Genomic DNA, 52872 nt, shown 5'->3' with positions numbered 1-52872 from the left:
CCAGCTAAGCTGATACGGGATCGCAAGCAGCCACATTATGCCCTGACAGTTGAGCTATTGGGGCAGGCCATCAAACACCTTGAGCACGTGGGAAGTGTTGGCGCTCTGGCTGTTCGTTTCTGTGCCTTTACGGTTTGCCGTTCTGGAGAGGTGCGTGGGGCCCGCTGGCAGGAAATTAACCTAACGGACGCCGTATGGACGATCCCGGCGCACCGTATGAAAGCTGGCAAGGAACACCGTGTGCCTCTTTCCCATGCGGCTATGTCAGTGCTGGAATTAGCTAAGCCTCTTTATGATGGGCGCATGGATGCTTTGGTTTTCCCCAATAACAAAGGTGCGGCTCTTTCTGATGTGGCTTTAAGTAAGGCTCTCAAGAACGCTGCATACCCCCTGACAGGGGATAGGAAAGCGACCGTCCACGGGATGCGGTCCACGTTTCGGGATTGGGTGGCAGAAGAAACAGAGTATGACGCTACAGCGGCAGAACTAGCCCTTGCCCATACGGTAGGTAGTACAGTCGAGCGGGCCTATCGCCGGGGGGATATGTTCGCTAAGCGCCGGGCATTGATGGAGGCGTGGGCTGAAAGACTAGGAAAGACATTATGACAATATCAAGAATAGATATTCTTAAAGTATTCTATGAGACTATAGTAAAGTCACTTTCCTCTTATGAGAAAGAGTCTGAAATAAATGTTTTATCTAAAGGTGATGTTTCAATAAGCATATCTTATGATGAACTAAACATAATGGCTGATATTATAAGGGATATAATATTTTCTGGTGCATATGGCATTCCTAGTGTTAGTAATTATTTAATTAGTTCTACTATTGGTAAAAGTTTAGGTCTGGAAAAGCATAATTTTAAAAAATGGATTCACTGTTCTGATGGTTCAGAATCAATTTCAAGAGTGAAGTATTATAAAAAACAGATTAACGATTGGTTTGATGATAGTAGAAATATGATCTGCGATAATGATATTAATAATAATATTAAAAAGGCTATTGGTGCTCCCAGTAAAATAAACAATAGAAGACATATTTTTAATTCTACAGTGTCCAGCATCAATGCAATCTGTAAAGCTCAGGGAGTGGATGTGTATGATTTTTGGGATGGAAAGTTAGCGCGTTTATCGGATGAGCGGGCAGAAAGGAAACGCGCACAGAACGATTATATGAAGCAGATAGATAATTATAAGAAAATAATTGAACAGGAAGAAAATTATATAAGATTCATTGAAGAACAATTATCAAAAGAGGTTTCTGAAAGGGTTATTCCGAATAATTCAAAGGATTTCTTTGAGGTGCATGAACAAACTCCTTTGGAATATGTAGAAATAATTATTAACTACAAGTGGGAAGCGCTTCACGAAAGCCGATTGAATATTCTTAGAGATATAAAGAATGACCTAAACTACCTGGAAAAATCTAAACGTAGCCGTGGCCGCCCACGGAAAAAGAGCATCCGTGTAGAAAAAATGGATACATTATGAAATGCGATTATCCTTTTTTCGTATCGGAAAGTTCTTCAAACCCTTTCGTGAGACCCATTGAAATATAAGGAGAAATCCAGTGAACCAGTTACCTTCCTATCTTTCCCCTAAGCAGTTCTGTGAAATGTACAGCGTGAGCGCTGCTACCCTGTATCGCATGATTGCAGATGGGAAGATTGAGGCCCGCAAGATTGGCCGTGTAACCCGTATTTCCCTAGAGGATGCAAAGAACTTCTTTGCTTCTTGCCCCAAGATGGAGACACGGGGAAAATATAACAGGTCATAAAAAGAAACCGCTGCCAGAACAAACTAGCAGCGGCACCTTAGTTTATTTGCCGAAACGATCTTTACTTGGCGGTATGAGTGTTTCGGCAAATGGGCGCAACCCAATAACTTAAAAAGGAAGTGCCTATGCGGAAGCATATACGGCAAGCGTACCTTAGCGCAAACAAAAATGAGAGTCTGTTTCAGGGGGTAAGAACTGCCCTGCCAGCTCATACCCTAGCGATATTGTCCCGGCTTGCGCCCGGCGGGTATGTCAAAAGTGGCGAATATGTAGCCCTTTCTCCCTTACGGGCTGACAGGCATGTCGGTTCCTTCAAGTTCAACATCCGTAAGGGTATTGGGGCAGACTTTGCCACCGGATGGAAAGGTGATCTGATTGATCTAGCCGCCGCTCTCTCTGGAGGTAGTAAGCTGGAAGGGGCACGCAATCTTGCCCGGATGATGGGGATGGAGGTGTCAGGTCATGACTGACATATTCCGTCCACTCACTGATGAAGAAAAACACGGCCACCGGTTAGTGGGTGGTAGTTGCTTAGACGCTCATAGAAAGCCGCCCATGCACTTTACGCCTGTTCCGGTGTCTTTAGAGCATAGTGCAGCTATACCGCATCCTAGGACGTATAAACAGGCGCCTGTTACGGGGTTTTATTGCTATGATGATGGTGACGGCCTAACAGGCTTTGCCACCTTCCGCTACGATCCCCCCAATGCCCGCAAGCAGTTTGGCTGGCTGACATATGGCAAACTAGAAGGGGAAGACCTGCCACGCTGGCATTTCCGGGCACCGCCACCGCCGCGGATGCTGTACAATCTCCCTGACCTGCTTGGAAAAGCGGGTGCGCCTGTTCTGGTTGTCGAGGGAGAGAAAACCGCCAATAAAGCCGCTCTTGCGGAAAGCTGGCAGGGCTATGCTGTGACAACCTCATCTGGTGGGGCAGAAGGGGCACACAAAAGCGATTGGAGCCCGCTGGCAGGCAGAGAGGTACTGATAGCCCCTGACAATGACATCGCCGGGCAGGCTTACGCTCATGCCGTGGCAGAGTTAGCCAGGCAAGCAGGGGCACTGACAGTCCAGATCATCCGGTGGCCTGATTATTTTCCTAAAGGGTGGGATATTGCCGATGCCCTGCCAGTCCCTGAAGAGAAGCAAGTAACAGGGAGGGCGGCATAATGGCTGATTTGCCTGATGATTTAGTGCAGGCCGGTGCCATAGTCGAAGAGGCTCTAAGCGCTGGATACCTTCCAGATGATAGCTTTATGGCAGAGCTCATGCGTAAAGTTGCCAATCAAGAGCTAACAAACGAACAGGCCCTAGAGCACACCATAAACCGTCATCCAGACTTACAGGGTGTCTTTCGCTTTAATGAACTGACACTGCAATACGTCATCACCAAAGAGCTGCCACAGCTCTCATCCGTTTCTTTGCCCGTTGCCCATGCGGGCAGTTTTCCCATCCTGCTAGAAAAGTACCATGTCCAGCTACTCGGTGCGTGGATGCGCCGCTTTGGCCTGAAAGCTAACAAGGACACGCTGGAAGCCCTTGTGATGGTGAGTGCCAACCATCACACCTATAACCCCATCAGGGCTTATCTGGAGGGCTTGCAGTGGGATGGCACAGAACGTCTTTCCAGCTTATGGGCGCGTTCTTTCTCTTTGGAGAATACGGCTTACCTGCAAGAGATTGGCAGGCGCTGGATGGTGGCAGCCATTGGCCGGGCTCTGGCTACAGGGCATAAGCCCTACAAGTTCGACTGGCTGCCCGTTCTGATAGGCGGACAGGGAAACGGGAAAAGCACTTTCTCTGCCATTCTCTTTGGAGAGTGGAATAAAGAAGGCTTGCCCGCCAATCTGGCAGACAAGGACGCCAAGCAGGAACTGCAAGGCGTTTGGGGGGTAGAGCTATCGGAATTAACGTCTCTAAGGCGTTCAGAGAATGAGGCTATCAAAGCCTTTCTGAGTGCTATGGTAGATAAGTATCGTCCTAGCTATGGGCGTACATTGCAGACTTATCCACGCCGATGCGTCTTTATTGGCACGACCAATGAGGAAGAGTTTCTGACAGACGGAACAGGTAACCGCCGCTTCATGCCTATCAATATAGGCTCACACTGCCTTGACTTTGGCTGGCTGGCAGAAAACAGGGACCAGCTTTGGGCAGAGGCTTACCGGCTTTTTTGTAAGTCCCCCGCCTTTGAGACTTGCGAGCCCTTAGACCTGAAAGAAGAAATCGAACGGATCAGACGGGAAAGCATGGTCAGCGACATTCTGGAAGAATCTGTCATTAACCTCATCAAGGGCGATACCCTGCCCGATGCAGACGGTAAAGGGGGCTTTACGGTAGCCAGCATCATCAGAGCGCTTTCGTTGCCTATGACCCGTGCAATGGAAATGAGAGTTTCTAATATCCTACGTAATTTAGGGGGTGAGAAACAGCGGCAACGGATAGGCAAAGGACGCTTCTATATCTGGCAATTCAACCATATGGTTGCGGACTGAAAGACAGCATCACGTCTTCCAAGCCGTTAAAGGGCAGGGCGATCCTTCGTTCTGTCCTTTTTTTTGTGCATTTATTAGGCTGTCTTAATATTAACTTTCTGTAACTGATTATTTTTTTATATATTTTACTTAAAAAGGTTAGGCCAGTTAGACCAGTTAGGACAGCCTTAGAGAAAGCTGGCTTATAGCTGACCTAACATTGGCCTAACTGGTCTAATCTTTTAATATTTGCATATTTTTGGCCTAATGTTGTCCCAACGTTGGGACAGGGCTACAGCCAGCAGAAAACTGCCTTTTTTTCTGCATGGTCCAACTGGCCTAACCTTCTTGAATTAGATTCAAATAAAGATATATTAAGGGCGTTTTGGTAACGTTTCAGTTTGGTTCCTCGTTGTAAGGCTCTAACCATCCTATTTTAGGTCTTGCCTTTCTTACTGTTTTATTGCAGGCGCGTGCGCGCACGTACTGTTCACCCAAGCATATGATGAACTTATTCCAACTGATTTTTTGATCGTGATGTGATGCCCGGCGTTCTGCCCTTGCGCGCGTGTACTGTTTAAATGCCCCATCTCAGAGCGTGCATGAGCCTGTTGGTTTTGTCGGATGTAGGCACTGCCACTTGATAAAAAATCATCAACAATCAAAAGGCGGGCTGGTCTTGCGCGTGTGTGGACGTGTCCATTCTGTCCAGATAAGCGGATAGATTCACGGCCTTGTAAAAGGCGGTCTTTCCCCTCTATTGTTACATGTAACGGGAGGAAGCTATGGCATCGACAACCAGAAGTCATGAACGTGTCCGCAAGCATCGGGAAGTGATGAAGCGGGCCGGTATGCGCCCTGTTCAACTTTGGGTGCCTGATACAAGGCGTCCTGATTTCACCCGCGAAGCATCGCGACAAGCGCGGTTGATACGGGCTTGCGATGAAAAGCAGGGCGATGATCTGGCTTTCTCTGAGCTGGCCGCTGCCCAGATTGAGGGCTGGGAATGAGGCGGGGCGATCTGGTCACGGTTGCCTTGCAGGGAGACCTTGGCAAGCCTCGTCCAGCTCTAATTATTCAGGCAGACAGCTACCATGAGACGGCCAGTGTCGTTATTTTGCCCGTAACAAGCACCATACAGGACGCCCCCTTGTTGCGGCTGACAGTAGAGCCAGATGGCGTTAATGGTCTGAAGAAGATGTCCAGCATCATGATTGATAAGCCATCGACCATACAGCGCGGGAAAGTAGGCCCTGCGTTTGGGCGGCTTCATGATTATCAGATGGTGGAGATTACGCGTCTGTTGGCTGTATTTCTGGGAATGGCCTAGGGCATTTCCCGCGTGGTGCTCTCACATGTGGGAGGCGGTTACGCTTCAGGGACAGAATCGGAAACTGTCATGCGTTTGCATGAAGTATGGTCTAAAGTAAGGACTGGAAAAGAGGTTTTCCCCAAAAGGCGCAGGAAACTGCCATTTTTTGAGGTGCTTATGGCGGATGGGGTGGAAGCCATTCATTCCGGAAGAATAGTAAGTAATTCCTAATTTTTTGAGAGGATTTCCTTTTTGAGGCCCCCAGCGAGGCCCCCAAATTATTCTCGTGGAATTGAAGCCCCCATACACTTCCACCACCCATTTTGAGGGACGAAGCAGGGTTTCAGGGATTTTTCCCCCAGCAGGCCGCATTTTCCCGCAGGGCATAATCGAGATCAGCCACTTGAATACGGATGTTTTTCAGCTCAGGGTGGGCGATCAGCTCGGCATAGGCTCCGTGCTGCTGCTCAACTGTGGGCGTCCGCAGATTCAGGCACTGCTGGCGGATGCGGACCTCACTGCACCCACCTAGTAGGGCGATGCCACAGGCCAGAACCAGAGTGCATGGGATGTACAGCCAGAGCGGGCTTTCCTTTTTCATCACTGGCCCTCCTTTCCGTCCCTCAGCTTTGCCAGCAGCTCGTCATCCGTCTGAGGCGCACTGGCTGCGGCCTCGTTCATGCGGGCCATGGTGGCGTTCTGGGCATTGGCCTCAGTCACGTTCTGCTGTTCAGACCGTACACGGGCTGCGTTTCGTCCGGCCCGGTACAGAACCCAGCCAAACAGGGTGAGGGCGGCGATTGTCGCCACCCCCAAACCAGCATAGATATACATCATGCTGCAGAACTGACCTGCGCTGCATTCGGCACAGGCTTCTTCTCTTTCAGAGCAGCCAGCACATCATGGATGCCCCCTTCCACTTCGGATAGCCCACTCTCGACACGGCTGATGCCAGCGAAGAGGGCGGAGGTGTCAAAGCGGTCTGTCAGAAGGGGAGCGGCCTCGTCGGCAATACCGCCAAGAATGGTGGAGGCCAGATGCAGCCGTGTTTTGGTTTTCACGCTCTCGCTGTCGCCCATTGCGGCCTCAATGAGGGAGAACAGTCCGTCAATGACGGAGGCGGGGGAACTGTTGTCAGTCATGGTATGATATTCCCGTATAGATGAAGAAGCCGCTCGGAAGGCGGCTTTCAGATGGAGATTACAGTGGGGTGTCATGGCCTCCAGCCATAGAGACTGATGTCTTGGCTGGGGAAAACGGCCCAGATGCGATGGACTCCCGTTGGAGAATGCGGCACCTGTGCCGTGACAACATCAACATTTCCGTTCCGAGATTTGGGCACGGTCAGTTTCGCAAGCAGCGGGCCATCCTGACGGTCAATGTGGAACTCCATGGTGCTGCCATACTGGCTGTAGGTAACCGCATCCAAAGATGTGACGCCCTGCTGTCCGAAGTCGATATTGTCCCAGTAGATACCCCGGCCACAGCAGCCGTGTACGATGGCAGAAACCTGTCCGCCCATGCCGTTGGGGAACCATGTCGGCGTGCCCCCACGGATGAAGTCAGGAGCCGTGCCGTCCAGTGTCCAGTCTACCCGGTTTTTCAGGTTCCCGCTTTCCACCCAAGCGATTCCGCTCGTCTTGAGGGACGGAATGGTGAAGGTTGCTGTATAGCTGCTGTTTCCCGGGCCGGAGGTTCCGACGCTGTAGGAAATGCGCTGTGGGAAGCCATGATTGTAGTCCGGTGCGGCAAACCATGCCTGACCTGTGGGCTTGTTCCCATAAAGCTGCATGGTGATCTTGATGTTTTTCTGCTCTTCCGGGTTGTGCTTGCCATCAGGGTCATCAATCCGGTCATTGGCCAGTCCGACAAGATTGGTCAGGGAGAGGCCTCCTGCCACTCCGGCGTGCTCCCACGGGTGGTAGTAGATTTTCCCGGGGTTACCCAAGGCAGAACCGATGTCATGCCCTGCACTGTCTGAAATTGTGACAATGTCTGGCGTGCTGAGGGAAGGTCCTCGCAGAAGATCACGGAATCCCACGAACCAGTTGTAGTAATCCGCCAGGAATTGCTGGAGGTCGGGCTTCATTTTCAGAGAAGGCCGTGGAAAGAAGGGGCCGGGGATGAGGTGGTCGATGTCGCCCAGCATCAGCTCGGACGCCCCTGAGACGGCAACCTGTCCCAGCATCAGCTCGATGCCGGGGCTGCTGGCCGGGCACGCCTTCTGACCATTGTCATCTTCCGGGTTGCAGTAGTTCACGTCGCTGTTCAGAGCATGCGAGGGATCCAGCGATTTGGACATGACCTGCTCAGGATAATAGGCCACGATGAGGGGACGGCTGGTCCATTCGTGTATCTGCTCCATCAGCCCGTTGAAGGAAGCAAAAGAGGCATGATCCTCAAACTCCGGGTGAGGCTCGATATAGAGGTTGCAGCTGTTCCCCCTCACAGCCTCATCCTGAAGATCCCATGCTGAAACCTGATTGATGTCAGTACAGGCCCCGGTGGCCGCCTGTACGTGGTTGGCAAAAACGGCCAGATAATGGCCGAAATCGTCAATGATCCGCCCCTTTGCATCGAAGGGGGTGATTTTGCTGTCGGGCGCACCGAGGGTGTCCAGATGGACCCCGTCAAAGCCCCAGCCCTTCAGGGCGGCGAGATATTGGCTGGTAATCCATTTCTGCCAGCGGCCATTGGCCGGGTTTTCCTGTACGATCCCGTTGATGGACCATCCCCAGTCTTTCCAGTTTCCGCCGACGCTGATCTGGTCGGCAATCGTGCATGTGCCCTTCAGGCCGCATTGGTTCTGGAAGGCCCCCATGCCGATGGTGACGTTGGGGTTCTGGGATGGCCAATCCATATAGGCCCCGTTCCAGAGGGTATAGAGCTGGGAGAAGATGCCATAATGGTGGAAAGCTTCGATCAGTCCTGCCGTTTCCTTACGGGTGACGGTGACGTTCTGGAGGTTCTGCCACGAAGAGGCATCCGTGTAGGGAGCATCATGCCGGTAGCCCCAGTCATAGAACTGGACGGTGTTGATATGATACTGCGCCATGTTGCGGGCGATGGCTTCGTAATCCGTGACGGACTGCATGGCCTGCGGATCCACGAATCCCTCGATGGGGTCATCCTGGGCACGGTCGGCCACATTGATGGCCCCGCTGGCGACATCAATCGGACTGGAAGAAGAACTTCCCGTGCCAGAACAGGTAGCCATGCCGGGATCATTGTTTTTCAGGGCGTTGATGGAGAGCTGGTAGCCCTTGGCCGCCAGTGAAGGAACCGTCACGAAGAATGAGGCTGTCTGGCTGGCCCCGCTGGAAAGGCTGATGGTCTGGCTGGTACTCTGCCCATCAGATGGAAGAGCCTGCCCTCGGGAGCAGAGGGCAAGGCTCAGCCTGCCATTGAAGCTGGAGCCCGTGTCATTGGCCAAGTCAATGCTTATGGAGGCTCTGTCCCCGGCGTGATAGAAGGCCCGGTCGTCGGTCACCCGTTTGATGAGCGGGCCGTTAAGAGAGCCTGCATGGGCTGTTCCCAGTCCCATAAGCAGGGACCCTACGAATAGAGGTAATTTTTTCATCAGTCGTTATCCTCAATCTGGTACCACCCGGTAAGGCTGAAGGATGCGGCATTTTCCACATCTTCGTCCGTCACGACGTTGGTTGGTTCGCCAGTATTCTGATTTTTGAAGAAGGAAACCGTGTCGGTGCTCAGCAGGGCATGCAGGGGTTGGCCATCCGTATTGATCCCTGTGGCATTGGCCACGGTCACCCCAAACAGGGCGCCACCCAGAGCAGGCTGGGGCAGACCGGTCATGGTCATGGGGCCTGTCGAGGTGCCTTTGAAAATCATGTTGCAGGTGGCCCACCAGTCGCAGTGGTTGCCGATTATGCGGTATCCGCCCGTTTTGCTGCTGGTGGACTGGTTTTCGTCCCTGCTGCCAAAGGCGACGGTCGGGGTGAAGCTCTGCCAGGTTCCGTCATCCCTGAATGAAGTATTGTCATCAGTCACGGTGTGTCCTTTCCTGTGAAAGTGATTGAGATGAGAAGCTGGTCAGCGGGGCTGGCTATGCCCTGCTTTGACATGGTTGGCGGCCCAACCGATGTTGAGGGCCAGTGCAGAGATGCACCGATAGGGGAGCACCCAGCGGGAGCCGGCAGCGGGCGGCCGGACAAACACGGTCACCAGATTGCAGGCGACGATGGCGGAGGCGGCGTAGGGCCACCATGCCGCCGGGAGGGTGTCGAGAAGGGTATCGAGATCCATTTCTGTCTCCAGGCATGAAAAAGCCGCCCGGAGGCGGCCATGAATACGAAACAGGGAGATGCGAGTTTCGTATAAAGGAGGAAAAGGCTGGAAAGGTTTCGTCTCAGTCTTCGATGCGGGACGGGAGCTTCGGCCAGTGCCCATAGATGCGCTGGCTGGCTGCCAGCTCTTTCAGAGCCTCCAGATAGGCCCTTGTCTGCGGGCCGCCACGGTTCTGGAGATCCACCAGTACCAGAGCCGGATATTTCCGCATTTCATTCTGCGCATCCGTGCTGATCTGGCGCTGCCCTGTCGTGTAAACCTGATCGGTGTCGGTCGGGTCGCCCAGGTTGATGAAGTCGCCGTTCCCGGCATTGACAATCTGATCTGCCATTTACTGTCCTTTCAAGAATCCGATGATGACAAAGGTCATGAACTCGGTTGTCCAGCCCGGCCAGCCGCCGGGATGGCGGTAGGTGAGGCCTGTTTTCGTGACGGAAACCCAGCCCGGAGATCCCCCGGCGCTTCCGTCATAAGGGGCGATACCTGATCCGCTCTGAAAATCAGAGGCGTTCAGGTCGGCCCCCTGTACCCGGACGTATGGAACGTCCAGAAACTCGATGCCGTCAGGGAAGGTGAGGCTGCCCTGATTCCCTGCTCCACCACCAGAACGGACCGTCATGAACAGGACTGTCGGCTGCTTTTTCTTGAAGCCCGTCCCGTCATCGTAATATCCGATCATATTGATGGCCGTGGTACCGCCTGATGGTGCCTCCGTTCCCCCGCCAGAGGGGAGGGCCGCCACCGTCTTCTCAACCGCTCCGACCCGGTTGCTGAGAGCCGCATCCGCATCAGAGCGGGTCTGCGCCTCCGCTTTCAGGTCGTCCTGCGATGCCAGACCGGATATCCGCTGCGAAAGCGCATCATCGGCATCCTGACGCTCCCTCTTCTCAGACGAGACCGCCTGTGTAAGGGCTGCGGTCGTGGCATAGGCAGATAGGTCTGGCGTTTTCCCTCCACCGAGGGAAGACACAGGGAACAGCCCCGCCTGTCCGTCCTGCATACCCAGTACCGTATCGTCAGGCTGAGGTGTGTTCAGGGAAGGCAGGCTGCCAATGCTGACACGGCCGCCCTCTGTCGTGACTGTCTGGCTGCTCATAGTGTGAGTATCCTCCCGTCTGGCAGGGTGAGATTGGGGGGCTGCACTGCGGCCCCAGCGGGCGGGGTCAGGCTGGCCCGCACGCCATCCACGGAGCCACCATCATCCAGAACCGTGACCTGCACAGTGCGGACGTACCGGCGGCCCGTGCTGGTCTCCAGTGTCAGGGTGACGGCCTGCTGCCCCGCCGTGCCGCCCTGTAGCCCGATTGTGGCCCTGTCAGGGGACAGGGAGGACCAGAGGAGGGTCAGGCCGGTACTGTCCGGCACGTCCACGGTCAGGCGGATGACTGTTTCGCCCTGATCGCAGCAGAAGGGTGCCAGATAGAGGCTGTAATCCAGCGCATCGCCCCGGCTTTTGGCTGGCCACCCCTGAACTGTTGCTGCCGGTGCCGGATAGAGAGACCGGGTGGCGCAGGGCGTCACGATGCCCTCGCTGTGCCCTGTGACGGGGCCGGGGGCAATATGGCAGCAACCTGATCGACCAGCGCCCCATAAGGGTTCTGGCCGTTCTCAAAGCGGATGATGGCCCGCATCAGGCCAGCAATCAGGACGGGTGTCGGCAGGCCGAGCGTCGCATCAGGCTCGACCCCCAGAGCGTGCGCCACGCCCCGGATGTAAGCCGCCGTGTTGTTCTCAGCCGGAGGGGCCCACTTGCTGATGATGCCCGTTACCGTGTCGATGCTGTCACGCTGGATGTAGCGACACAGCTGGTCACGCAGGGCATCCAGCCCAGCTTCTGGCGTGGGGAAGCGGGCGAAGCGGGGCGTGATGCCCGGGCCAGCAGGCTCCAGAACGGCGCCGGGCTGATGGGCGAAGTTGAGGTTGCCGGGGTTGTTGTTGCGGATGCCACGGGGCAGCCGTGTGGGTGTCTGGGCCATGTCAGCCTCCGAAGAAGTGGGGGTAGAGCGTGTGGATGATCTGGTACAGGCCGACAGCAACGCCGCCGCCGATGGCAGCCCCGCCCGATATGGCGGCCGTGACGATTCTCGACCGGGAAGAGTTGGTGTCACGTATCTGGTTGCTCAGGGCGGCAATGCCCGCACGGAACTCCACGGCCAGATTGTCGATCTTGTTGCTGAGCTTTGTGAGGTCTTCATCATGACGTTCCTGCACCGCTTCGAGTGCAGCCACACGTTCATGAAGAGACAGACTGACCGGGTTTATCCCCGGCGTATTGTCGTTCATCGCTTCCTCTAAGTATAAAAAAACCGCCCCATGGGCGGTTGTTCATTGTCTCGCTTGTCTGGCGGATCAGGTGGTCGGATCAGCCGGAGCTGTAGGCAGTGTGGTGCTCGTGGTGTCCGTGCCGTTGATGATGGCCTGCAATGCCTGGACATAGGCTCGCATTTTGGGGCCAAAGGTTTCCCCCATTGCCACCACCATGGCCGCCCGCTGCTGCACCCTCTGCATGGCGGACCCTGCCTGATCTTTCAGGGGCGGTGTATAAACAGGCTGGGGGCACGGTACGATCTGGCCGTCCGGGGTGAGCCCCAGGTTGCTGATGTCGCTGGGCGTCACCAGCGGCGGCCATGCATTGTCACTCATTCCCTGAATCTGCACAGACGCATAATCACTGGTCTGTGGCGGCGGAGGATTTTCACTGTCGTAACGGTCCCAACCGACGATCTGCCGGGTCTGCTGTGGGTTGGCATCGGCTTTGACAATGACGGTATAGATGATGGTGGGCATTAAGTAGCTCCGATTGCGATATAGTAAATGGTGCAGGGTGTGGTTTCGTTGACGATCCCGCTGCCGTTCCAGTAGTTCAGTGACAGCTGAAAACCGTTACGGTTCGGCGAGCCGGATATCTGAGGAAACCTGATGCGCCCGGAGCCACCATCCGTCCCGCAGACGACGACAGTGACATTGTCGTCTGTGTAAGCCTGCGGGAACTGAACCAGTGTCCCGTGGACGACGTTCTGGGCCACCCCGTATTTGATCGGGGACAGCCCGTTTTTCAGCAGGAATTGAGAATAATCCAGTGTCAGGGCTGTTTTATAGATTGGAGCCTCTCGATCACCGAGCAGCATCAGGACAGAGTTGTCCGCCCCGTTGAGATGAATCGCAAAAACCGGTTTGTCTTGCGGCCCCATCCATGCGGTGCCAGACACGAATTCCGTAAGATCCGTTTTCAGGGCGACATTCTCAGGAATGTCCGCCGCTTTCCCGGGCGGCAGTTCCAGGGTGACGGGCGTGACGTTTCCGTTTTCGTCCTGACCGAGTACGGTGGCCGTGCTGGGCTGGCCCGGCGTGACGGGTGTCTGTGATACGAGTTTCATTCAGAACCTCAGCAGAAGAGAGAGAATTTGTTGAGAAGCAATCCGTTTTTTCCAGAAACGGATAGGGCCATCCCGAACGCATCATCTGGCGGCAGGATCAGGCTGGAGAGATAGACCTGACTGTTGATGATGATTTCGACCGTGCTGGCGTCGAACAGGATGGAAACGCTGTACAGAAGGGCATCGGGGAGGGGGGCGGTCCGGTCCCTGACCCATTCAGCCTGCATCTCGGCCTGATTCTCGGACGGAACCGGGCCAGACCCGGACCGGGCACGGGAGAGCGTGACCGTGCGCTTCTGCATGTCGAAGGTCAGGGCCGTCTGGTTATCAGCTTTCCCGCCAGCGCAGAACGTGAATGTCACGCTGTCAGGGAAGTCGGTCCCCGTCAGGGGGAGGAAGGAAAAATCTACCCGCCAGCACACGCCCGGGTTGGTGATGCCGGGCGACCATGAGGCAGAGGGGGCGAGCCGGATGTTCTGATAGTCGGTGGCAGTCTCATACGCTTTTTCCTGCGCCTCAAGAAAGTCCATTCTCAGCCCGTAGCCGTCCGCCTCCCGGGCGAGGCCGAGCTTTGTCACTACCGTCTGGTTCCCGAGGAACCCCTTTGTCGGCAGCTTCCCGGCATAGGTCCAGTTCCCCATCCACGCCCAGCAGTACACGTCTCCGTCATGCGGGGAGAGGGCCTGAGCGTAAAAATCATGCCCGTGATTGATGAGCCGGGGCGTGGGACTGTCCGGCGTGAACGATTTCCCGTTCCATGTTCCGATCAGATAGCCGCAGGTAGAATATGGCTGGCCGTCCCACGTTTTCAGGGAGAAGGCTAGCAGCCATTTACTCGTGCCGTCATCCGCCGTCATGGGCAGGAGGTCGGGCGTCTCGATCTGTTGCCAGTCTGACAGGTCGATCAGGGACAGGAACGTCCAGTTTTTCGTGTCTGGAGAGCCGTAGAAGGCGATGCCCCGTCCTACGGTCAACTTCATGACCCACTGGTCAGACACGTCATCCCAGTCCACACGGGGATCCCTGAAGTCCATGCCCGGCGCATGGACGATGTCACCCTCCTCGGGGTTGTTCAGGACGATGCCGTCATAGACAGGTGCCAGACCGAGGGCAGGGGCGATGAAGCGGGCCTGTGACTGGTCGGGGTGCCCCGGATCACCGGCGGGGACGGAAACGATGTAGATCACGGCTCCTGCGCCGTACCCTGCTGTCCCCCTTTCATCTATGAACGCACAGCCGCCCCACATGTCCGGGGCCGGGAGGTCCGCCGTATAGAAGGGGATGCGGTTGACAATCCATGTGTTCAGGTCCGGTGATACGACCTCGAGCCATGTCCTGAGGCTGTTGTCGTAATTCTCGAATGTCAGAACCCATGCCCGGAATAATCCGACGTTCCCGTCCCAGATAAATCGGGTCGGGTCGTTAACCCATGGGCGCAGGTCCTGCTTTTCATTGCCTAGGCTGCCGATCAGGCTGCTGGGTAACGAATAGGATTCAGTCAATTCATGACGAGGATTGTACGGCTCTGCGGTGACGTGCAGGGCTGGCAGGTATCGGGACGCCGCCTGCCCCTGCCCGGAGCGTATGAGATCACCCAGGCTGGTCTCCGGGTTCCAGATGGCGGTCATAATTCAACTCCAAATTTTCTCAGGGCAACGGCCACTTTCTGCTGAAAACGGGCCTCTTTCTGACGGGCGCTAGCCCACTGCTGCCGCTGGAGCAGTTTTGCCGTCAGTTCCAGTTTTTCATTCAGGAAGAAGGCGTCTCCGTACCTGTCCAGTGTCACGCCCTGAAGCGAGGTGGGGAAAGGTGACGTTCCGCTGCCGCCACCTCCGCCATTCTGGATGGCCTTCTGGAAGGAAGGGAGGTCCAGCTTCATCCATGTAGGGTTGCCTGCGCCGGGGGCAGTGCTGTTCTGGTCCTGCAGGGAGATCCAGTAAACGGCGGCGTCTGTTCCGTCGCAGACGATGGACCCTTTCCTGTAGGCGGAGGGAGACTGCGCCACCTCCTGCGAGAACTGTCCCAGATAGCCCGCCTGCATCATGCGGCGATACAGGGCGGCGGTCATGTTCAGGGAAATCAGGTCTCCGCTCTGGAAGGGTAGCGGTGTCGTGCCTTCCTGTCCCCGCCAGACGGTGAAGGTGTCGCCATTGCGCTGCACGCAGTAGACAATCTCATAATGTCGGCTGTTGCTGGCGGAGACGAGCGTCAGGGCGATGGCATCCCCCGGTGCCGCCGGGCTGGGGAACTCCGCCCCCGTGCCGCTGGCAGCGATGAGGGCCGTATCGCCGACAGTGATGTTGCGGGCCAGTATGGTCCGCACACGGTTGGAAAACTGGAACATCACCGGCCTTCTTTCACATCGTAGGAATAGGTTGGCGGGACCGAAAGAACGCCCCGCTGGATGAGGACGGGCAGGGCGGCGATGAGCGTGCCGTCTGCCAGCCCGGCGGTGACCGTGATGGTCACGGTGCGGCCTGAGATGGCGATGCTGACGGGCAGGGTGCTGTTAAAACGCCATGCGTGGCCCTGCTCCCCGGTCAGGAAGCGCAGGACACGCTTCTTCAGCCATGGGATGGAGAACTGGCAGCCGTCCCCTTTGTGGTAATTCCACGTTAAGGCACGCTTGAAGATGTCGTCAGACACGAAGGTGCCGCCAGTGGTCATGAAGGTGTCCGTGTCATCGATGGCCAGGGCATTGAGCAAGGCCGTGTCGATGGCCCCGCTGGCATCTGCCAGATCGACATAGCCGATGCGGTACCGTCGCTGGCCATAGAGGCAGTAGGCGGCGTAATCCAGCAGGCCTCCCGTGATGCTGGAGCGCATGTAGAGGGGCAGGATGTGGTCATCCATCCATGTCAGCGTGCCCTGCGCCATGAGGTTGTATGCTTCGAACAGGGCCACGATGTCGGCATCATCGCTGAACTGCTGGTACGGATAGGCGGGAGCTGTCAGTTCTGTGGTCATGTCACTCCCTCACGAGGCTGATCTGGTCCGGGCTGGTGACGAGGTAGCTCTGCGGGTCGCAGGCGATGATGACGCTGTCCGTCGCCGGGCTGGCCAGCACGTCATCAAGGAACACGTCAAAGCGCAGGCTGGAGATGACCGCTCCCGGCATGATCTGGAGCAGCGTGGCCTCCACGATCGTGCCCAGCTGGAGGGTGGAGAGGGGTGCCCCCATCGTCAGGCCGTTGATGTAATTGGAAAGTGGCGGCCCGCATATCTGGGTCGCCGTCGCATCATCCACGACATTGCCGGAGGTGATGCCCCAGTGGGCCACCAGCCTCACCTTCTGCTGGAGGGGCCGGATGAAGCGGACGGGGTAGCTGTCCACGCCATCAATGGCCACGGCCTCCATGTTGCGGGGGTTGGTTTCCACCACGCCATCGCCGGAATGCTGCGGGGCACTGGTGGTGTCCACCGGTATGGAGAAACGGCTGGCATCCAGCACGGTGGCGGTGAATGTGCCGTTGATGGCCGTTGCGCCGTTCTCCCCGCTGATGGTGACCTGCTGGCCGTCCGTCAGGCCGTGCGTCAGCGTGGTCGTGATGACGCAGGGATTGCCATTCGTGATGCTGGCGATGGTGTTCGTGCTGCCCTGAAGGCTGACCAGATCGAAGCAGCTTTCATAGATGGCTCCGGCAATCTGGGCCGGGTCACCGCCATCCACCATCACGCTGTAGCCTGCTCCGGAGGTGAGGGACACGCCGATGGAGCGGGGGATCACGTTCGGCACGTTCAGCAGGCGGGAGCGGATGAAGCCCGGCGTGCCCTGCACGGTACGCATCCCGGTCTGGAGGATGCGGGCACGGTAGGCACTGTCTGTCTCGGCCCCTGTGCCCGGCGTGCCCTTCTGCGGGTTGGTGACGGTGAGGTGCGTGCCTTCCTTCGTGCCAGTCACGACTGTGGTGATGCTGTTCTCCGGGATGATGGTCGTGCCCGGCGTGGTGGAGAGGACATAGATGTTCACCAGCACGCCGCCGGAGGGAATGGTGGCACCTTCCTGTGTCTCATAGGTGTAGATTCCGTCCGATACCTGAAAGCCGGATGCCAGATACAGACCCGGCGGCCCCGTGAAGGTCACATAAGCGGAGGGATTGGCTCCAGCTCCTCTTTTGACGCCATAGACTTCCCCGAACTCATCCAGCAGGGAGGGCGTGGCGTTCAGAGGGGAGACGCTGTTGATGGTGTCCACCTTGGCCTGGTCGATCTGGGCGAGGGCACCGATGGCTGTGCTGGCCATGTCCTCCACCAGAGAGCCGGGGAGGTTGGTGGTCACGCCCGGGCTGAGCTGCGTGGCAAGCTGGACGAGCTGATCCCGCAGGGTTTGCGGGGCTGTGGGTTGGACGCCGCTGTTCTGTAATGTGGTCAGCAGGCCGGGATACTGGTCTTCCAGCAGGGCAATCTGGGCGGTGCCGATGTCGATGGTCGCCATGGGGATCTCCGGGCATGAAAAAACCCGCCGGAAGGGCGGGCAGCATGAGGAACGGCAGGGTGCGGATGGTCAGCTCCACGGCCCTGTCTGGCTGTAATCCTGACTGAAGGACTGTCGGGCACTGGAATGGAGCGTGCCATCATTGAGAAGGATGGAGATGTCGTACATGGGGTCCGCTCCATCGCCGCCATCCCTCCGGGTGATCTGGAGGCTGGGGAAGATGTCCCGGAAGCGGCGTTGGGTGAGGTTCAGGTAATAGTCGGGCCAGACACGGGAGACGAGGGTCTGCTGCACGGGGATGCCCCAGTCCGCCCAGAAGGGGCTTTCGCCAAGCTGGAGCAGCAGGGCGTTCTGGAGCCATGCAATATTGCCCTGGTCGCTGGATGTTGGCTTCCATACCCGGCTGCCATCCGGCTGGTGAACACGGGTCCATACGCGCATCGGGTGTTCCTTTCGTTCGTTGAGCAATAAAAAACCCTCCCGGTGAGGGGAGGGGGTGTTGATAAGTATAAGCATTCAGCAGACGGATATTATTTTTATAATCATATCTTCATACCCAATTATGAGCCGCTGATTGAGATGCTGTCACGTTATGAATAACCATATTGAATAGAGGTTACATTTATTCATAACTTTTTCTTTCACATAAGATTGATTCAAGAGATAATTAGAAGATTTCTATTATATTTCAAAAGCAGTAAAAATAAATACTTTCATTGATTTTTTAGGATTTTTTTTAGATATTTTCTCCATCTCATCTTCCAATAATTTGTCTCCGTCATTATTTTCTGTTTCTTTTTTTGTTCCATGTCATGTTCCCATTCTATTTTATATTCCTTATAAAAATTAGGATTTTTTTTAGATATTTTCTCCATCTCATCTTTCAATACTTTGTCTCCGTCATTATTTTCTGTTTCTTTTTTTTGTTCCATGTCATGTTCCCATTCTTTATTTTTTTTATTTTCTTGTTCCATCTCATTTTCCCATTCTATTTTATATTCCTTATAAAAATAAGGCGGTTCCGGATTTTTGTCGCTACTAAATAATTTTAAATCTGGAAGTTCTATTTCATGATAATTCAAATACTTTTCTAGATATTCGCGGAGCTGAGAGCAATCCTGTTCCTCCGGAGTTTTTAAAAATTTTTTCTCAATTTTAAACAGCTCTTTTTGATCATCATCCCTACAGGTATCTATTACTAGAATAGGGTAAGGATTATTATTAACAACCCCTTTAAGAGATTCTTGTTTTATAAATGTTATGTTATGATAAAACCCAGTAACATTTTTTCCTTCGATACATTTACATACGAGAACACCCAATCCAGGGGAAATTGTGAAATTATTTTCGGAAGAAAATTTAGATATCCTGAATCCAGCATCTATCCCCTTTCCCAAAAAATCAAATTTTGATGGATCTTTGTCAACTTCTTCTTCTAGTTCCTCGGATACAACACTTTCGTTTGAAGTATCCTTTAGAGATATGCTACAATTCGGTGTAGGGAACGATGCAACCCAAGCATTACCTTTTGTGCTTAAACCACCACTCATTTCTTTGCTATTTTTAAGCGTATTCCCATATTCTATTAACGCTTCAATAAAAGCGATCATACATGCTGATAAGTGGATCAAGCTCTGCAAAGAACAACAAAATAAAATTTCATCTCCAATTGTTTTCCATAATTTAGGGTAAGCTTCTCTTTCCGCGTCATCGAGCCGGATTTCGCAGCATTTTTCATTTTTTGTAATATTTCTATATTGTCTTTCTAATGTAGAGGGGAATTCCTTATAAAAAGTTTGAAAAATCTTCACCCATTGTTTATTGCTTTTACTTTTATTTTTTAGCTGAGTAGATCCGACAAGGTCGACAGATAAGAATAATCTAACGCGATATTCTGGGAATTCATTTGGCATAATGTTTCTCATTTAATCCTAAGACTTTAAAAGATCTAGGGAATTAGCCCTAACAGATGCTGCGGCAGAACTAACCTTAAAAAAGTCTGCTGTTTTCGTAAGATCATCCCCGTTTGTTTTATAAACTTCGGCAAATTTAGTTGCTGGCATTAATAGGGCTGCAGCAAACCAATTAGCTTCCCATTCCGCACGCATGGCTTCTTCATTTTTTTCATCAACATATCTCGTTGCATACATAGAAGTAGAAGGATTTCCTTCCAGAGAATTTTCTAGGTGAAGAAAAAGATGCCCTAACTCATGAGCTATTGTAAATCTATCACGAAGCAAGGAAGTAAAAGGAGAGAGGTATATAGTAAAATCATTGCGTGACCTCGCTATAAGAGATCCACTATTGCTAGTATTTTCTCCCGTTGATCCTATTACTATCTTTCCACCAGCTTTTATGACAGCATGTTGTATATCATCGCCGTATGAAAGGTTTAGATATTCTCTTGCAATAACTTCAGCATATTTCTCAATAGTTTCACGGGAAGCACGGAGAGGGCGCGGAGGAACCATGTTCTCGTGGCCCCCATCCGAGAAAAATGTATCTTCTGCACCCGACATCTTTGCATCTCCAACTAGGGACAAACCACGTTATAAACGAATCACCCGAGTAAGTCTTCCTAGTACGTTTATCTACAACAAGGCGCACTAAATTCCATAGCTTATAGTGTCAATGCTGGCTTCTCAAAAAGCTGGCCTGCTTTCCACGGCCTTCCGGCTATGACGCTTGTCGAGAGGTTTTGGCGAAAGCTTTCATTGCGTGTTGTCAGATATGTTTAGGTAACGTCAACGACTGGTTCCGAAATTCGGAACCAGTTAAGGTTCATCCTTACACGTGTGGGAATATACGGGTTTAATCAAAAAATTTAGCAGCTAAATTCCCGGTTCTGCCCAAACTTGTCCCGCTAGGGCGGGGAGTAACGGGGTGGGCTGAACTTTGAGCACACCCCTTTCGGTCCATCCCCGCAAAGGCGGGGAACACTTCGACAACTTCACGCAGGCCGGTGATCTGCTCGGGTCATCCCCACGTGCGTGGGGAACACTCTTCCAGTCTAGTCCTGTTTTCGTCAGGGGAGAAGCCGGACCCTAAATAACCCCACCTGTTGGGGCACCATTGTTGCCGTTGCTGTGTTCATGCGTCTTGTACGGCTGGCCGTTGATGACCAGCTCCCCGCTGATCTCCACCCGACCGCCGGAGAGCGTCACAGTGGCGGAGCCGGTGGAGAGGGTGGCATGGTCTTCGGTCAGGCGCAGGGCGGATTGGCCATTGAGGCGGTCGAGTATCTCCACACCTGCCACGCCGTACATGTGCAGCGTATCATCATCCAGAGCCTCCCACTGGGCATTGGTCAGGGGCAGGAAGACGCAGGAGCCAAGATTGAGCGGGACATCCCTTGGTGTGGGACGGCGTGTGCCCAGCCCCGTCATCTGGCCCAGCGCAGCATTGGCACTGAGGACAACGCCTTTGCATCCGGGCTGGATGGGTGTGCGGACATACTCGCTCTCCGCCACAGGAACACGGAAGGGAGGTGGGGCAGGGTTACTGCTGACCTCCAGCCGCACCAGGGCAATCCGGCCCCGCATACCGGTCACAGTCGCCGGGAACGCCTTGCCATTATGTTCGTTCACGGAGCGGGCATGAGACCGGGCCAGACGGGGCAGCCAGTCAGCGGGTGGGGTTTTGCGGAAGGCGGTCATTGGCTTGCGCTTTCTTTCTGATAGGCCGGCCAGCAGTGGAAGGTCGTGGCCCACTGCTGCCCGTCTGGGGAGCGGAACTGCCCCAGATGCGTGATGCGCCCCACATAGAAGTTGCCGGAGAACAGGCTGCGGCTCTTGGGCACATACAGGGCGTCCGTCCCGCTGCCGCCAATCACGCCGTAGGCGTTGCTGCCCACGTTGGGGAGCTGGACAATATCGCCAACCTGAATATCCCCCCGCATGGGGCAGGTGAAGGAGATGTCCACCGGCCCGTTCCATGAGGGCTGGCCGATCAATTCTTCAAACCTGATCGGGATAGGGTGCATCCGCCGGGCCTGATTCATCACCCGGAAGGCGTCGCCCTGCGCCGTGATGAGGATTTCGGACCCTGTCTGCTGGTACCAGAACTTCCCGATTGCCACGCACAAATCCTTGAATGTCCTGTATATCCCGAAACCATCTTCTGAGCAGGGGATAGGCCCTTTCTCATCAATGATGATCTTGTAGGTCGGGTTGACGTGGCTCAGGGCCGTCCGTACCGCCGTGACAAGATCGCCGCCCTGCGTGCAGTGGAACTGGTAGTTATCGACAGGCGGCTGCGTGGCGTCATGCGGGTGCAGCTCCGGCGCAATCTGGGCGGCCTGATGGTCGGGTGGGATCACATAATTGGCGACGTATAGCGTCAGGCTGAGGTCCGTCCCCACCCAGTTGCCAACAGACCCCCGGACAGTACCACGCAGTATCTCGCCAATCTGTTTGGGGTTGGAGAGAGGAAGACCCCGCCCCATGCCAGCCTGTAGTGAGACCGTCTTCCCGACCAGATTGGACGCCTGATTGATCGTGGAAATATCCACACCACGGATCGTGATGGCCGCATCCCCGCCGCCTTCCTCAAACGTGGTCAGGCTGGTCTGGGTGATCTGGAACTGAATGTCCAGCGCACCGGGGTCAAACTGGTCCGTGGAGGTGCCGGGGACAAAGCCCGGGCCGTTGTTGGAGCGTCGGACGTAGGAGCAGAGGAGAAAGGGAGGCTGGACGTGTTCTTTTCTGAGATCAAGCCGTTGGCTGTTCTGCCGTTTTTCTGTCTGTGTACGGTCGGACACTGAGAGGCGATAGAAGCGCACGGGGGATATTCCTTTCGTTGAGCAATAAAAAACCCTCCCGGTGAGGGGAGGGTTGAATAAGCAACATTTGTAATCTATAGTTTACAAATGTGGGAGATCAGACAGACATCATCTTTCCGGGACTGGCTGGCAAAGCTGAAAGACCAGCGGGCCATAGCGAAGATCAAGGCTCGCCTTACGCTCATGCAGGCCGGTTCATTCGGGGATGTCAAACCGTGCGGTGGCGGTGTCTCTGAAAGTCGGATTCACTATGGGCCAGGCTATCGTCTTTACTTTGTGCAGAGGGGAAGCGTGCTGGTCATCATGCTGGGCGGTGGAACGAAGCGGACACAACCCAGGGATATTCAGCAGGCCAAGGATATTGCCGTGCAGTTGGAGGGGCAGTTATGAGCAAAAAAATCGAACTCACCACATTTGATGCCGTTGAAGCTGCAAAAGACCCCGCCGTGCAGATCGAACTGCTCAATATGGCGTGGGAGGATGGAAACAGCGAAGCCATCACACATGCGCTTTCTGTCATCGCAAAGGCCCGTGGCATGTCCGCTACGGCTGAGGAAGCAGGTATTACCCGCCCTGCACTCTATAAAGCTCTCTCTGAAAAGGGTAATCCCAGCCTTTCCAGCCTGCTCGGCATCATGCGTGCGCTGGGCGTGAAAGCTGATTTCCATCTGGCGTAGAAAAGGGCACCCGCTAAGGTGCCCCAATCCCCGCTAAGGCGGGGAACACTCCGAGGCTCTGACAGCACAGGAGACCGGCGGCTGGTCATCCCCACGTGCGTGGGGAACACGGAAGACGAAATCGAACTTATGAGGTTTATATCGGTTCATCCCCACGTGCGTGGGGAACACTCTTCCAGTCTAGTCCTGTTTCCTCCAACTGGGGAAGAAGGGGGGTATGCCCAGATTTGGACAGCCCCCCAGAATGGTCAGGTTGTCTCTCCCGCCGCCCGTCTGATTTCAGAGACGAAATCGCTATATTCATCGTTCTGGTTGTTGATAATCAGGCGCACGAGGCCAGCCAGAGGAACACCGGCGTTTTCTCTGTCGGGGATGCTGTCTTCCACGACAGAGAGGGCGGATATCAGGTTGTCCCAGTTCTGCTGCACGTAGCGGCAGGTGGAGAGCAGCCGCTCAAGACGTGCCTCTGGTGTGGTGGCCGTAAAGGCGTTGCTCATGCTACACCCCCTTCACCTTCCAGAGCCTCCAGAATGGACGGATACCACCGCCACTGCTGCACTGTCCCTTCCGCATGGGCTTTCGTCTGGTCCTCAAGGCGGGCGTAAGCGCGGCCTTTCTCGGTAGGTGTCCAGACGATGCGGCCTTTATGGTCTCGGCTGTCGGTCTGGTAGCCGCAGCTTTTCAGCAGCAGGTTTGCGCCCCGTGCGTTGGTACCGAAGTGCTGGCCGATTTCCGTGGCGTTCAGGGTGCGGGCCTGAACAGGAGCGGGCTGGCTTACCGCCTCCCAGCCATACGCCTTGGCAACATCGATGCCGGTTTGGGCTTTTGCTGTGGCCAGGGCTTTCAGGCGGGCCAGCCCGACTTCCATGCCCATCTGCTTGTTGAATCGTAGCGCAGCACTGAAAGCCAGTCGGGCTCGGCGCAGGGGCAGGGTGGTGTCCACGTTGCGGGAGGAGCGGGGTATCTTCCCCTGCATCAGATCGTCAAACGCCCGGATAACATGCAGGTGGAAAGCTGGGCTGATCCACATGGCATAGGCATAGACCAATTCCTTGCAGACGTAGGTGCCGCCGTTTTTACCTTCAATCGTCACTAGTGGGGAAACTGTGCAATTTTGCATAGTTTCAATTTCCTCAACCAATTCCTTGGTTTTTGCTGCCCTAAACCATTGTGCGGGGGCATCCTTTGGGTTGCCTCCGGAGGCTCGGTGGCAGTCATTCAAACGATAGCGACCCTCGGCATCCTGTCTGATTTTGGTGGAAGCGATTGTCAGTGTTGTGGTACTACTCATCTCAAGGTGTTCCTTTCGAGGTTCATTGTTCAGAGGCGTTGGAACTTGCTTGGTGGCTTTCCAACGCCTTTTTTGTTTCCACATCCTCCTTGTATCTTTCGACACAAAAGGAGATTTGCCCGCTGAGACTGCGCTTGTTGTAAGCGGCATCCCTGCGTGTCCAGTCCAGAAGTTCGCTATCAAGCCAAACCCTGAATTGCGCTAGTTTGGGTTTTGTCATTATCCTTCTTTCTTGTCTGTCCCACCGTGGGACGGTTTATCTGTCACACGGTGGGGCTATTGTAGTCAAGAAAAAAAGTGGAGTACCGTGTGACATGGCTAAAAGAGATGACCCACAGTTCCGCATCCGGCTTCCCGCAGACCTCAAGAAGAAGATTGAGGAAAGCGCAAAGGCCTTTGGAAGATCATTGAATACCGAGATTGAACAACGTCTTGATTTTACGTTCAATGCTCTAAGAGAAGGCTTGACGTCTGACTTAAAGTATGTCGAGCAAGAGGTGGCTATGGCGGAGAAGGAACTGAGAATAGCTGAGGCTGTGTATGAGGATGCTATAAATAGTAATGCAGATTCTGTAGAGAAATCTATAGCCCGTTATGAAGTAAAGAAAGCATTAGAGAATTTAAAGATGAGTAAACGTATGCAGTCAGAAGCGATATCTATGATGATAGAGGGGGCATATCAATCTACCCTCCCTGATGGTTATAAATTTGTTGCCAAATATATGTCAGGAGACGATGAAAAGTAGTAAATTTACTTTTCATCGTCACTTGGTTGAGAGTAGTGGATTAAGCTTAGTCGTTGAACGTGAAATCGTAGTGCCATAGATGAGGCTGTCCCTGTGGATCAGGAGATGGCTCTCCTTTCCAACAGGCTATATTAACAAAATCAAGTACAGCATTGTCGTATAGTTCTGTGAAGTGGTTGTTTTTTTTCTTCTTCACCACGGTGCAATTCCGATTACGCCTGTATCCGTCTGAGTCCTCATATATTTCACAACGGGCGTCCACATGTCCTTCTACGTTATCCTCCTGTGCCTCCTGAGGCCAGTCAGGATAAGTGATCCTCGCACACGCTGGCCCCTCCTGTTTCGGGGCTGCCGGAATATCCAGCAGCGCGAACGCATCGACTTGTTTCCCAGCGTCGTCATAGCCGCCATCGTGAAACACACCGAGGATTTTGCCCGGCGGGATGAGGACGCAGCGGGCATCCTGAATTACCCGGTTTTCGCTCTCGGCTGCCTCCTCAAAGAAACGGTAGTGGCTGCGGAGGTAGGACTGGCACTCTGGCAGCGTATTGGCGGGCAGGGTGGAGAAGTCGTAGCCCACCGGGGTTCCGCCCTGCGGGTTGTAGCCCTGCTGGAGCCTGTTGCGGGCCAGATAGAACTCCCGGTTGGGCGTATTGGGTGGCAGGGTGTACCGCTCGTCTCCCGGTGCCAGTACGGAGCGTGTGTAGCTGGGCGGGTTGCCGGGCTGTGTCGCTGGGCCCCAGAGAAGGAAGATGAGAGCGAGCGTACCGGACATGAGAGAACCCTTTACTGCGTGACTTCAAATGCCTGATCGTCCTCACGGAATATCAGCCTGGCGGACGAAATCGAGCCGGTCAGGTTGATGTCGTAATTCCGTGGTGAACCAATCAACGGGCGAAAGAGTAGCGTGTTTTCTGCGCTGTCCTCAACCTTCAGATACCACCGCTGGCCCGCCATGTTCCACCATGTAGAGATGGTATAGAGCCGCCCGGCGGCATCACTGAACTGCGCCCGGAAGGGCGGCGCACTGTTCTCGTCCGGCGTGAAGGGGATGATTGTGTCAGGCATGGTGGGGTTCCTTTTTTATGTTATCCTCCTGAGGGAGGAAGAAACAGTTAGGTGGTTCTGAATCCTTAAAATCAATAGTCATCAGGGGCCGAAGGAGGAAATGGCATGAAAGTCAAAATAGAAGTCAAAAAGGACGAAATAAATTTTTCGAAATATCCATCACTTAAGTGTTCAGTAATTAACGATCCAAAAGGATGGTATGAACGTGTGAGATCTACGAATATAACTCAAGGATTTGTTCAGTATAATGGTGATGATCATATATATGAATTTGTTCTTCGTGGTTTGACAGACGAAGAGGCTGCTTACTTGAAATTGGCCATAGAAGAACAGGGTCGATCGGTTACATAATTCTTTGAACCTGACAGGAAATAGTCGTCTTTTCTGGTGGTTAGGGCTTCTCAAATAACCCCCAGCCCGGAGAGCGGTCCTTCCAGCAGGTTTCCGCTGCCGGTGCTGCCCCAGCCGCCCAGGCCGGGCATCCCGCCGGAGAGCTTCTTCATCAGCGTGCCCTGCTTCTGTACGGCCTCATCGGCCTGTGTCAGGGGCCGTGTGAAATCGAGCTGGAACTGGCTGCTGGGCTGTGTCTCCGGGCTGGGGGAGGTGTCCACCATGCGGCTCAGAAGCATGTTGGTGTAGATCTGGCCCGGCGTGATGACCACGAACTCCCCGCCCATCGTGACGTGTTTGTTCAGCACGGCGGAGAGGGCCTGTAGCGTGGCCAGCTTCGTCACCATGGCACCGGGGCCGTTGGGCGGGCAGCGCATCTGCATGGAGACGGCCAGAGGCCTGTTCACCACCGCATTGGCCGCCAGTGTCTGGTTGGCAAAGGGGTAGGTCGCCACGTCATTGTCCACCAGCGTGGATCCGCTGAGCTGGTTCCATGTACACCACATGTTGTCCAGATCAGGCAGGTTCAGCCTGCCGGAGAGGCCCCCGGCGATCAGCCCGTTCACGGTGGCGACGGCTTCGGTATAGAGCAGGATGGGCACGGTGCCGCCCAGCTTCTCGGCCACGCCGCCCGTCAGCAGGATGGGGGATATTTCGTAGCCCAGCTTGAGGACCGTCCGGCCCACGCTGTTGAGGATGCCGCCGATGCTCATAGGACTGCTCCCTGTCGTGCCGCCACGGACAGGTCCTGCCCGCTGTAATTCTCGATGCGGATGATGGTGCTGTTCTGGAGGTTGTTCATGACCCGGGGGATGTAGTCACGGGTTTCCTTTTTCAGGCCGTCCCGCCATCTGTCTCCCTGCTGGCGGATGTCTGCGTCCAGATTGCCCGGCCCCCAGTTATAGGCGGCCAACGCTTTTTCCGTGTCGTGGTATCGGTCCAGAAGCTGGCGCAGGTACTTCCGGCCGATCTGCCATGACTGCCGGGGGTCAAACGGGTTCGTTCCGCCCAGGCTGTGGAATGTCTTCGGCATGATCTGGAGCAGGCCCTGCGCTCCCGCCGGGCTGACAGCGTTTGGATCTCCGTGGCTCTCCGCCATCGCCACGGCCCCGGTGAGGCGGTCGAGGTCCGCATCGGAGGTGATGGAAGGGGCCGTGGCCCGGCGGATGGAGCCGGGGTTGTGGTGCGCCATGTCGAACGTGTCATTCGTCCCCAGCTCGTGCGGGATGAGGCCTGCGATGATGGCACCGGCAGGGCCAGCCATGCGTAACAGGGGGCTGGCCACGCTTCTTCCCAGCAACGCCCCGCCGAGCTTCGGCAGGGCCTTCAGTCCGACGCCTTTGAGAAGGGACGGCCCCAGAGCGGCGGCGATGGCCCCGACCAGTGCGCCGTTCCCGCCGGTCAGGCTGTCCAGATTACCGGCAGCCTTTGCGGCGGAGAGGGCGAGGTCGTCCAGATGCTCCTGCGCCTTCTCGGCCCCCTGCGTCATGCCCGCCACCACGGGGGCGAGGGTGTTCAGCTTCGTGGCCGTCCATTCATCATGACGTCGGCCGACATTGAGGGAGGCTTCCTGATGGCGGCGCAGGACGTCATCAGAGACCTGATTGCGCCGGGCGTTCTGCTCCACCGTGCCGGGGATGGCATTGACCTCATCCGCACCGGTACGGCCCAGAAGATCAGCCGTCTCGACCAGATCACCCAGCTGCATCCCCTCGAAGACCTGCCGTTCTGCCGGTCCCTGATGGGCGTTGCGGAACTGGCGCAGGGCCGGGACGAGGGAGGCGAGGATCTTTGACGGGTCATTGCTGGAGGTATCCACCCCGATGGCCTGCAATCTGGCAGCTTCGGCTCCGTCCCGTGTGGCTTCCACGGCGTGCTGGAGCAGGGCACCATTAGGGTCATACGGTTCCAGATTGCGCTGCCATGCCGTGTAGTGCCCGGCATCCATGCCTGCCATCCTGGCCTGTGTGCGCAGGTCCGTGCCCTGCTGGGCGAGGCTGCCGGCGGCATTGAGGGCCTTGACCAGCCCGGCGGCAGCGGCTCCGGCGATGCCCAGCCTGCCAATGGGGCTTTTGGCGAACTTCATCGCCGCATTGATGTTCTCTCTCTGGTGCCGTCCGGCTTCAAGGGTCAGGCGGATGCGGTCCCGCAGGCGGGTGTTCTGCCGGTTCTCGGCATCTTCGCCCCGGTTTTCTTCAAAGGTGGCGTCCCGGCTGGCCTTGGCAATGGCCTTGCGGGTCCTGAGTTCTTCCTTCAGGGCCCTGTTCTGGCCGGAGCCGCTATCCACCTCATCCAGAGCTTTCTGGAGTTCCGCACCGGATTCCTTTAGCAGGTCCCGATATTCCCGCACGGAGGCCAGATAGGTCTGGAAGGCACTGTCATTGACCTGAATGTCTATGATGCTGGTCTGGCTAGCCATGTCGGTTCATCCATGCCCGGTACTGGGCGGCGTTCTCAAAGGGACTGTCCTCGCCCATCAGCTGCCGGAAGGCAGGGCCGGTCAGCCAGTCGAGGACGGTGGCGATGATACCCCCTCCGTCCCGCCAGTAGGCGCGCCCCTCTGCGAGGTCGCAGCGGAAGCGGCGTACTCCGTAGCGTTCAATGAGGAAGCGGCCACAGTGCGCAGCGAGAGCATCAGGCGAAAGACGATCTGCCGTCTCGCCCGTGGCAGGAGGCGGGAGCCGAGCGTAAAAAAAACGAGGATGTTCTCCAGCTCGTCCCGTTCATCCTCATTGATCCAGCCTCGTTGCAGGGCTGTGCCCAGCGGGACGGGGCCGAAGCCGTCATCACCCATCGGGCCGATGTAGGAGGCATTGCGCCGCAGCTCGGCCAGAAAGGCCCGGTGCTTCTCCTGTTCCTCCGGGCCGCTCTGGCGGGCGATGTCGGCGAGCGCATGGGCGGCCACGGCCCCCCCGGCGGTGATGCCGAGGTCTTCGGCCTCCAGGCGGCTCCATGTCCGGGCCAGCAGGGACCAGCAGGACGAGAAGGCTTCTCTGGAGAGGGGCGGGCAGAGGACAGTGCCTTTCCCATCCCCCACGGGCACGACGAGGTTCAGGGCCTCGTTGATGCTGACCTCGTTCATGCGGCCTCCCACAGGTCGCCATTGACGACCTCATACCCGGCCAGCGTGACATTCCAGCGGACCTGCGTGCCGTTCAGGGCCTCTTCCGGGCGGGACATGATGTAGCAGTTGCGGATGGTCCGGCGGGGCATGGCGGAGCTGTCGCTGATGATGCTGATCTCACCCAGGGCCGTGTTCTTCAGTATCTGGTTGTAATAGGCCGTGGCGAGGCTCTGGCTGCGTACCAGATTGATGACGATGTTGATGTTCTGTTTGGCTGCCTGAGATCCAACCCGGCCCGTCATCGTGTCCAGCAGGTCCGTGACATTCCCTTCCGGCTGGATCTCTATGCCCTCCGGCGTCAGGAAATCAGACGTGACGTTCAGTGCGCTGTTGGAGGGGATGATGATGGAGCCACGCAGGCGGTTGAGCATCCCCTGCGGGGTATTGGGGCTGATGGACATGGGTTAAACCCCCGTGCTGGTGGTGTCTGTGGTGGCAGCGACGCTCTGCCCGCTGAAATCCACGGCAAGGTTGAAGATAAGGGAGATGAAGCCCCGTGGCGTGGTGATGGTGGCTGCGATGCCGCTGTAGTCGCCTGCCGTGTAGGATGCTGGGTTCTGCGTGACATACTGGGCGAATGGCGTGGCGGTGATGCTGTAGCCGGTCACGCAGCCTGCGGCTTCGCCACCGCCCAGTGTCTGCTCGGCCCGTGCCGTGATGCGGTCGATGCCGTTCTGGTCATAGACGAGGGGACGGATGCCCGGTTGGCTGTCCTCGATGAGCAGGTTGGCCAGCTGAAGTTCCAGATTGATGGCAGCCCAGTCGGCCCCATACCATTCTGACATGGGGTCGCCATTGATGAAGTTGCCCCAGAACAGGATGGTGCCATCCACGCCGCCCTCCCGGGACGTGCCGGGGAAGCTGATGTTTGAGGCCTTCATGCTGGCGAAGGCGGGGCCGTTCCCGGCCTCGGCCCATGCCGTTATGCCCGTCAGGAAGCGGAAGTTCATCGGGGCCAGACGGTTGACCGGGCCGGGTCGGGCGGAGAGGAACTGAGCACAGACGGCGGCAGCCAGATGCTCGCCGGTCTGGCTGGCTCCGGCGGCCTCCGCACCATAGAAGACGGCCTTGGAGGGGCTGGCTGTCAGGCTGACGGCATCATCCTTTCCACCGCAGAGGAAGAAGTAGATACGGGCATTGTTGCCGCCCTGGTTGCCCAGAAAGGCAGGCAGCCTGTCGTCCATCTTCTGGGAGCCACGGGGGAGGACATAGCTGTAGAAGGTGAGCGGGTTGCTGGCGATGAAGCTGCCCAGCCCGTCCGCAATGGCCTTCGTGCCACCCAGCTCCAGCACCCAGACACCGGATGAGGAGTTTGCGAACCATGAGGCCACCATGGCCTGAAGTTCCTGCGTGGCACTGGAGGGCGTGGCCGCCGGGCTGCCAGCCTGTGCCGTGCTGGAGGCTTCGGCATTACCGGATGCAGCGGTGGTCTGGGCCGGGGGCAGGAGGGCCGTCAGGTCGGCAGCCTCGGAGAGGAAGGATAGCGTCCCGGTGGCGGTGTTCGTGCCGCCCAGCGAGACGAGAACCCCTTTCTGCTGGAGCAGGCTGGGGGCTGCGCCTCGGACGACGTTTTCATTGATGGTGACAATCTGGGGCATTAGGAAGACCTCGTGAGGGTAGGTGTGACATGGCGGATGAGTTGCAGGGCCGTGTCCCGCAGGGCGGTCTGGCTGTACATCACGTCCAGCTCGATGGTCTTGCTCATGGCCAGTGCGTTGATCTCGGCACTCGCCTGCTTCTCATCCCGGATATGCGGGCTGTTGATGATGCCCAGCCGGTCATCATTCAGCAGTGCCCAGTGCAGGATGCGGCGCGGGTCCAGCGTGCCCATGCTGACGGCTCTGCCGCCATCTGGTGCATTATGGACCGCCACATAGGGCGGGGGCTGGTTGTCCGGTACGGCGAAAGAGGGGAAGACGGGCACGCCAGACGGCCATGGGCACCAGTCCAGGGCGACTGACCCCAGCATGGGGAGGGCCAGAAAGAGGGCGAGGCTGGAACTCGTGACCGGCTCCATCTTCTGGAGCATGGACGCACTGTCGATGAACTGGCTCTGAAAGGCTGGTGTGACGGTACTGCCCAGATAATGGAACAGACCTGCCTGACTGTACCGGCTGGAGCGGGAGCTGATGGCAAAGCGAACCCCCTCGAAATCCCCGATCCAGATCGTGTCCAGGGCGAGGTCATGGAAAGGATGGACCTCCGTCTTGGTGGTCAGCACGATGCTGCTCTGGTCGTAGGCCTGGTCCTCTGTCAGTTCATTGCCGGTGGTGACGTGGATGGCTCCCTGTACGTCCTGCGTTTCCCCTGTAGAGACCCAGAACACGAACCCGTCCACCGGCAGCACGGTGCGCTGATACCGGGTGAAGCGGACGGTCTGGCCGTAGGAGATGTCGCCGAGACCCGCCGCCAGAGCATTGGCCAGAGGCGTTCCGGTCGTGCGGGTGATTTCGTCCAGGGAGGGCATGGTAACAGTCCTTACTCAGCCCAGCCCCTGACGCTGCCCAGCAGGACGCCGGTATCGACAAAGGAGGGGCGGCGGTCACCAACGGGGCGGGCACGTTCGCCTTTGGGCAGTTTCTTCTGTGCCTTGAGGAAAGCGGCTTTCTGGCCCGGTGAAATGTTGTTCAGGCCTGACTTGAAGCGGTGATTGATGCCCATGAGGGCGGCCCGTGTCGGCACCGTGCCCGGCCCGAGGTCCAGACGCTCGATCTGGCCGGTGGCGATGGCCTGCTGGAGGCGGTGCGCCAGATCGGCCGCCACACGTTCCAGAGGTAGGACCACGTCCTCATCGCTGACAAGGGCAGAGGTAGCAGCTCCGGCCATAGCCTCGGCAATCTGCCCGTTGATCCACTCCGCATTGGCCGCCACGAAGCCGGAGAAGATGCCGTATTCCTGCTCCAGTATCTCGGCCAGCTTGGACGTGGTGAGGGGATCACCCTTGCCGTCGCCATGCACCTGCTCGATCACGCCCAGATGGATTTTGTGGATTTTCATGCCCATCCCCAGACGCTTCCGTACTGCTGCATGATGGAGAGATAGAACTGCCCGTAGGGGTTCTTCATGGCGTCCAGATCAGCCAGGGAGAGGTTCTTCAGGCTGTCGGGGATCATCCAGCTCTGGGAGGTGCCGTTGTCGCTGCTGGACTGGATGAGGCCCGGCGTGGTGCTGTTCATGCCCAGCTGTTCCCGTACCTTGGCCCAGTAGCCCGGTGGCGTGCTGCTGGCCGTGTCCTGGGCGAACTTGAGAAGGTAGGAGGCCGCCAGATTGTACACGCAGTCCGTGTACAGGGAGCCATCAATCAGCCGCAGGTCACGGATGACGAGATCATTGGCCAGACGGAAGACCATGCCCAGCACGCCATCAGGAGGGACGGCCCCGCCGGGCACCTGCATGATGTCCCGCACGAAGGTCTGAAATCCCTCCAGTGTTGGTGTGCTGTCATCCGGCATGGTCACTCTCCGTCAGCGTGATACGTTTCCTTAGAGAAGGAAGAGGGGGCCGTGTCACTGTCGGACTGTGTGGAGATTTCCACATCAAGCGAGCGTGTACGGTTGCGCCGCCCTTTGGTTTTGGCGATGGTCTGCCCGGCGATCTGTTCGGCAGAGGCCCGGCGGTTGCGGGCACCTTCCGCCTTCAGCTTCTCGTGATTGTCCTGCACGCCATCGGCCAGGGCCTGAAAATCTACGGGGCGATCTTCGGAATAGACCAGTCCCCGGTAGGTCGGGTTCCGCAGGGCGTCCCGGCTGTTGCAGAAGCCGAAGGCCCGATGCTGGTGGATGATGTCCCGCACATCTTCAGGGTCCAGATCATCAATGACGATCTGCGCCCCGGGCCGGATGGTCACACGGCTGGGATTATCCACTCGGTCGCCGGGCCTGCGGAAGGTGAAAATGTGCGTCTGGTTGGTTGGATTTCCGACAAAGAGCTTCATGGATTGATCCTCAATGATGGAGAGGGGAGAGGCCATGCCCCTCCGCCTCGTCATGGCTCTTACGAGCCTGTCTTGGCTGCCGTGCCGCTGCTGGCCGTGCTGGCGGTCTGTGTTGCCTGCGCTGCCTGGGCGGTGTTCAGGGAGAACTCGTTGCCGTCCGCCACCGGGATGGAGAGGATGGCCGTGGCCTCACCACGCAGGGACCAGCCGGAGGTGACCGTCATGAAGCTCACCGTGTCCGTCCCCTCGGCCCCGATGGGGCCGGAGATCTCGGCGGGCACCTCACGGTCCACGAACAGGGCATTGCAGGCCCGCTCATCAGGCTGGAACTCGTCGCCAAACACGTTGGTGTCAAACTGTCTCTGTGCGTCCATGTCGGGCAGTTCCGGGATGGTCAGGATGACCGCATCCGTACCGCCCTCGCCACGGCCCCGCAGCGTGTCGTCCGGCGCAAACTGCACATCCACGTTGGAGGCCTTCATCACGTCGATGATGGACTGGATGATGGACGCTGAACCGGCACCGGGACGCTGGTAGGATGTCAGCTCCACGATGCGGGAGGCCAGAAGGCCCAGCACACGCTGCGGGGCAAGGAAGACGACCCGTACCGGCGGTCCGCCTGCATTGTACTGGGCGGAGATGCCCAGCAGGTTGCAGGCGTTCAGGCGGCCCGTAACGGCCCGTAGAAACGCCTGCAATGCCTGACCGGGGTCGTAGTCATCCAGCGTGGTCTTGCCGTTGCTGTCGGCCTGTAACCGCTCCCGCACGGTGCCGGAGGCACTGTTGATGAGACCCTCGCCATTCTGTGGATTGAAGCCGAACAGGGCGGCGTCACGCAGGAGCTGGAAATGGGCCTGACGCATGGCCATGGTGTAGGCACTGGCCAGGGAGATGTTCCAGCTGGAAGCGGCGTTGAGGTCTTCACGGGAATAGGCGACACGCACCTTCTGCTCGTAAGCCGGGGTGGTGATGTAGTCCGCCTTGATGCTGACGCTGGGCAGCTCGTTGTAGCCTGTCTGGCTACCCTTTGCGAGGGTGCGGAGGTCCAGCACCGGGACATAGACGGCCTTTGCGCCTTCGGTCAGCTTTACATCCGGCCCGTCACCGGGAAAGAGCCGCATGAAGCCGGAGCGGACGGCATTATTGAGCAAGAAGCGGGGAGAGGTGAATGACGGATTGACCGTCATCCGGGCAGGAGCAATCAGTGCCATGGGCGTATCCTTTCAGAGCGTCAGAGCTGGATGAGGACGAGAACGGAACTGGCCTTCGGGTCGTCCGAGCGCAGCCAGTTGAGGGTGCCTTCCGTCTGGTCGTAGTTCACCAGAAGGCCCCCGGTTTCATAGACCTCCAGCAGGCGCACCGGGATGGTGGAGCCGCCGCTGCCTGCCACCAGACGCTGGTTCTGGAAGTCCCAGCCGAAGGATCCGTTGGTCAGCTGCCCGACCTGATTCAGCAGGGCCGGGTCAGCCGGGACGGGCACCCGCACGTTGGAGCCAAAGCGGGCGAAGCCGATGGAATTGCCGGGGAAGGCCTGCGGGGCACGGCTGGATGGCGTGATGACCATATGGTTGGCATGGTCGTACAGTGCAAAGCCGGTGATGTCCGTAGTGGAAGTAGCCCGCTTGAGGGCGGACCCCATGCGGCCATTGTTGGGGGATGTGCCGCTGTTGACGCTGGCCCCCATGCCCGGGATGCGCCCGATACGTTCGGAGACGGCGACGCCGCCCCACATGGGCAGGGTTTCTTCCTGATCGACATAGCCGATGGAGAGGCGGTAGCGGGCTGCCGGGTCGGCCACCATGAGGCCCTGAATGGCCCCGGTCGTGGAGCTGTTGAACAGGCCGGAAGCCTGTGTCGTGGCGTAAGGGGAGAAAGAAGGCGTATTTGCCATGATGAGAAATCCTTATCAGGCCATGAAGCTGCCGAAGGCGCCACGGAAGCCGCCCCGGTAATCAGTGCGGGTGTGGCCGGTCTCGCTGCGCTGGCGCACGGCGGTGAGGGGCTGCTTGCTGTCGTACTTCACTGGGCGTTGGGCGGCTGCCTGGGCGTCCTTGTGGATCTGTCGTGCCGCTACGGCGAAGACCTCTGGCGGCAGTTTGGAGAGGTCCGTGCCCTTCCAGTCCTCGGAGTGGGGCTGGAGGAGGGCGGCACAGCGGCGCTTGTAGCCGGTGGCCGTCTCGCCGGGGATGTAGCGGGGCGTCTTCAGGCCCAGCGGCTGGGCCACGGCATCCGTATGGGCTTCTGTCTCGCTGATCTCGTTGTGCTCCTCATCGGAAAGGGGGCGAGTGCTGGCCTTCAGTTCATCCAGCTCCTTCCGGCGTTCGGCATCCCGGCGGTCCATCTCGGCCAGACGCTCACGGGTTTCTCGCTCGGCATCCGTTTCGGCCTTCACATAGTCAGCCGGGTTGCCGCCGCAGTCTGCCACGCACTGGGCAATGGCCTTGTCATCGCAGCCATTGGCCCGCATGTTCTCGACCATCCGGGCCATCTGTTCGGGGGGCATCGTCATGTCCTTGCGTTCCACTGTCCCGGTGGCCGGGCCTTCCAGAGCATCCTTTCGGTCCTTTTCGGTCTGGGCTTCCACGGCTTTCTCAGCCTGACCCTTGCCGCCTTCCGTGCTGTCCTTGCGGTCACGGCGGTCCTTCAGGGCGTCATTGGCGATCTTTTCCAGAGCGTCAGCCAGTTTTTCCTTGTCCTCCGGAGCTTCAGAGCTGGTCTGCGGGAGCGGCTCGCCGGGGATGTGATTGGAGGGCATGTCACCTTCGCCATCATGCTTGGCGATGTCCTTGCCAATCTTCATGAGCTGCTGGGCGAGTTCCTTTTCATCCGGCCCCTTTTCTTCACCATCCGTGCGGGCGGTGGCTGCCCCTTCGATCAGCCCCTTGAGCTTGTCCAGCTGCTCCAGCAGCGAGGCGAACAGGGCAGAGCTTTCCTTGTTGCCCTTGTCTTCGGCGTCTTTGCGTCCATCCGTGCAACGCTGTGTCAGCGCATCGCAGGTGGAACGCATGGCGACATTCAGATCAGCCATGTGCGTGTCTCCATCTTGTCGTGAAAGTGAGGAATCAATCCCCGTGGGTGGCCCGTACTTGTCCCAGACACCAGCTGAGACGATGGCGAGGTGGTCAGGGTGGAAGGGTGCCCCCTCCACCAGCAGGGTAGTGCCGTCCTGCCCCAGAGGGCGGCTGACGCTGTCCTTGCCCGTCAGCACGCCCGGCGAGGTGGACCACTGTTCATCTGTCAGGGCTTGTGCCACGGCTCGGTTCTGGATGCGGACGACGGCCCAGAGTGCATCCCCTTTGATGTAAGGCAGGACGACCTGGCCGACTGACCGCTCCCGGTAGAAGGCATCCGTGATGACGGGTGTTTCTTCGGGGTGTTCCAGAACAACCGGCATCCCCTGGCAGGCCTGCATGACCTCGGGGGTGAGCCAGTCATCCCGGCTGCGATAGGCGTATTCCTGCCGGTCTCCACCCCTGTAGGCCCAGCCCGTCCCGCTGATGCGCATGGCAAAGAGCGTGACGTTCATGAACCGCTGGGGGCTGGCATAGATGCCGTCCGCCATCTTCTGGCAGATGCCGCCCATGTTCATGGTGAAACGGTCCAGCACGTCCGCCGTGCCGGGGAACAGGGGCGATGGCAGCCTGTTGCCTGCGAACCAGCCCCAGCCCGTATGTTCCTCATTCAGGCGGGGCGTGAACTCCTCATCCAGCTGCACGGCATAGGCCAAGAAATCGCCCGGACCGTCTCTGCGGGGCATCTGGACGGACCAGAGCGTCCTGCCCTCTGGAGCAGTGCCGATCTTCTCCACCGCCTCACGGGCAGCGGTTTCCGGCGGGGTTTCGCCGTTCTCGCTCTTGCCCGCCACGATGCCCCATGTGCCATCAGCCCGCTTAAGTAGCAGCACACGCCCGGCGGCGGCATAGACAATACCGGCGGCAGTAACGGAGGGCATGGTGGTGTCTTTCTGTTCGTGAACCGTGCAGCGGAAATGCTCCGGCGGCAGGAGGGGGATAATCTCTGGCTCATGACCGTCTTGACGGGAGACGGCCCTGCGGCCCATATTCAGTGGCGGAGCAGGTGAATTGTCGCCTTGCCGGTCCCCATCCGGTCCTTGTGGGGGCACGGTCTGTACAACCTCATGCCCATGACCGGAACGGGCATCAGGAGGATGCGACGGTTCTCCCGTCCACTGCGAGTCCTCCGCCTGCTTCTGCAGTTTCTTCACGTCCCGCCATTTCCCACGATAGGCCGTTGTGACCGAGTAGTGGTCACCGTTCTCGTGCAGCCTTAGCGGTGTAAGGGGCGTCCTGGCATTGGAGCTTTCCTTCTCCGGCTTCTGTGCCAGAATACGGGAACCACGTCGCCGATCTTCCACATCAATGTCATGGTGGTTGACTATGTGCCCGGCGAAGTCCAAGGCGTCACGGAAGCCTTTGTCCCGCAGTTCCTGCCCATGACGAAACTCGATGTGTCGTCTGCCAAACCCTGATCCAGCAGGGTGGGTGGTATCCTGCATTCCTTCCCGCAACACGACAGGGACATGAGTGTTTCTGTCATGGGGGTGGTGGATTTCCCCCAGCACGATAGGGCGGGACAGTCCCGGCTGGGTGCGGGTATCATAACCTCCCGGGCCGATGTTCCATGCCTTGTCTCCATAAGCTGGTGGGTTGGCATCTTCCTTCTCCAGCCGGTCCAGCAACCTGCCGTGCCGCTTCTGAAGCTCCTTATGTTGGGCACCATCTTCGCTGACCCACCGCCCATATTCATCCCGTGGGCGGTCGTCACTGGAAGGCATGGTGATCTCCTATGGTTTTCCCAACGCCCTGCGGGCCTTTTCTGTCAGCATGTCGTCGGGAAGCTGGTCGAGGTGGTAGAGGTAGCGGCCCCGGCAGGAACAGAAGGGCAGCTCTCCGAAGCCGTCCATGTCCTCGTAGATACCGGCCCCTTTTGTGATGAGGCCCTGCCTGTAGGCCCAGCCATCCCGTAGGACGTAGATTTTTCCGTCACGGGCCAGATGTTCCTTGCGATGGTTGTAGTTTGGCCGCCCGGCGTTGGCATCCCACACCACGGCGATGGCTTTGTTGTCCGAGGCCACAAGGTAATTGATGTTGCTGTTCAGCTTGGCCGTCTGGTCGATGATGACCCGCCGCCGCTCGAAAGGTTGGGACCGCACAGGCCTGGCGATGTCCGCCTTGATCTCCCGTACCTTCTCCTGCGTCACCCGTCCGGGGTTTTGTGCCGTGGCCCAGCCGGAGAAGCGTTGCAGGGTGCGCTCGATCGCCTGCGTGCGGTTCAGGGTGATGAGGTCGGCGGCGGCCTGTATCCGGCGGGAGAGTTCCCGCTGGAGGGTAGGTGACAGCTTCCTGACGGTATAGGCAGGGACGCCCTGCCGCCGGGCCAGAACACCCCCTGTGACCTGCTGTGAGTACGCCTTGCGGAGGGTGCGGCGGATCTCATCTTCCAGAAGGTGAGGCGAGCCTGTGGCGGTTTCCGCTGCCCGGCGCAGGGCACGCACCCACTTCTGCACCCGTGTCTTGCTGTCATACCCATGCGTCCGCAGGTCGGCCACAGCTTCCACCAGAACCTGCTGGAAGGAGGGAGAACGGGGCGGCATGGGGGAGACTCCGGGTAATAAAAAACCCTCTCGGTGAGGGGAGGGTTTGCAGTTACAGGTACGGTTTTTCATCTGCCGGTTGCATGCCGTTTGTTGCTATCATAATATGATAGCATGAAAGCCAGCCAGAAACGCCTTCTTCAAGCCATTTTCGCCACCCCAACCAGCGCAACGCTGGTCTGGACGGATATTGAAGCTCTGCTGGTCAGTCTTGGCTGTGAAGTGGAAGAAGGTAAAGGGTCGGCCATTAAGATTTTCCACGGGGAGCACTATCTGTTTCTGCACAGGCCCCACCCCAAGAAGGAGGCTAAACGATACCAGGTGCGGGAAGTGAAGGCGTTCCTCAAGGACATGGGAGTATTACCCTAGGAAGTGTGACGAGGCATTTAGGCTTCTCACTGGAAAGGTTAAGGAAAGGACCTCCCGAATGAGCGCAATGAATTACCGGGGCTATCATGCCCGTATCACCTTTGAGGCAGATGACGGCGTGTTTGTGGGGCGTCTCGCAGGCATCCGTGACCGTATCCTGTTCGAAGGGGAAAGCGTTGACGAACTGAAGCAGGCTTTCAGGGACGCTGTGGACGATTACCTTGAGACATGCGCAGCCCGGGGCAAGGAACCCCAGAAGCCCTATAGTGGCCGTATGATGCTCCGTATTGACCCGGAGAGACATGCGAAAGCCGCTCTGGCCGCTGAACTCGCTGGCCTCAGCCTGACAAAATGGGTTGAGCGTGCCATCGATCATGAGGCAGACGTAGCGTAGAAAAGGGCACTCGCTAAGGTGCCCCAATCCCCACGTGGGTGGGGAACATTCTTCCAGTCTAGTCCTGTTTTCCGTTCATTGTGGAGGGATAGAGACAGGATCGCCGGGCGGTACGGCTCTCACTGAATCCGTATCTATATCCAGCTCTCCGACGAACAGACTGTCGCCGGTGTTGTTGATGTTCGTCTGGACGAACTCCAGCAGGCTGGCCATGCCGTCGGGGCTGTTCTGGACCATGGGATAGAGCAGGCGGGCCGTGTCCAGAATGATGCGATATTTCTTCTCCGTGGTCTCGAAGGCTTCCGCATCCTCAGTCTCGGAGGGCCAGCGGGCCGTGAATGAATCCCGCCATTCCCGGAAGATGGTCTCGTCGCTTTTTCCTGCGTATTCTTCCGGGTGCTTCTGCCGCATGGCCCGGATGAAGCCGGGGTCCCACGCCCGGCGCATCGTCACCGTGTCGCAGAAGCCATAGGCGGAGCGGAGCCACCGACGGCGGCCTGCGATGTAGCTGGCAATCTGCTTGGCGTCCTCCGTGCCTTCACCAAAGCCCTGTGCCAGTGTCTGGCTCTTGAGTATCTGGGCGGGCATGGTGGCAGCGGCGGCGATATCCTCGATGATGGACTGCCGGACACCGGAGAGGGAGCCATCCACATTCATCAGGTTCAGGGATGAGATGTCTTCATCCTTGTCAATCGTGATGACATTCTCGTTGCCGCTGATGCGCAGCTTTTCGGCCTTGAGGGTGGAGAAGACCTGCATCATCCGGTTGGCGGTGCTGCTGGCCTGCCGGACCTTGGCGATCAGCACCCCGGCCTTGTGCGCCACCTGATTGTTGGCGACCTGTGTCTCCAGATAGGAGCGCAGGGGGTAGATGCACCGGCGGAAGGAGGACCGGCCAGAATAGCCATAGGTCGAGCCTTCATAGTCCAGATATTCCGGCCCTTCATTCTGGAGGACCACAAACCGGCCCTTGCAGTAGGTACGCCCGCCCACCGTGACGGCAGGAGGCGGCTTGAGGAAGTCCGGGCTGTTGGGGTTCTGCTCCATCACCAGCGACCCGGCGGCGTTGAGCGGGTCCACGACGTTGAAGTAGATGTCGAGCTGGTGCAGCCTCTCCAGAGGCAGGGTCTGGTCGGTCGGGACGGGTTCGCCCGTTGCCGGGTCCACCGCTCCGAAGATCAGGACAGCCAGCCCATAGACCCGGGCCTTGGTGCCAAGCTGGGCGATGACCTCATCGCAGCCATTATACTCCCAGTGACGCAGGAACTCTCTGGCCGGTTCATCATCCGGGGCTGCATCCACACGGATCTCTCTGGCCTCACCCAGGGCCATGTCCACCGGCATACCGGCAATCTTCGCCCCCAGCGGATGAGAAGTGTAGATCAGCTTGCACAGCTCATAGCCGGGGGCATGGCCGGGGAGGATGTCCTCGCCCATCATGGCCTTCCACAGGGCATTACGGCCATAGTCGCCATCGCTTGCCATCGGTCATACTCCCATGTTGTCGCCCAGCCCCACGGCAATGCCGTAACAGAAGCAGTCCAGCAGGTCGTCCGCCCGGCGCAGGGCGTCCTTGTCATTCAGCCGGAAGCCGAACACCTGAGACAGGAAGTGGTTTTTGCTCTGCCCCCGGAAGATGCTGGTCCTGTTGAAGGCAGGCTCCGCAATCCTGATGAGGCCCTGCTGCACGGGCGTGGAGACATCCAGTGCCCGCTGGTCCTTGCCCATGCTGGTCAGTTTGCTGTCGATGGCATGGACGTTCATGCCACGCCGCTGAAGCTGGGGAATGATGACCGCTCCGGCGGCCTTGTCCTCGATATGCAGCCCGATGCTGCCATGCCGGGCACCGGTGGCCCGGGCCAGCTCTTCCAGCCGGGCCATGACGGTCGGTGTCCAGTCTTCCAGCAGGGCACCTTCCACCTCGACCAGCTCCCAGTCCAGCACCAGCAGCGGGCTGGCCCGGTTGAACCTGTCCAGGGCGAAATAGGCCACGCCCGTGCCGTCATTGCCCTGTCCGCCCTTCAGTGTCGTGTCCATGACGGCATAGACACAGTCGCAGGCGGCAGGCAGGGGCAGGGGGGCGTCATCCAGCAGCGCATGGGAGAGGCTGAAGAAGGCCTGCCCGTAACGGCGATAGTCGCCTTCCCAGATGTGCTTGTAGTTCCCCGGGTCATGGTTCAGGCAGCGCAATCGTTCCTCATTCAGGACAGCCGGAAACCATGGATTGTCCGACCAGTTGACCTGCCTGATGAAGGCGTTGTCGGCCTCCAGAAGCGTGTCACGCAGCACTTCAATTGGTGCACCTTCTTCCAGCGGGTTCCATGTAAACCAGACTTCGGAGCCGGGTTTGCGGATGGTGGGCAGAAGGAGATCAATTGAGTCCTGGCTGATGGTCTGTCCTTCTTCCACCCAGGCGATGTCCACGCCTTCGGTGGATTTGATCGATTGGCTGTTCCGGGCCAATCCCTTGAACAGGAACTCGCTGTCATTATGGGCACGGATGGTCGTTTCCAGTACCGTGAAATAGCGGCTCAGCCCCAGATCGTTGATCTGTTCGGCCAGCAGCTTCATCACGCTGTCAGCGATGCTGTTCTGGAACTCACGGCAGCAGAGGATGCGCAGCTTCTGTGTGGCAGCCAGACAGACCAGAACCCGGGCGACTGTCCATGATTTTCCTGAGCCACGGCCACCATGATACATCCGGTAGCGGTAGGGATGGGCGAAATTGCCGAAGACCTCAGGTATCTTTACAGGCGTCCGTGTAGTCACTCTTGCTGCCTCCCGGGACGGTCTCCATCACCAACACGGGGCCTTGCAGGGGCGTGCCACCGGGGCCGGAAATCTCTTGCGTGGCGGTGGCCTTGCCGTATCCACGGTCCAGCAGCTCCTTTGCGGCGGCAATGCGGGCCGTGTCGCTGTCTGCGGACATGAGCAGTTGAGCGAGTGCCTGGATGGCCGCCGGGCCATGCTCACGAGCCAGCTCCCTGATTTCGGCAGTGACTTTGTTGGGGGTGCCTTTCTTTCGGCCGGAGCCGGGTGTTTTGCCACGCTTGGTGGCGGTACCTTTCTTTGAGGGGGGTTTTGAGGTATCACTTGTCACTGGACAGTCTTTCTCTAATCCTACCTATTTTAGGGAATGCGCCCTGATGGTTTCTGCACTGTCGGCTTCCAGTACGGCGGGTATGATCCCGCAGGCGGCACAGCGGCCTTGTGGCATGATGATATGGCCCCTGTTCGTGCAGTTGTGACGTGACCGCCAGAGATGGAAGAAGGCCCAGCGGAAGATGGCCCTAACCATATCGGTGATGCGGTATGGCTGGCCCACCGGGGCGTTGGCGGCTGGCATCCTCATCCTGCCGAATTGCCAGCTCACGGGTCACAGCCTTATCAATGCGCTGGAGGAGAACATCGGGAGTCGTGGCCCGCATGGGGTAAAGGCAGTGAACGTTCACGACGCCCGGCACGCAGCGGATCACGTCACCCAGACGCAACCCCATCTGGATCGTGCCGAACCATGAGGGATGGATGTCGGCCCGATGGCGGGGCAGAGGCCCCTTCACGATACGCACCAGCACGACCCGGCTGCCCCGTCGCCGCACCACAATGCCTAGATCGGAGCGGGTGGACACAATACACCCCCGCTCGATCCGGGTTGCGGACTGAGGGCAGGGGCGGCGCATGGTGTATCCTGAATTGTTCTGACTGGCTGTTTTCTGCCAATAAAAAAGCCGTGCATCCCATTGGGGTACACGGCTAACGATCATGCCAATTTTATACATTTATCCGGCAGTGGCTGTCAAGCCGTGCCGGGGGCGGTTGAGCATTTTTTCTCCCCGGGCAATCAGTTTCCTCATGCTGGGCTGGGCCAGTCCAAACTCTCTGCAGAGTACGGGGAGAGAAGGGCATGCCCTGTAGCAGCGGGCCGCATGTATGGCCTGCCCGGCGTTTGCTTTACGCTGTCTGGACCAGAAATCATGTAGGGACAGCAGAGCAGCCTCGCAGGCTTCTGTTGCTTTCTGCCGCTGTTGTCTCTCTTGTAGTTCCGGCCAGTGTGACCGCCCGATGCTTGAGAATGACCAGCCATGAGCGAGCATCTGGACCAGCAGCATATGTGCCTCCTGCCCGGCGTGACGGCAGAACGCTCTTATGGGTAGCCACTTCTGCCCCCGCAGGGCGTTGAAAGTGAAGACATTCCCGGGGATCGCCGGGCTGCCGCTGTTCTTCATCTCGTCGCAATATCCGTTTACGGCCAGTTCCCAGTCCGCAATCCATCGGTGTGCCTCTGCAATAACCTCATCTCCCACCCGGGGTCGCAGTGCCTCCAGGGTGTTGGAACGCCGCCGCCTCCTGCCATGAGTTTCCCAGTCCGGTTTGTTCATTCGCTCTCTGGTCGGTCCTGCCATTGTGCTGCCTGTCCTACTGTATTATAAAAAACCCTGTTCCTGACAGAAGAGAACAGCACCCAGCCGCCCGGTTTCCTCGCCGGGCGGCTTTTTCTTTCAGCGTCTCAGTCCAGATCACACGGCTGGTCATGCGTAGGTCCTCCCGTAACTGTCCCGACGCTCCACTTCATCCAGAGACGCATAAGCAGCGGGGGCCTGCTGCCGGAGCAGCGTTAGGGCAGAATGGCGGGCCTCGTCAGGGTTCGTGCCACGCTCTTCGCCCAGCGAGCGGAACCCATCAGCCACGGCTTCCCGGAACCTGTCCAGCCAGAGCCTTTCATCCAGCGGGATCGAGCCATCGCCACGGGGGCGGGAATGGCTGATTTTCTCCTGCTCCCACCGCTGCTTCTGCGCTGCCAGCACTGGCTCAACATGTCGCTCCAGAGCGGCGCACAGCTCAGCGGCGCAAGGGAAGAATTTGAACTGGCGGCGGCAGAACCGGATTGAGTCCGATGTCCATGCGGCGTCTGGAAGATCAGCTTCCGCCATTACCTCGACGAGCTCCGCCCAGAACACAGCACGTCCCCGCTCGTCCATCTCCCTGAACTCAACCGAGTGGGTTAGGTAGGACGACAGCTTGGTCAGCCATGACCCGATCTGACGGTTCCGACGCTGTTGCTGGGCTCGGGCGACATCTGGGGAAAATTCAACAATTTCAGACATTTTCAGCTCCGGTAACGGCGCATCAGCGCCTTGTCTTCTGGGCTCAGTTCAGGGATTTCAACGTCAGTGAAACTGTCCGCAAACCCTGCAAACGGGTCACGTGGCGGACGGGTGTTGCGCTGCTGTCGAGCCGGGAACGGGGTGACGTTCCCGGTACCCGGAAACCGCTGTTGTTGGCGGTCTGCGCTGCGACGGCACCATGTCCGCCACGTGGCGGCCCAATCCAGTTTCACCCCGCCGGCCCCCGGCTTGGAGTGCCAGTAGTCCCGGAAATCCTCGGCCTCTCGCTGCGGGTCGAGGTTGCGCTCGTTGGCGTAGTCGATCAGCTCCTGGGAAGGCTGCCAGTCGTCCGGCAGCCGGTGGCCTCGTTTCGAGGCAGTCGATTTTTTCGGCTGGGGGGTAGGGGGGATAGTATGGCTGTTAATGGTATTTAACTGGCTGTTATGTGGACCGGCATCTGGTGCCGGTTGGGCGGCATGACGTGCCGGTGTGGCGGCATCTGGTGCCGGTTCTTTTTTGGTGGCACGATATGCCGGTTTTTCGGAACGTGGTGCCGCTTTCCCGGCATCTGGTGCCGGTTGGGCGGCATGACGTGCCATGTTCAGGCGAACGCCGTTACGGGTGAATTTGCTGGATTTTTCTAGCAGCCCGGCGTCAATCAGCTCTGATCTGGCCTTCCTCACAGCCCGGTCGGAGAGGCCCGTTGCGTTGCATATGCTCTGTATCGATGGGAACGCCTCTCCATCCTCGTTGGCGTGTGTAGCCAGAACAAGAAGTACATGTTTTTGTGTGGGAGTAGCTTGTACTTCCATCGCCCATTTCATTGTGGCGTAGCTCATGGCAAGGCCTCCAGTTCGGTGATCGTGACCACCGTTTTCTGTTCGCACAGACGGCATTTCACAGCGTGGTATTCAGCTGTCAGATGGCCAGGGCTGTCATCCACGATGATACCCAGCCCACGCTTATTTCTCTGGCGACCGCCCTTGCCCATGACTGGCGTTGTCAGGCAGTCGATGAGCTGCTTCCCGCCGCCTACCAGATTGTCGTAGTCAGGCGTCCCCACGCTGTGCCGTTCGATAACGACACGGGCTTTCTGGAACGGCTCAGGCGGCAGCCCTGGTGACCCGCCGATCTGTTCCAGTATCGTGCCCCTGATAGCTGCCTGCTGGCGCTTTCTGACGCTCCAGTGCGCCCGCAGAGAGCGGTTCAGAAGCGGGTAGGGTGCGGGAAGGACGAAACTGATCTGTCTCACCGGAACCTCCCTTTCTCATCACGTCTCCGGCGTGCGAGGGCATCGTCCCGCTGGGCACGCAGACGGCAGTTTTGGGCCAGTAGAGCATCCCTGTCCTCCGCCAGTTTCCGACTGTAGGCCATCTCGGTGAACAGACGCTCTTCTACACCGCTGAGGGCCAGTTTCAGGGCGCAATTTTCAGCCCGTATCCGGTCACGGCGGGGTACGATAAAATCCAGAATACTCATAGCCCCAGAGCCCTCCGGTAGGTCTCCACGAGGGTTTCCTGTTCCTCCACCTCAGCCGGTTCCTGCTTGCGCAGCTTGATGATCTGCTTGATGGCCTTGACATCAAACCCGGCGGACTTGGCCTCCGTGAACACGTCCCGGATGTCAGCCCCCAGGGCCTTGCGCTCATCTTCCAGACGCTCCACCCGGTCGATGATGGAGCGTAGACGGTCAGCGGCGATCCCGCCTACGTTGTTGGCTGTTTCGTTCATTTTGTTCTCCATCAGAACGGCACTTCGTCATCGAGCGGCTGGCTGCTGCCGCCATACCCGTACCCGGCGGCATCGCTCATGGAAGTCCCGCTCTGGTAACGCTGGGTGCTGTTGGATTGTGTGGGCTGTTGACGGTCACGATTGGCGGATGCCAGAAGCTCGATTTCGCCTTGGAAGCCTGAGATGACCACTTCGATCGAGTGCCGTTTGTTGCCATCCCGATCGGTCCATTCCCTGTTGGCTAGAGGCCCTTCCACACGGATGAGGTCGCCCTTGCGGCAGTAACGGTCAACGACTTCTACCGTTGCCCCCCATACGACCACGGGAGCCCAGAACGATGATTTTTTTTCGTTCCCATCCTTGTCTTTCCAGTCTCTGGAACAGCAGACCCTCATATTGGCGACCTTTGTTCCATTCTGGGTTGTGCGGATCTCTGGGTCGGCACCAAGGCGGCCAGTTCCGCACCAAAAATTTTTGTTGCGAGCCATTACCGAGCCTCTTTCTGTGCTGTGGCGTATGAATTACCACGAGCAATGCTGCCGATTGTTGAGTAGGAGATGTCCATTTTTTCTGCGATCAGAGAGCGTGGGACCCCGGCATTTAAACGGCGCATCACTTCCTGAACCTGCCATGCGGTCAGGTGTCTCCTGTTGCCGCCAGCCGTTCTTCCTTTTGATTTGCAGTCGGCCATATTCTCGCTTCGTGTCCCCACGAATAGATGTTCTGGATTGACGCACCAGCGGTTGTCACATGCGTGGCAAACATCCATCCCTGCTGGGATATCGCCGCAGAAGAGGGAGTATGACCGTCTATGTGCGGTGGTGTTCTTCCCTTTTATATTGAGGTTCCCGTAGCCGTTTCCTTTGCCGCCGCCCTTCCATGCCCAGCATTTCGTGTGGTCGAACCCGTGAGTTTCCACGTTGCGCAGAAAAATGATTATTGGATTGCGCGCTGATATTTTGTGCTTTTGGACGTAGTCGGACGCCTTTTGGTTTCCGCTCATGGTGCGCTCCTCTGGGTGGATGACAGGGCGTCTTGAATTTTCCCTACGGTTCTCAGGGTTGGCGTAGTCTTCCCTGAACGCCACCTGTCCAAAACAGACCGTGCAATGCCTGCTCGTCTTGCCAGCTCGTTCAGGGAAAGATTTTTCTCCTGAGCGAGGGCTACAATCTGGGGGTAAGTGATTAGATCCATATAAGCTTAGTAAGCTTTTATGCTTACAATGTAAATGCTTTTTTGCTTGTTTCATTTTTGCATATATCGGAGCAAAAAAGCTTATGGCTGATTTATCGACACGCACCCGCCAAAAGGCTTGGATTGATCATATTGCCCAGCTTTCCGGGCATAGTTACTCCCGCATAGCCAAAGAGTGTCATCTTGCTCAGACTACGGTCAGCCGTTTCATGGATGATGCTCAGAGCAGCAATGCGTTATCTGCCCGCACTGAGGAAAAGATAAAGGCCAGATATGCCTCTTTGCTGGCTGGTAACGAAGATAAACCACCCGTCAGTGACATGGCTCATCCCAAGCAAAGCCAGCTAGACGGCACTTATGGGCTGGTGCGGATCCCTGAGTATGATGTGCAGGCTGCGGCTGGCGCAGGGCTGGAGGTGCCTGATTTGCAGGATGCCTCCAGGATATGGACGCTGCCCAGAAGTGCGCTGGCAGGCGTCCGGGCCACATCGCTCAACAATCTGGCCATCGTCACGGTAGCAGGTGAGTCCATGATCCCGGATTATCTTCCGGGAGAGAAAGTCCTTGTGGATGTGGGGGACCGGACCGTTTCGCATGACGGGGCCTACATCATCCACAATCGCTACGGTCTGGTGGTGAAGATGGTCCAGATCATCCCAGGCTCATCCCCTGAGCAGGACGTCCTCCGCATCATCAGCAAGAACCCTGACTATTCCCCGTATGACCAGCCCGTGGCGGATGTGATGATACAGGGCCGGGTCGTGGGGAAGTGGGTGTGGAAGTGATTGGATTGATGTCCAGCTGATAGCATTTACACTAGGCAAAGGTTTTATAAAAAATGTCGAATAAAGATTCGTTATCTAAGCTTATGAACGGGAAATCTATCGAACCCTTTATAAGGCACATTCGTTTTCCTAAGTATAGGAACTTAAAAGAAGATACAAAAATTGTTTTTTCTTATCCGATAACGGCAATAGTCGGGAGAAACGGAACGAATAAAAGTTCGGTATTAAAAGCACTCTATGGAAGCCCTCGTGGCTACAGCGTTGGTACCTATTGGTTCTCAACATCCATAGACCCTATTCCTGACGGAGATGATAATCCAAGCTGTTTTATATATGGGTATAAAAAAGATGGTAAAACGATAGAAGTTATTTATCAGCGTACAAGAAGGGACAATGATCCAAATTATTGGGAATCGCATCGGCCATCTCCAAAGTATGGCTTACCCACCCAGGAAAAAAGAAATCCTCCTATAGATAAGAATGTTTGTTATATAGATTTTAGACATTCGTTAAGTGCATTTGACAAATTTTTTTATTCACCACCTTCTGATGATATTTCTGAGTTGAAAAAACGCTCTCTAAAAATTGCAAAAGCCTCCAAATGGTTGAAAGAGGCTATGGATAGCAAAAAGAAAAGTAATCTCTACTATAACGTAGAAAGGATTTTAGATAGGATAAACATGTGCCTGGATGAGGATTCTGTTAAATGCATATCAGAAATACTCGGATGCGATTATAGTGAAATTCATATAATTAAACACTTTTATTTTGCTGATTCTGATTATTCCATAAAGGGTTTTACGGTTAGGCTGTGTAGAGAGGGACTGAAATATTCAGAGGCTTTTGCAGGGAGTGGAGAATTTGCAGTCGTATTTTTGGTTTGGAGGATAATGAACACAAAAGATCGCTCTCTAATACTTCTCGATGAGCCAGAGGTTTCACTGCATCCTGCAGCTCAGAAGCGTATGTTTCGTTTCTTAGAGAGACAGGTTCTCCGCAGGAAACATCAGGTCGTGTTAACAACACATTCTCCGGAGTTTATCAAGTACCTGCCTCAGAAAGCGATCAAGTTATTGACACTTGATAAAGATGACAGGGTTCATCTTCATGCACAGTCTAATCATTGCGAGGAAGTATTTTGTGATATTGGACATGATTCCGGGAAGATCTATAAAATATTTGTAGAGGATAAAGCGGCTCAGCTTATTGTCAATATATGTATTAAAAGATATTTTTCTTATTTTTCAGAAAAAATAGATGTTATTCCGCTCGGCGGAGCAGATGATATTCTGAAGCATAATCTTCCCCGCGCATCCATATCACAAGAAGGGAATATTCTTTTTCTTCTGGATGGTGATCAACGTAGAGGAGAGTGGCCTGCGTCTGGAAACGTAACAGACAATGATCTGGAAGCAACTGTACATAATCTTTTAAAAGGTGAGCCGAAATTCAAGTGTGGAAAGGTTGCACAGGATGTTAAAATGAATCATCTGAGAAATCTTCTCTCCTACGGGAGAGAAGTTGTTGATTATCTTCCAGGCAACACTCCAGAAGAGTGGATATTAAGGGAGCTATGGGCATCTGGGGAGCATTCCTACTTTCTGGCAGATAAGGAATTTCCCGATGCTTTAGCTGATCCAAAGGCGACCATCGATAAGATTGCCAAGCGTATAATGACGCAAGCTGTAACGGCTTCGAATATCAATACGGTTATCGATATGATGATAACCCGTATCCCGCATGAGTGGGCTGGTTGGAATGATATTAAGAGTATTATTAATTCATTTATAAAAAGGTATGAAGAGGGGATGTAAGTGTCCATTTTATCAGTGGTGGATTTTTTTTGTGGCTGTGGAGGAACAAGTGCAGGTTTCAGGAATGCTGGGGCGCGCATTTTGGGTGGGGTTGATTGCGATAAAGATGCAGGAGCCACCTATCAGAAAAACTTTCCAGAGGCCTTTTTCATTGAAAGGCAGATAGAAGAAATTGATCCAGCTGATATTGTGGAGCGATTGGCTAATGTTGAAGGAAAAATTCTTTTTTCCGGATGTGCTCCATGCCAGCCATTCTCTAAACAGAACAGGCATCAAAAAAAGGATGATAAAAGGAAGAATCTTTTATCTGATTTTGGCAGAATGGTTTCTTTCTGTAAGCCAGACTTTGTTTTTGTAGAAAATGTTCCGGGTATACAAAAATTGAAAGAAGATGGACCGTTCCCTGACTTTTTGAATTTGCTGAAAAAATTGGGGTATGAGGTTTCTTATGATGTCGTGTCAGCTGCATTTTACGGTGTCCCTCAAGATCGAAAACGTCTGGTTCTCCTTGCAGCACGAGGCAGGAAGCCTGTCTTCCCGATAAAGAAAGAGAAAATGACAACCGTGAGGGATTGGATATCTGATTTACCAGAATTGGTCGCTGGGAGTACTGATCCTACTGACCCTCACCATCAAGCATCTGCACTTTCTATAATAAATCTTAAGAGAATACAGGCTACTCCTGAAGGAGGCGGTCGTAAATCCTGGCCTGAAGAGTTGCGACTTGCATGTCATAAGACATACAATGGCCACTCGGATGTATATGGACGTCTTTCTTGGGATGAGCCATCGTCTGTTTTGACAACTCGTTGCATTAGTTATTCTAATGGACGCTTTGGGCATCCTGAACAGGATAGAGCACTAAGCGTACGTGAAGCAGCCTGTTTACAGACTTTCCCAAGGAATTATGATTTTTGTGGGAGCCCCTTTTCTAAGGCACGTCAGATAGGGAATGCGGTGCCACCGCTCATGGCGGAGAAATTCGCAAGGGTTTTTTTGGAGATGTAGAGACACTGCTTTGGTAATGACCGCCCTTCGGGGCGGTTTTTTTGTGTTTGCGGGAGAGGGTAGCTTAGAAAGAAAATAAGCATAAAAGCTTCAAATATGCATTGACGATATAAGCAAAAAAGCTTATCAGTAACCTCACACCACACAGACACGGAGGTGATGAGGTGGATAACAACAGGAACGCAGCCCTGTCCCGGCTGAGGATGGCCCATGACGAGCTGGAGATCGTGTCAGAGGGGACCGGCCTGACGATCAGCGAGCGCAACGAGCTGACGAACGCTATGCTGGCCCTCGATAACCTGATCGACAGCCTGACCTACCCATATGAGCGGAACGAGCCGATCACGGAGGCGTCGTTCCCGGCGATCGGGCCTTTCAACACGGCGGCACTTTCCGAGGTTCTGGCTGGCCTTTCAGTCCGCGCGGGGAATGAGCCATGAGCATTGATCAGAACTTGCTCGAATGTCAGAAAACCCACGCCAAGGTCGGTATCGTAGCGATGAGAAACCTGCTGGGCGATGGGGGCAAAGAAGATGTCCTTTATGTGCTTAAGGGAATCATTTCTCTCCTGGAGGAGATACCCGTCTCTGACGATAAATCCGGGGCAATCAATGAACTGCTGGGTGATGCGCGTGAGAATCTCGAGATCGCCCACTCTATGATGGGAGGCGGAGAATGAGCCTTATCTCCGAGCAGATCACCCATCAGAACCGTCCGACTGACAACGGCCTGCTGGAGCGGGTTGAACGAGACCGTCATCCGTCGTCATTCGCCCTGCTGGCCCTTATCAGCCGTGTAGCGGATATTCTGGAAAAGAATGGCACTCTCAATGAGCGGGTGGAGGATGAGACATGGATTGCGTTCGACGCTCTCGACAAGCTGCGGGGGCGGCTGAGTACCATTCTCTACGAAGATGAGACGGGAATTACTGCTGAGGATCAGCGGCGTGACAAAATATATGCCTATTACGACATGCGCCATGCCGAGGCAGTTGGCAAGTAACGCCCGATAATACCAATTAAAACTGGGAGTTTTTGAGATGCTGAAAAATGCAAACGGGGAAAGTGCGTCTAATTGGCAGGATTGGCTGGCTTGTAATCCTGTCGATGAAGAGAAAGTTCGCAGCTTAAAATCTCAACTGACAGGCGGCCGTATTTCGTATCACAA

At 56.5% G+C, this 52872-nt stretch carries 72 protein-coding genes (1 of these 72 running past the window's edge); 19 read left to right on the top strand and 53 right to left on the bottom strand.

Annotated features, from left to right (window positions below):
• The 8 genes from CPA54_RS04715 to CPA54_RS04685 all read left to right on the top strand — a co-directional run.
• Nucleotides 1-606, top strand: the end of a protein-coding gene (locus tag CPA54_RS04715; protein WP_249085666.1) for a site-specific integrase. 624 nt of this gene lie to the left of the window's left edge; 606 of the gene's 1230 nt are visible here — the last part of the coding sequence; the start codon falls outside the window, past its left edge; it ends in the stop codon at nucleotides 604-606.
• Entirely contained in the window at nucleotides 603-1490 is an 888-nt protein-coding gene (locus tag CPA54_RS04710; protein ID WP_249085664.1) for a hypothetical protein, read from the top strand. Before CPA54_RS04715 ends, CPA54_RS04710 begins: the two co-directional genes overlap by 4 nt.
• Before the next feature lie 79 nt (nucleotides 1491-1569).
• Nucleotides 1570-1776 carry a helix-turn-helix domain-containing protein gene (locus CPA54_RS09260; protein ID WP_086441779.1) on the top strand — a complete coding sequence of 69 codons (207 nt, stop codon included), beginning with the start codon at nucleotides 1570-1572 and terminating at the stop codon, nucleotides 1774-1776.
• A gap of 224 nt (nucleotides 1777-2000) precedes the next feature.
• On the top strand, nucleotides 2001-2246 hold the full coding sequence (locus tag CPA54_RS04705) for a hypothetical protein (RefSeq protein ID WP_227449716.1): 246 nt from the start codon (nucleotides 2001-2003) through the stop codon (nucleotides 2244-2246).
• An 85-nt stretch (nucleotides 2247-2331) separates the two neighbouring features.
• Complete coding sequence (locus tag CPA54_RS04700; protein ID WP_249085662.1) at nucleotides 2332-2946, top strand: toprim domain-containing protein; 615 nt, start codon at nucleotides 2332-2334, stop codon at nucleotides 2944-2946.
• The gene (locus tag CPA54_RS04695) at nucleotides 2946-4271 is read left to right on the top strand and encodes a virulence-associated E family protein (RefSeq protein WP_249085660.1); all 1326 of its coding nucleotides are present in this window, start codon (nucleotides 2946-2948) and stop codon (nucleotides 4269-4271) included. The genes CPA54_RS04700 and CPA54_RS04695 overlap by 1 nt, the downstream gene beginning before the upstream one ends.
• 764 nt (nucleotides 4272-5035) lie before the next feature.
• On the top strand, nucleotides 5036-5260 hold the full coding sequence (locus CPA54_RS04690; protein WP_086431498.1) for an antitoxin MazE family protein: 225 nt from the start codon (nucleotides 5036-5038) through the stop codon (nucleotides 5258-5260).
• Nucleotides 5257-5580, top strand: a complete 324-nt coding sequence (locus CPA54_RS04685; RefSeq protein ID WP_086431497.1) for a type II toxin-antitoxin system PemK/MazF family toxin — start codon at nucleotides 5257-5259, stop codon at nucleotides 5578-5580. Before CPA54_RS04690 ends, CPA54_RS04685 begins: the two co-directional genes overlap by 4 nt.
• A 325-nt stretch (nucleotides 5581-5905) precedes the next feature.
• On the opposite strand, the gene CPA54_RS04680 is transcribed toward CPA54_RS04685, so the two are convergent.
• The 22 genes from CPA54_RS04680 to CPA54_RS04575 all read right to left on the bottom strand — a co-directional run bounded on the left by CPA54_RS04680 (nucleotide 5906) and on the right by CPA54_RS04575 (nucleotide 22462).
• Nucleotides 5906-6163 carry a hypothetical protein gene (locus CPA54_RS04680; RefSeq protein ID WP_249085658.1) on the bottom strand — a complete coding sequence of 86 codons (258 nt, stop codon included), beginning with the start codon at nucleotides 6161-6163 and terminating at the stop codon, nucleotides 5906-5908.
• Nucleotides 6163-6399 carry a hypothetical protein gene (locus CPA54_RS04675; RefSeq protein WP_249085656.1) on the bottom strand — a complete coding sequence of 79 codons (237 nt, stop codon included), beginning with the start codon at nucleotides 6397-6399 and terminating at the stop codon, nucleotides 6163-6165. The genes CPA54_RS04680 and CPA54_RS04675 overlap by 1 nt, the downstream gene beginning before the upstream one ends.
• Nucleotides 6396-6704 carry a hypothetical protein gene (locus tag CPA54_RS04670; RefSeq protein ID WP_249085654.1) on the bottom strand — a complete coding sequence of 103 codons (309 nt, stop codon included), beginning with the start codon at nucleotides 6702-6704 and terminating at the stop codon, nucleotides 6396-6398. The genes CPA54_RS04675 and CPA54_RS04670 overlap by 4 nt, the downstream gene beginning before the upstream one ends.
• A 71-nt stretch (nucleotides 6705-6775) precedes the next feature.
• Complete coding sequence (locus CPA54_RS04665; protein ID WP_249085652.1) at nucleotides 6776-9142, bottom strand: glycoside hydrolase family 66 protein; 2367 nt, start codon at nucleotides 9140-9142, stop codon at nucleotides 6776-6778.
• Nucleotides 9142-9573, bottom strand: coding sequence for a hypothetical protein (locus tag CPA54_RS04660; RefSeq protein ID WP_249085650.1), 432 nt, complete (start codon nucleotides 9571-9573; stop codon nucleotides 9142-9144). The genes CPA54_RS04665 and CPA54_RS04660 overlap by 1 nt, the downstream gene beginning before the upstream one ends.
• A gap of 42 nt (nucleotides 9574-9615) precedes the next feature.
• Entirely contained in the window at nucleotides 9616-9828 is a 213-nt protein-coding gene (locus CPA54_RS04655; RefSeq protein WP_249085648.1) for a hypothetical protein, read from the bottom strand.
• 103 nt (nucleotides 9829-9931) lie between these two features.
• Nucleotides 9932-10201, bottom strand: coding sequence for a hypothetical protein (locus CPA54_RS04650; protein WP_249085646.1), 270 nt, complete (start codon nucleotides 10199-10201; stop codon nucleotides 9932-9934).
• Nucleotides 10202-10966, bottom strand: a complete 765-nt coding sequence (locus CPA54_RS04645; protein WP_249085644.1) for a hypothetical protein — start codon at nucleotides 10964-10966, stop codon at nucleotides 10202-10204.
• Nucleotides 10963-11391, bottom strand: coding sequence for a hypothetical protein (locus CPA54_RS04640; RefSeq protein ID WP_249085641.1), 429 nt, complete (start codon nucleotides 11389-11391; stop codon nucleotides 10963-10965). The genes CPA54_RS04645 and CPA54_RS04640 overlap by 4 nt, the downstream gene beginning before the upstream one ends.
• Nucleotides 11388-11846, bottom strand: coding sequence for a structural protein P5 (locus CPA54_RS04635; protein ID WP_249085640.1), 459 nt, complete (start codon nucleotides 11844-11846; stop codon nucleotides 11388-11390). Before CPA54_RS04635 ends, CPA54_RS04640 begins: the two co-directional genes overlap by 4 nt.
• A 1-nt stretch (nucleotide 11847) precedes the next feature.
• Nucleotides 11848-12153, bottom strand: a complete 306-nt coding sequence (locus tag CPA54_RS04630) for a hypothetical protein (protein ID WP_249085638.1) — start codon at nucleotides 12151-12153, stop codon at nucleotides 11848-11850.
• A gap of 66 nt (nucleotides 12154-12219) precedes the next feature.
• Entirely contained in the window at nucleotides 12220-12657 is a 438-nt protein-coding gene (locus CPA54_RS04625; RefSeq protein ID WP_249085637.1) for a hypothetical protein, read from the bottom strand.
• Entirely contained in the window at nucleotides 12657-13247 is a 591-nt protein-coding gene (locus CPA54_RS04620; protein WP_249085635.1) for a hypothetical protein, read from the bottom strand. Before CPA54_RS04620 ends, CPA54_RS04625 begins: the two co-directional genes overlap by 1 nt.
• An 8-nt stretch (nucleotides 13248-13255) precedes the next feature.
• On the bottom strand, nucleotides 13256-14875 hold the full coding sequence (locus CPA54_RS04615) for a GH32 C-terminal domain-containing protein (RefSeq protein WP_249085634.1): 1620 nt from the start codon (nucleotides 14873-14875) through the stop codon (nucleotides 13256-13258).
• Entirely contained in the window at nucleotides 14872-15591 is a 720-nt protein-coding gene (locus tag CPA54_RS04610; protein ID WP_249085632.1) for a hypothetical protein, read from the bottom strand. The genes CPA54_RS04615 and CPA54_RS04610 overlap by 4 nt, the downstream gene beginning before the upstream one ends.
• The gene (locus CPA54_RS04605) at nucleotides 15591-16214 is read right to left on the bottom strand and encodes a hypothetical protein (protein ID WP_249085630.1); all 624 of its coding nucleotides are present in this window, start codon (nucleotides 16212-16214) and stop codon (nucleotides 15591-15593) included. The genes CPA54_RS04610 and CPA54_RS04605 overlap by 1 nt, the downstream gene beginning before the upstream one ends.
• 1 nt (nucleotide 16215) lies before the next feature.
• A complete protein-coding gene (locus CPA54_RS04600; protein ID WP_249085628.1) occupies nucleotides 16216-17682 on the bottom strand; it encodes a baseplate J/gp47 family protein in 1467 nt (488 codons plus the stop codon).
• Nucleotides 17683-17751: 69 nt separating this feature from the next.
• The gene (locus CPA54_RS04595; RefSeq protein WP_249085626.1) at nucleotides 17752-18123 is read right to left on the bottom strand and encodes a hypothetical protein; all 372 of its coding nucleotides are present in this window, start codon (nucleotides 18121-18123) and stop codon (nucleotides 17752-17754) included.
• A 272-nt stretch (nucleotides 18124-18395) separates the two neighbouring features.
• Nucleotides 18396-19595, bottom strand: coding sequence for a hypothetical protein (locus CPA54_RS04590; protein WP_249085625.1), 1200 nt, complete (start codon nucleotides 19593-19595; stop codon nucleotides 18396-18398).
• Nucleotides 19596-19613: 18 nt separating this feature from the next.
• Nucleotides 19614-20201 (bottom strand): ImmA/IrrE family metallo-endopeptidase, encoded by a 588-nt coding sequence (locus tag CPA54_RS04585; RefSeq protein WP_249085623.1) that lies wholly within the window; start codon nucleotides 20199-20201, stop codon nucleotides 19614-19616.
• Between the two features lie 525 nt (nucleotides 20202-20726).
• Complete coding sequence (locus CPA54_RS04580; RefSeq protein WP_249085621.1) at nucleotides 20727-21338, bottom strand: hypothetical protein; 612 nt, start codon at nucleotides 21336-21338, stop codon at nucleotides 20727-20729.
• Nucleotides 21335-22462 carry a hypothetical protein gene (locus CPA54_RS04575; protein WP_249085619.1) on the bottom strand — a complete coding sequence of 376 codons (1128 nt, stop codon included), beginning with the start codon at nucleotides 22460-22462 and terminating at the stop codon, nucleotides 21335-21337. The genes CPA54_RS04580 and CPA54_RS04575 overlap by 4 nt, the downstream gene beginning before the upstream one ends.
• A gap of 87 nt (nucleotides 22463-22549) precedes the next feature.
• On the opposite strand from CPA54_RS04575, the gene CPA54_RS04570 reads away from it, so the two are divergent.
• Nucleotides 22550-22852 (top strand): type II toxin-antitoxin system RelE/ParE family toxin, encoded by a 303-nt coding sequence (locus CPA54_RS04570; protein WP_249085618.1) that lies wholly within the window; start codon nucleotides 22550-22552, stop codon nucleotides 22850-22852.
• A complete protein-coding gene (locus CPA54_RS04565; protein ID WP_249085616.1) occupies nucleotides 22849-23139 on the top strand; it encodes an addiction module antidote protein in 291 nt (96 codons plus the stop codon). Before CPA54_RS04570 ends, CPA54_RS04565 begins: the two co-directional genes overlap by 4 nt.
• A 248-nt stretch (nucleotides 23140-23387) precedes the next feature.
• Here the strand turns inward: CPA54_RS04565 and CPA54_RS04560 are convergent, their stop codons facing one another.
• From CPA54_RS04560 to CPA54_RS04550, 3 genes are read right to left on the bottom strand one after another with little or no spacing between them, the layout of a single operon-like run.
• Nucleotides 23388-23636 (bottom strand): hypothetical protein, encoded by a 249-nt coding sequence (locus CPA54_RS04560; RefSeq protein WP_249085615.1) that lies wholly within the window; start codon nucleotides 23634-23636, stop codon nucleotides 23388-23390.
• Nucleotides 23633-24430, bottom strand: coding sequence for a KilA-N domain-containing protein (locus tag CPA54_RS04555; RefSeq protein WP_249085614.1), 798 nt, complete (start codon nucleotides 24428-24430; stop codon nucleotides 23633-23635). Before CPA54_RS04555 ends, CPA54_RS04560 begins: the two co-directional genes overlap by 4 nt.
• Before the next feature lie 22 nt (nucleotides 24431-24452).
• Nucleotides 24453-24650, bottom strand: coding sequence for a hypothetical protein (locus CPA54_RS04550; RefSeq protein WP_249085613.1), 198 nt, complete (start codon nucleotides 24648-24650; stop codon nucleotides 24453-24455).
• A 94-nt stretch (nucleotides 24651-24744) separates the two neighbouring features.
• Here CPA54_RS04550 and CPA54_RS04545 point away from each other — a divergent pair, with 94 nt between their 5' ends.
• On the top strand, nucleotides 24745-25176 hold the full coding sequence (locus CPA54_RS04545; protein ID WP_249085612.1) for an Arc family DNA-binding protein: 432 nt from the start codon (nucleotides 24745-24747) through the stop codon (nucleotides 25174-25176).
• 46 nt (nucleotides 25177-25222) lie between these two features.
• Here CPA54_RS04545 and CPA54_RS04540 read toward each other — a convergent pair whose 3' ends face one another.
• From CPA54_RS04540 to CPA54_RS04470, 15 genes are all read right to left on the bottom strand, one after another.
• Nucleotides 25223-25951: an energy transducer TonB gene (locus tag CPA54_RS04540; RefSeq protein WP_249085611.1), complete on the bottom strand. Its 729-nt coding sequence runs from the start codon at nucleotides 25949-25951 to the stop codon at nucleotides 25223-25225.
• An 11-nt stretch (nucleotides 25952-25962) separates the two neighbouring features.
• Nucleotides 25963-26244 (bottom strand): hypothetical protein, encoded by a 282-nt coding sequence (locus CPA54_RS04535; RefSeq protein WP_249085610.1) that lies wholly within the window; start codon nucleotides 26242-26244, stop codon nucleotides 25963-25965.
• Between the two features lie 401 nt (nucleotides 26245-26645).
• On the bottom strand, nucleotides 26646-27347 hold the full coding sequence (locus tag CPA54_RS04530) for a hypothetical protein (protein WP_249085609.1): 702 nt from the start codon (nucleotides 27345-27347) through the stop codon (nucleotides 26646-26648).
• Nucleotides 27344-29053, bottom strand: a complete 1710-nt coding sequence (locus CPA54_RS04525) for a lytic transglycosylase domain-containing protein (RefSeq protein WP_249085608.1) — start codon at nucleotides 29051-29053, stop codon at nucleotides 27344-27346. The genes CPA54_RS04530 and CPA54_RS04525 overlap by 4 nt, the downstream gene beginning before the upstream one ends.
• Before the next feature lie 81 nt (nucleotides 29054-29134).
• Entirely contained in the window at nucleotides 29135-29716 is a 582-nt protein-coding gene (locus CPA54_RS04520) for a hypothetical protein (protein WP_086442312.1), read from the bottom strand.
• Entirely contained in the window at nucleotides 29713-30159 is a 447-nt protein-coding gene (locus tag CPA54_RS04515) for a hypothetical protein (protein WP_086442313.1), read from the bottom strand. The genes CPA54_RS04520 and CPA54_RS04515 overlap by 4 nt, the downstream gene beginning before the upstream one ends.
• Nucleotides 30160-30162: 3 nt before the next feature.
• On the bottom strand, nucleotides 30163-31356 hold the full coding sequence (locus CPA54_RS04510; RefSeq protein WP_249085607.1) for a hypothetical protein: 1194 nt from the start codon (nucleotides 31354-31356) through the stop codon (nucleotides 30163-30165).
• Nucleotides 31356-32225, bottom strand: coding sequence for a hypothetical protein (locus tag CPA54_RS04505; protein ID WP_249085606.1), 870 nt, complete (start codon nucleotides 32223-32225; stop codon nucleotides 31356-31358). Before CPA54_RS04505 ends, CPA54_RS04510 begins: the two co-directional genes overlap by 1 nt.
• 11 nt (nucleotides 32226-32236) lie before the next feature.
• Nucleotides 32237-32755 (bottom strand): hypothetical protein, encoded by a 519-nt coding sequence (locus tag CPA54_RS04500; protein WP_249085605.1) that lies wholly within the window; start codon nucleotides 32753-32755, stop codon nucleotides 32237-32239.
• The gene (locus CPA54_RS04495; protein ID WP_249085604.1) at nucleotides 32752-33210 is read right to left on the bottom strand and encodes a hypothetical protein; all 459 of its coding nucleotides are present in this window, start codon (nucleotides 33208-33210) and stop codon (nucleotides 32752-32754) included. Before CPA54_RS04495 ends, CPA54_RS04500 begins: the two co-directional genes overlap by 4 nt.
• Nucleotides 33211-33212: 2 nt before the next feature.
• Complete coding sequence (locus CPA54_RS04490; protein ID WP_249085603.1) at nucleotides 33213-33746, bottom strand: hypothetical protein; 534 nt, start codon at nucleotides 33744-33746, stop codon at nucleotides 33213-33215.
• Between the two features lie 5 nt (nucleotides 33747-33751).
• Nucleotides 33752-34903 (bottom strand): major capsid family protein, encoded by a 1152-nt coding sequence (locus CPA54_RS04485; RefSeq protein WP_249085602.1) that lies wholly within the window; start codon nucleotides 34901-34903, stop codon nucleotides 33752-33754.
• Between the two features lie 20 nt (nucleotides 34904-34923).
• A complete protein-coding gene (locus tag CPA54_RS04480) occupies nucleotides 34924-35583 on the bottom strand; it encodes a hypothetical protein (RefSeq protein ID WP_249085601.1) in 660 nt (219 codons plus the stop codon).
• A gap of 15 nt (nucleotides 35584-35598) precedes the next feature.
• On the bottom strand, nucleotides 35599-38487 hold the full coding sequence (locus CPA54_RS04475; protein WP_249085600.1) for an NUDIX hydrolase: 2889 nt from the start codon (nucleotides 38485-38487) through the stop codon (nucleotides 35599-35601).
• Between the two features lie 9 nt (nucleotides 38488-38496).
• Complete coding sequence (locus CPA54_RS04470) at nucleotides 38497-39306, bottom strand: hypothetical protein (protein ID WP_249085599.1); 810 nt, start codon at nucleotides 39304-39306, stop codon at nucleotides 38497-38499.
• Nucleotides 39307-39420: 114 nt separating this feature from the next.
• Between CPA54_RS04470 and CPA54_RS04465 the strand changes: the two genes are divergently transcribed.
• A complete protein-coding gene (locus CPA54_RS04465; protein WP_249085598.1) occupies nucleotides 39421-39675 on the top strand; it encodes a type II toxin-antitoxin system HicA family toxin in 255 nt (84 codons plus the stop codon).
• A 58-nt stretch (nucleotides 39676-39733) separates the two neighbouring features.
• Nucleotides 39734-40069 carry a type II toxin-antitoxin system HicB family antitoxin gene (locus CPA54_RS04460; protein WP_249085597.1) on the top strand — a complete coding sequence of 112 codons (336 nt, stop codon included), beginning with the start codon at nucleotides 39734-39736 and terminating at the stop codon, nucleotides 40067-40069.
• Between the two features lie 75 nt (nucleotides 40070-40144).
• On the opposite strand, the gene CPA54_RS04455 is transcribed toward CPA54_RS04460, so the two are convergent.
• From CPA54_RS04455 to CPA54_RS09255, 13 genes are all read right to left on the bottom strand, one after another.
• A complete protein-coding gene (locus CPA54_RS04455) occupies nucleotides 40145-41554 on the bottom strand; it encodes an anti-CBASS protein Acb1 family protein (RefSeq protein ID WP_249085596.1) in 1410 nt (469 codons plus the stop codon).
• Between the two features lie 3 nt (nucleotides 41555-41557).
• Entirely contained in the window at nucleotides 41558-42838 is a 1281-nt protein-coding gene (locus CPA54_RS04450; protein WP_249085595.1) for a PBSX family phage terminase large subunit, read from the bottom strand.
• Nucleotides 42807-43169 (bottom strand): hypothetical protein, encoded by a 363-nt coding sequence (locus tag CPA54_RS04445; protein ID WP_249085594.1) that lies wholly within the window; start codon nucleotides 43167-43169, stop codon nucleotides 42807-42809. The genes CPA54_RS04450 and CPA54_RS04445 overlap by 32 nt, the downstream gene beginning before the upstream one ends.
• Nucleotides 43170-43359: 190 nt before the next feature.
• The gene (locus CPA54_RS04440) at nucleotides 43360-43749 is read right to left on the bottom strand and encodes a hypothetical protein (protein WP_249085593.1); all 390 of its coding nucleotides are present in this window, start codon (nucleotides 43747-43749) and stop codon (nucleotides 43360-43362) included.
• A 99-nt stretch (nucleotides 43750-43848) separates the two neighbouring features.
• Nucleotides 43849-44448: a hypothetical protein gene (locus CPA54_RS04435; RefSeq protein ID WP_086442330.1), complete on the bottom strand. Its 600-nt coding sequence runs from the start codon at nucleotides 44446-44448 to the stop codon at nucleotides 43849-43851.
• 150 nt (nucleotides 44449-44598) lie between these two features.
• A complete protein-coding gene (locus CPA54_RS04430) occupies nucleotides 44599-45174 on the bottom strand; it encodes a hypothetical protein (protein WP_249085592.1) in 576 nt (191 codons plus the stop codon).
• A gap of 2 nt (nucleotides 45175-45176) precedes the next feature.
• Complete coding sequence (locus CPA54_RS04425; RefSeq protein WP_249085591.1) at nucleotides 45177-46013, bottom strand: helix-turn-helix domain-containing protein; 837 nt, start codon at nucleotides 46011-46013, stop codon at nucleotides 45177-45179.
• Nucleotides 46010-46426, bottom strand: a complete 417-nt coding sequence (locus tag CPA54_RS04420) for a hypothetical protein (protein ID WP_249085590.1) — start codon at nucleotides 46424-46426, stop codon at nucleotides 46010-46012. The genes CPA54_RS04425 and CPA54_RS04420 overlap by 4 nt, the downstream gene beginning before the upstream one ends.
• The gene (locus tag CPA54_RS04415; RefSeq protein WP_249085589.1) at nucleotides 46423-46653 is read right to left on the bottom strand and encodes a hypothetical protein; all 231 of its coding nucleotides are present in this window, start codon (nucleotides 46651-46653) and stop codon (nucleotides 46423-46425) included. The genes CPA54_RS04420 and CPA54_RS04415 overlap by 4 nt, the downstream gene beginning before the upstream one ends.
• On the bottom strand, nucleotides 46650-46904 hold the full coding sequence (locus tag CPA54_RS04410; RefSeq protein ID WP_249085588.1) for a DUF2312 domain-containing protein: 255 nt from the start codon (nucleotides 46902-46904) through the stop codon (nucleotides 46650-46652). The genes CPA54_RS04415 and CPA54_RS04410 overlap by 4 nt, the downstream gene beginning before the upstream one ends.
• A gap of 11 nt (nucleotides 46905-46915) precedes the next feature.
• On the bottom strand, nucleotides 46916-47392 hold the full coding sequence (locus CPA54_RS04405; protein ID WP_249085587.1) for a single-stranded DNA-binding protein: 477 nt from the start codon (nucleotides 47390-47392) through the stop codon (nucleotides 46916-46918).
• Nucleotides 47392-47907 (bottom strand): HNH endonuclease, encoded by a 516-nt coding sequence (locus CPA54_RS04400; protein WP_249085586.1) that lies wholly within the window; start codon nucleotides 47905-47907, stop codon nucleotides 47392-47394. The genes CPA54_RS04405 and CPA54_RS04400 overlap by 1 nt, the downstream gene beginning before the upstream one ends.
• The gene (locus CPA54_RS09255; RefSeq protein WP_408902141.1) at nucleotides 47904-48098 is read right to left on the bottom strand and encodes a helix-turn-helix domain-containing protein; all 195 of its coding nucleotides are present in this window, start codon (nucleotides 48096-48098) and stop codon (nucleotides 47904-47906) included. The genes CPA54_RS04400 and CPA54_RS09255 overlap by 4 nt, the downstream gene beginning before the upstream one ends.
• A 365-nt stretch (nucleotides 48099-48463) precedes the next feature.
• Here CPA54_RS09255 and CPA54_RS04395 point away from each other — a divergent pair, with 365 nt between their 5' ends.
• The 6 genes from CPA54_RS04395 (at nucleotide 48464) to CPA54_RS04370 (ending at nucleotide 52707) form a co-directional block, all read left to right on the top strand.
• Nucleotides 48464-48883: a S24 family peptidase gene (locus CPA54_RS04395; RefSeq protein WP_249085585.1), complete on the top strand. Its 420-nt coding sequence runs from the start codon at nucleotides 48464-48466 to the stop codon at nucleotides 48881-48883.
• Nucleotides 48884-48936: 53 nt separating this feature from the next.
• Nucleotides 48937-50697, top strand: coding sequence for an ATP-dependent endonuclease (locus tag CPA54_RS04390; RefSeq protein WP_249085584.1), 1761 nt, complete (start codon nucleotides 48937-48939; stop codon nucleotides 50695-50697).
• Complete coding sequence (locus CPA54_RS04385) at nucleotides 50698-51705, top strand: DNA cytosine methyltransferase (protein WP_249085583.1); 1008 nt, start codon at nucleotides 50698-50700, stop codon at nucleotides 51703-51705.
• Nucleotides 51706-51869: 164 nt separating this feature from the next.
• Nucleotides 51870-52145, top strand: a complete 276-nt coding sequence (locus CPA54_RS04380) for a hypothetical protein (RefSeq protein WP_249085582.1) — start codon at nucleotides 51870-51872, stop codon at nucleotides 52143-52145.
• Entirely contained in the window at nucleotides 52142-52384 is a 243-nt protein-coding gene (locus CPA54_RS04375) for a hypothetical protein (RefSeq protein ID WP_249085581.1), read from the top strand. The genes CPA54_RS04380 and CPA54_RS04375 overlap by 4 nt, the downstream gene beginning before the upstream one ends.
• Complete coding sequence (locus CPA54_RS04370) at nucleotides 52381-52707, top strand: hypothetical protein (protein ID WP_249085580.1); 327 nt, start codon at nucleotides 52381-52383, stop codon at nucleotides 52705-52707. Before CPA54_RS04375 ends, CPA54_RS04370 begins: the two co-directional genes overlap by 4 nt.
• The last annotated feature ends 165 nt before the right edge of the window (nucleotides 52708-52872 follow it).

The organism is Parasaccharibacter sp. TMW2.1890 (genome assembly GCF_023337645.1).
GTDB classification, from domain to species: Bacteria; Pseudomonadota; Alphaproteobacteria; order Acetobacterales; family Acetobacteraceae; genus Bombella; species Bombella apis.
Note: the sequence above shows the minus strand (reverse complement) of the source record. Positions and strands in the feature narration are given on the sequence as shown.

Bases quoted from the DNA above. Each gene is read 5' to 3' on its own strand.
- CPA54_RS04435 (WP_086442330.1), bottom strand. From the start codon at position 44,448: ATGAACAAACCGGACTGGGAAACTCATGGCAGGAGGCGGCGGCGTTCC.
- CPA54_RS04675 (WP_249085656.1), bottom strand. From the start codon at position 6,399: ATGATGTATATCTATGCTGGTTTGGGGGTGGCGACAATCGCCGCCCTC.
- CPA54_RS04430 (WP_249085592.1), bottom strand. From the start codon at position 45,174: ATGTCTGAAATTGTTGAATTTTCCCCAGATGTCGCCCGAGCCCAGCAA.
- CPA54_RS04580 (WP_249085621.1), bottom strand. From the start codon at position 21,338: ATGACCGCCTTCCGCAAAACCCCACCCGCTGACTGGCTGCCCCGTCTG.
- CPA54_RS04505 (WP_249085606.1), bottom strand. From the start codon at position 32,225: ATGCCCTCCCTGGACGAAATCACCCGCACGACCGGAACGCCTCTGGCC.
- CPA54_RS04400 (WP_249085586.1), bottom strand. From the start codon at position 47,907: ATGAGCGGAAACCAAAAGGCGTCCGACTACGTCCAAAAGCACAAAATA.
- CPA54_RS04490 (WP_249085603.1), bottom strand. From the start codon at position 33,746: ATGACGAGGCGGAGGGGCATGGCCTCTCCCCTCTCCATCATTGAGGAT.
- CPA54_RS04595 (WP_249085626.1), bottom strand. From the start codon at position 18,123: ATGCGCGTATGGACCCGTGTTCACCAGCCGGATGGCAGCCGGGTATGG.
- CPA54_RS04620 (WP_249085635.1), bottom strand. From the start codon at position 13,247: ATGAAACTCGTATCACAGACACCCGTCACGCCGGGCCAGCCCAGCACG.
- CPA54_RS04630 (WP_249085638.1), bottom strand. From the start codon at position 12,153: ATGAACGACAATACGCCGGGGATAAACCCGGTCAGTCTGTCTCTTCAT.
- CPA54_RS04525 (WP_249085608.1), bottom strand. From the start codon at position 29,053: ATGGCTAGCCAGACCAGCATCATAGACATTCAGGTCAATGACAGTGCC.
- CPA54_RS04555 (WP_249085614.1), bottom strand. From the start codon at position 24,430: ATGAGTAGTACCACAACACTGACAATCGCTTCCACCAAAATCAGACAG.
- CPA54_RS04635 (WP_249085640.1), bottom strand. From the start codon at position 11,846: ATGGCCCAGACACCCACACGGCTGCCCCGTGGCATCCGCAACAACAAC.
- CPA54_RS04465 (WP_249085598.1), top strand. From the start codon at position 39,421: ATGAAAGCCAGCCAGAAACGCCTTCTTCAAGCCATTTTCGCCACCCCA.
- CPA54_RS04545 (WP_249085612.1), top strand. From the start codon at position 24,745: ATGGCTAAAAGAGATGACCCACAGTTCCGCATCCGGCTTCCCGCAGAC.
- CPA54_RS09255 (WP_408902141.1), bottom strand. From the start codon at position 48,098: ATGGATCTAATCACTTACCCCCAGATTGTAGCCCTCGCTCAGGAGAAA.
- CPA54_RS04585 (WP_249085623.1), bottom strand. From the start codon at position 20,201: ATGTCGGGTGCAGAAGATACATTTTTCTCGGATGGGGGCCACGAGAAC.
- CPA54_RS04485 (WP_249085602.1), bottom strand. From the start codon at position 34,903: ATGGCACTGATTGCTCCTGCCCGGATGACGGTCAATCCGTCATTCACC.
- CPA54_RS04700 (WP_249085662.1), top strand. From the start codon at position 2,332: ATGCACTTTACGCCTGTTCCGGTGTCTTTAGAGCATAGTGCAGCTATA.
- CPA54_RS04605 (WP_249085630.1), bottom strand. From the start codon at position 16,214: ATGACCACAGAACTGACAGCTCCCGCCTATCCGTACCAGCAGTTCAGC.
- CPA54_RS04670 (WP_249085654.1), bottom strand. From the start codon at position 6,704: ATGACTGACAACAGTTCCCCCGCCTCCGTCATTGACGGACTGTTCTCC.
- CPA54_RS04460 (WP_249085597.1), top strand. From the start codon at position 39,734: ATGAGCGCAATGAATTACCGGGGCTATCATGCCCGTATCACCTTTGAG.
- CPA54_RS04565 (WP_249085616.1), top strand. From the start codon at position 22,849: ATGAGCAAAAAAATCGAACTCACCACATTTGATGCCGTTGAAGCTGCA.
- CPA54_RS04695 (WP_249085660.1), top strand. From the start codon at position 2,946: ATGGCTGATTTGCCTGATGATTTAGTGCAGGCCGGTGCCATAGTCGAA.
- CPA54_RS04535 (WP_249085610.1), bottom strand. From the start codon at position 26,244: ATGCCTGACACAATCATCCCCTTCACGCCGGACGAGAACAGTGCGCCG.
- CPA54_RS04375 (WP_249085581.1), top strand. From the start codon at position 52,142: ATGAGCATTGATCAGAACTTGCTCGAATGTCAGAAAACCCACGCCAAG.
- CPA54_RS04530 (WP_249085609.1), bottom strand. From the start codon at position 27,347: ATGAGCATCGGCGGCATCCTCAACAGCGTGGGCCGGACGGTCCTCAAG.
- CPA54_RS04615 (WP_249085634.1), bottom strand. From the start codon at position 14,875: ATGACCGCCATCTGGAACCCGGAGACCAGCCTGGGTGATCTCATACGC.
- CPA54_RS04610 (WP_249085632.1), bottom strand. From the start codon at position 15,591: ATGTTCCAGTTTTCCAACCGTGTGCGGACCATACTGGCCCGCAACATC.
- CPA54_RS04540 (WP_249085611.1), bottom strand. From the start codon at position 25,951: ATGTCCGGTACGCTCGCTCTCATCTTCCTTCTCTGGGGCCCAGCGACA.
- CPA54_RS04690 (WP_086431498.1), top strand. From the start codon at position 5,036: ATGGCATCGACAACCAGAAGTCATGAACGTGTCCGCAAGCATCGGGAA.
- CPA54_RS04410 (WP_249085588.1), bottom strand. From the start codon at position 46,904: ATGAACGAAACAGCCAACAACGTAGGCGGGATCGCCGCTGACCGTCTA.
- CPA54_RS04500 (WP_249085605.1), bottom strand. From the start codon at position 32,755: ATGAAAATCCACAAAATCCATCTGGGCGTGATCGAGCAGGTGCATGGC.
- CPA54_RS04510 (WP_249085607.1), bottom strand. From the start codon at position 31,356: ATGCCCCAGATTGTCACCATCAATGAAAACGTCGTCCGAGGCGCAGCC.
- CPA54_RS04415 (WP_249085589.1), bottom strand. From the start codon at position 46,653: ATGAGTATTCTGGATTTTATCGTACCCCGCCGTGACCGGATACGGGCT.
- CPA54_RS04550 (WP_249085613.1), bottom strand. From the start codon at position 24,650: ATGACAAAACCCAAACTAGCGCAATTCAGGGTTTGGCTTGATAGCGAA.
- CPA54_RS04405 (WP_249085587.1), bottom strand. From the start codon at position 47,392: ATGGCTCGCAACAAAAATTTTTGGTGCGGAACTGGCCGCCTTGGTGCC.
- CPA54_RS04645 (WP_249085644.1), bottom strand. From the start codon at position 10,966: ATGAGCAGCCAGACAGTCACGACAGAGGGCGGCCGTGTCAGCATTGGC.
- CPA54_RS04480 (WP_249085601.1), bottom strand. From the start codon at position 35,583: ATGGCAAATACGCCTTCTTTCTCCCCTTACGCCACGACACAGGCTTCC.
- CPA54_RS04475 (WP_249085600.1), bottom strand. From the start codon at position 38,487: ATGCCTTCCAGTGACGACCGCCCACGGGATGAATATGGGCGGTGGGTC.
- CPA54_RS04560 (WP_249085615.1), bottom strand. From the start codon at position 23,636: ATGAGCAACGCCTTTACGGCCACCACACCAGAGGCACGTCTTGAGCGG.
- CPA54_RS04455 (WP_249085596.1), bottom strand. From the start codon at position 41,554: ATGGCAAGCGATGGCGACTATGGCCGTAATGCCCTGTGGAAGGCCATG.
- CPA54_RS04680 (WP_249085658.1), bottom strand. From the start codon at position 6,163: ATGAAAAAGGAAAGCCCGCTCTGGCTGTACATCCCATGCACTCTGGTT.
- CPA54_RS04685 (WP_086431497.1), top strand. From the start codon at position 5,257: ATGAGGCGGGGCGATCTGGTCACGGTTGCCTTGCAGGGAGACCTTGGC.
- CPA54_RS04520 (WP_086442312.1), bottom strand. From the start codon at position 29,716: ATGAACGAGGTCAGCATCAACGAGGCCCTGAACCTCGTCGTGCCCGTG.
- CPA54_RS04650 (WP_249085646.1), bottom strand. From the start codon at position 10,201: ATGGCAGATCAGATTGTCAATGCCGGGAACGGCGACTTCATCAACCTG.
- CPA54_RS04515 (WP_086442313.1), bottom strand. From the start codon at position 30,159: ATGTCCATCAGCCCCAATACCCCGCAGGGGATGCTCAACCGCCTGCGT.
- CPA54_RS04590 (WP_249085625.1), bottom strand. From the start codon at position 19,595: ATGCCAAATGAATTCCCAGAATATCGCGTTAGATTATTCTTATCTGTC.
- CPA54_RS04655 (WP_249085648.1), bottom strand. From the start codon at position 9,828: ATGGATCTCGATACCCTTCTCGACACCCTCCCGGCGGCATGGTGGCCC.
- CPA54_RS04665 (WP_249085652.1), bottom strand. From the start codon at position 9,142: ATGAAAAAATTACCTCTATTCGTAGGGTCCCTGCTTATGGGACTGGGA.
- CPA54_RS04470 (WP_249085599.1), bottom strand. From the start codon at position 39,306: ATGCCGCCCCGTTCTCCCTCCTTCCAGCAGGTTCTGGTGGAAGCTGTG.
- CPA54_RS04570 (WP_249085618.1), top strand. From the start codon at position 22,550: ATGTGGGAGATCAGACAGACATCATCTTTCCGGGACTGGCTGGCAAAG.
- CPA54_RS04600 (WP_249085628.1), bottom strand. From the start codon at position 17,682: ATGGCGACCATCGACATCGGCACCGCCCAGATTGCCCTGCTGGAAGAC.
- CPA54_RS04425 (WP_249085591.1), bottom strand. From the start codon at position 46,013: ATGAGCTACGCCACAATGAAATGGGCGATGGAAGTACAAGCTACTCCC.
- CPA54_RS04370 (WP_249085580.1), top strand. From the start codon at position 52,381: ATGAGCCTTATCTCCGAGCAGATCACCCATCAGAACCGTCCGACTGAC.
- CPA54_RS04390 (WP_249085584.1), top strand. From the start codon at position 48,937: ATGTCGAATAAAGATTCGTTATCTAAGCTTATGAACGGGAAATCTATC.
- CPA54_RS04710 (WP_249085664.1), top strand. From the start codon at position 603: ATGACAATATCAAGAATAGATATTCTTAAAGTATTCTATGAGACTATA.
- CPA54_RS04440 (WP_249085593.1), bottom strand. From the start codon at position 43,749: ATGCGCCGCCCCTGCCCTCAGTCCGCAACCCGGATCGAGCGGGGGTGT.
- CPA54_RS04495 (WP_249085604.1), bottom strand. From the start codon at position 33,210: ATGCCGGATGACAGCACACCAACACTGGAGGGATTTCAGACCTTCGTG.
- CPA54_RS04625 (WP_249085637.1), bottom strand. From the start codon at position 12,657: ATGCCCACCATCATCTATACCGTCATTGTCAAAGCCGATGCCAACCCA.